At 57.2% G+C, this 57,671-nt stretch carries 47 protein-coding genes and 1 pseudogene (2 of these 48 only partly in view); 25 read left to right on the top strand and 23 right to left on the bottom strand.

Annotated elements, in window-relative coordinates; translation table 11 throughout:
• Positions 1 to 647, bottom strand: a pseudogene (locus tag SERS4_RS25765) (2-phosphosulfolactate phosphatase); it reaches 76 nt to the left of the window's first position.
• 340 nt (positions 648 to 987) lie between these two features.
• Between SERS4_RS25765 and SERS4_RS0112645 the strand changes: the two are divergent.
• Complete coding sequence (locus tag SERS4_RS0112645) at positions 988 to 1,347, top strand: AprI/Inh family metalloprotease inhibitor (protein WP_017892763.1); 360 nt, start codon at positions 988 to 990, stop codon at positions 1,345 to 1,347.
• Positions 1,348 to 1,387: 40 nt separating this feature from the next.
• On the opposite strand, the gene SERS4_RS0112640 is transcribed toward SERS4_RS0112645, so the two are convergent.
• Positions 1,388 to 1,909: a chromate transporter gene (locus SERS4_RS0112640; RefSeq protein ID WP_012145056.1), complete on the bottom strand. Its 522-nt coding sequence runs from the start codon at positions 1,907 to 1,909 to the stop codon at positions 1,388 to 1,390.
• Positions 1,906 to 2,478, bottom strand: a complete 573-nt coding sequence (locus tag SERS4_RS0112635; protein WP_017892762.1) for a chromate transporter — start codon at positions 2,476 to 2,478, stop codon at positions 1,906 to 1,908. The genes SERS4_RS0112640 and SERS4_RS0112635 overlap by 4 nt, the downstream gene beginning before the upstream one ends.
• Before the next feature lie 99 nt (positions 2,479 to 2,577).
• Between SERS4_RS0112635 and SERS4_RS0112630 the strand changes: the two genes are divergently transcribed.
• Positions 2,578 to 3,498, top strand: coding sequence for a LysR family transcriptional regulator (locus tag SERS4_RS0112630; protein WP_017892761.1), 921 nt, complete (start codon positions 2,578 to 2,580; stop codon positions 3,496 to 3,498).
• On the opposite strand, the gene licT is transcribed toward SERS4_RS0112630, so the two are convergent.
• From licT to SERS4_RS0112615, 3 genes are read right to left on the bottom strand one after another with little or no spacing between them, the layout of a single operon-like run.
• Entirely contained in the window at positions 3,495 to 4,334 is an 840-nt protein-coding gene (gene licT / locus SERS4_RS0112625) for a BglG family transcription antiterminator LicT (protein WP_012145053.1), read from the bottom strand. The two genes, SERS4_RS0112630 and licT, sit on opposite strands and share 4 nt — an antisense overlap.
• 24 nt (positions 4,335 to 4,358) lie before the next feature.
• Positions 4,359 to 5,771 carry a glycoside hydrolase family 1 protein gene (locus SERS4_RS0112620; RefSeq protein WP_017892759.1) on the bottom strand — a complete coding sequence of 471 codons (1,413 nt, stop codon included), beginning with the start codon at positions 5,769 to 5,771 and terminating at the stop codon, positions 4,359 to 4,361.
• Positions 5,768 to 7,633, bottom strand: a complete 1,866-nt coding sequence (locus SERS4_RS0112615) for a beta-glucoside-specific PTS transporter subunit IIABC (RefSeq protein ID WP_017892758.1) — start codon at positions 7,631 to 7,633, stop codon at positions 5,768 to 5,770. Before SERS4_RS0112615 ends, SERS4_RS0112620 begins: the two co-directional genes overlap by 4 nt.
• Positions 7,634 to 8,217: 584 nt before the next feature.
• Between SERS4_RS0112615 and SERS4_RS0112610 the strand changes: the two genes are divergently transcribed.
• On the top strand, positions 8,218 to 9,387 hold the full coding sequence (locus SERS4_RS0112610; RefSeq protein ID WP_026142364.1) for a cupin domain-containing protein: 1,170 nt from the start codon (positions 8,218 to 8,220) through the stop codon (positions 9,385 to 9,387).
• Positions 9,388 to 9,423: 36 nt separating this feature from the next.
• Here the strand turns inward: SERS4_RS0112610 and SERS4_RS0112605 are convergent, their stop codons facing one another.
• Genes SERS4_RS0112605 through SERS4_RS0112595 form a run of 3 tightly spaced genes read right to left on the bottom strand, consistent with a single transcriptional unit; the run spans position 9,424 to position 13,419 of the window.
• On the bottom strand, positions 9,424 to 10,728 hold the full coding sequence (locus SERS4_RS0112605) for a cytochrome c (RefSeq protein WP_017892756.1): 1,305 nt from the start codon (positions 10,726 to 10,728) through the stop codon (positions 9,424 to 9,426).
• An 11-nt stretch (positions 10,729 to 10,739) separates the two neighbouring features.
• Complete coding sequence (locus tag SERS4_RS0112600; RefSeq protein WP_017892755.1) at positions 10,740 to 11,198, bottom strand: (2Fe-2S)-binding protein; 459 nt, start codon at positions 11,196 to 11,198, stop codon at positions 10,740 to 10,742.
• 13 nt (positions 11,199 to 11,211) lie between these two features.
• Positions 11,212 to 13,419: a molybdopterin cofactor-binding domain-containing protein gene (locus SERS4_RS0112595; RefSeq protein WP_017892754.1), complete on the bottom strand. Its 2,208-nt coding sequence runs from the start codon at positions 13,417 to 13,419 to the stop codon at positions 11,212 to 11,214.
• 321 nt (positions 13,420 to 13,740) lie between these two features.
• Between SERS4_RS0112595 and hpxO the strand changes: the two genes are divergently transcribed.
• On the top strand, positions 13,741 to 14,898 hold the full coding sequence (hpxO, locus tag SERS4_RS0112590; RefSeq protein ID WP_017892753.1) for an FAD-dependent urate hydroxylase HpxO: 1,158 nt from the start codon (positions 13,741 to 13,743) through the stop codon (positions 14,896 to 14,898).
• A gap of 37 nt (positions 14,899 to 14,935) precedes the next feature.
• On the opposite strand, the gene SERS4_RS0112585 is transcribed toward hpxO, so the two are convergent.
• From SERS4_RS0112585 to SERS4_RS0112560, 6 genes are all read right to left on the bottom strand, one after another.
• Positions 14,936 to 17,071, bottom strand: coding sequence for a peptidase domain-containing ABC transporter (locus SERS4_RS0112585; RefSeq protein WP_017892752.1), 2,136 nt, complete (start codon positions 17,069 to 17,071; stop codon positions 14,936 to 14,938).
• A 2-nt stretch (positions 17,072 to 17,073) separates the two neighbouring features.
• A complete protein-coding gene (locus SERS4_RS0112580; protein WP_017892751.1) occupies positions 17,074 to 18,342 on the bottom strand; it encodes an HlyD family secretion protein in 1,269 nt (422 codons plus the stop codon).
• A gap of 331 nt (positions 18,343 to 18,673) precedes the next feature.
• On the bottom strand, positions 18,674 to 22,249 hold the full coding sequence (locus SERS4_RS0112575; RefSeq protein ID WP_017892750.1) for a molybdopterin cofactor-binding domain-containing protein: 3,576 nt from the start codon (positions 22,247 to 22,249) through the stop codon (positions 18,674 to 18,676).
• Entirely contained in the window at positions 22,242 to 22,784 is a 543-nt protein-coding gene (locus SERS4_RS0112570; protein WP_017892749.1) for a (2Fe-2S)-binding protein, read from the bottom strand. Before SERS4_RS0112570 ends, SERS4_RS0112575 begins: the two co-directional genes overlap by 8 nt.
• Positions 22,785 to 22,931: 147 nt before the next feature.
• Positions 22,932 to 23,405 (bottom strand): MarR family winged helix-turn-helix transcriptional regulator, encoded by a 474-nt coding sequence (locus SERS4_RS0112565; RefSeq protein ID WP_012145041.1) that lies wholly within the window; start codon positions 23,403 to 23,405, stop codon positions 22,932 to 22,934.
• A gap of 65 nt (positions 23,406 to 23,470) precedes the next feature.
• Positions 23,471 to 24,529, bottom strand: coding sequence for a 2,5-dihydroxypyridine 5,6-dioxygenase (locus tag SERS4_RS0112560; protein ID WP_012145040.1), 1,059 nt, complete (start codon positions 24,527 to 24,529; stop codon positions 23,471 to 23,473).
• Positions 24,530 to 24,857: 328 nt separating this feature from the next.
• On the opposite strand from SERS4_RS0112560, the gene SERS4_RS0112555 reads away from it, so the two are divergent.
• From SERS4_RS0112555 to SERS4_RS0112535, 5 genes are all read left to right on the top strand, one after another.
• On the top strand, positions 24,858 to 26,009 hold the full coding sequence (locus SERS4_RS0112555; RefSeq protein ID WP_012145039.1) for an FAD-dependent monooxygenase: 1,152 nt from the start codon (positions 24,858 to 24,860) through the stop codon (positions 26,007 to 26,009).
• Positions 26,006 to 26,800: an alpha/beta fold hydrolase gene (locus tag SERS4_RS0112550; protein WP_017892747.1), complete on the top strand. Its 795-nt coding sequence runs from the start codon at positions 26,006 to 26,008 to the stop codon at positions 26,798 to 26,800. The genes SERS4_RS0112555 and SERS4_RS0112550 overlap by 4 nt, the downstream gene beginning before the upstream one ends.
• A 16-nt stretch (positions 26,801 to 26,816) precedes the next feature.
• A complete protein-coding gene (locus tag SERS4_RS0112545) occupies positions 26,817 to 27,569 on the top strand; it encodes an Asp/Glu racemase (RefSeq protein WP_017892746.1) in 753 nt (250 codons plus the stop codon).
• Positions 27,570 to 27,578: 9 nt separating this feature from the next.
• Positions 27,579 to 28,214: an N-carbamoylsarcosine amidohydrolase gene (locus SERS4_RS0112540; RefSeq protein WP_017892745.1), complete on the top strand. Its 636-nt coding sequence runs from the start codon at positions 27,579 to 27,581 to the stop codon at positions 28,212 to 28,214.
• Between the two features lie 118 nt (positions 28,215 to 28,332).
• Positions 28,333 to 29,640: an MFS transporter gene (locus tag SERS4_RS0112535; protein ID WP_017892744.1), complete on the top strand. Its 1,308-nt coding sequence runs from the start codon at positions 28,333 to 28,335 to the stop codon at positions 29,638 to 29,640.
• A gap of 130 nt (positions 29,641 to 29,770) precedes the next feature.
• On the opposite strand, the gene dcp is transcribed toward SERS4_RS0112535, so the two are convergent.
• Positions 29,771 to 31,972 carry a peptidyl-dipeptidase Dcp gene (gene dcp, locus SERS4_RS0112530; RefSeq protein ID WP_017892743.1) on the bottom strand — a complete coding sequence of 734 codons (2,202 nt, stop codon included), beginning with the start codon at positions 31,970 to 31,972 and terminating at the stop codon, positions 29,771 to 29,773.
• 378 nt (positions 31,973 to 32,350) lie between these two features.
• Here dcp and SERS4_RS0112525 point away from each other — a divergent pair, with 378 nt between their 5' ends.
• From SERS4_RS0112525 to SERS4_RS0112515, 3 genes are read left to right on the top strand one after another with little or no spacing between them, the layout of a single operon-like run.
• Positions 32,351 to 33,196: an alpha/beta fold hydrolase gene (locus SERS4_RS0112525; protein WP_051071211.1), complete on the top strand. Its 846-nt coding sequence runs from the start codon at positions 32,351 to 32,353 to the stop codon at positions 33,194 to 33,196.
• 26 nt (positions 33,197 to 33,222) lie between these two features.
• Positions 33,223 to 33,804, top strand: coding sequence for a VOC family protein (locus tag SERS4_RS0112520; protein ID WP_017892741.1), 582 nt, complete (start codon positions 33,223 to 33,225; stop codon positions 33,802 to 33,804).
• A complete protein-coding gene (locus SERS4_RS0112515; protein WP_017892740.1) occupies positions 33,801 to 34,805 on the top strand; it encodes a fumarylacetoacetate hydrolase family protein in 1,005 nt (334 codons plus the stop codon). The genes SERS4_RS0112520 and SERS4_RS0112515 overlap by 4 nt, the downstream gene beginning before the upstream one ends.
• 15 nt (positions 34,806 to 34,820) lie before the next feature.
• On the opposite strand, the gene xdhC is transcribed toward SERS4_RS0112515, so the two are convergent.
• The 5 genes from xdhC to SERS4_RS0112490 all read right to left on the bottom strand — a co-directional run bounded on the left by xdhC (position 34,821) and on the right by SERS4_RS0112490 (position 42,210).
• A complete protein-coding gene (gene xdhC / locus SERS4_RS0112510) occupies positions 34,821 to 35,588 on the bottom strand; it encodes a xanthine dehydrogenase accessory protein XdhC (RefSeq protein WP_017892739.1) in 768 nt (255 codons plus the stop codon).
• Positions 35,581 to 37,974: a xanthine dehydrogenase molybdopterin binding subunit gene (xdhB, locus tag SERS4_RS0112505; protein ID WP_017892738.1), complete on the bottom strand. Its 2,394-nt coding sequence runs from the start codon at positions 37,972 to 37,974 to the stop codon at positions 35,581 to 35,583. The genes xdhC and xdhB overlap by 8 nt, the downstream gene beginning before the upstream one ends.
• The gene (gene xdhA / locus SERS4_RS0112500) at positions 37,967 to 39,397 is read right to left on the bottom strand and encodes a xanthine dehydrogenase small subunit (protein ID WP_017892737.1); all 1,431 of its coding nucleotides are present in this window, start codon (positions 39,395 to 39,397) and stop codon (positions 37,967 to 37,969) included. Before xdhA ends, xdhB begins: the two co-directional genes overlap by 8 nt.
• Positions 39,394 to 40,725 carry a guanine deaminase gene (gene guaD, locus SERS4_RS0112495; RefSeq protein WP_017892736.1) on the bottom strand — a complete coding sequence of 444 codons (1,332 nt, stop codon included), beginning with the start codon at positions 40,723 to 40,725 and terminating at the stop codon, positions 39,394 to 39,396. The genes xdhA and guaD overlap by 4 nt, the downstream gene beginning before the upstream one ends.
• 312 nt (positions 40,726 to 41,037) lie before the next feature.
• Positions 41,038 to 42,210 carry an ROK family transcriptional regulator gene (locus tag SERS4_RS0112490; protein ID WP_017892735.1) on the bottom strand — a complete coding sequence of 391 codons (1,173 nt, stop codon included), beginning with the start codon at positions 42,208 to 42,210 and terminating at the stop codon, positions 41,038 to 41,040.
• Positions 42,211 to 42,310: 100 nt separating this feature from the next.
• Between SERS4_RS0112490 and SERS4_RS0112485 the strand changes: the two genes are divergently transcribed.
• The 9 genes from SERS4_RS0112485 (at position 42,311) to ydfG (ending at position 52,531) form a co-directional block, all read left to right on the top strand.
• Positions 42,311 to 43,561: an extracellular solute-binding protein gene (locus tag SERS4_RS0112485; protein ID WP_017892734.1), complete on the top strand. Its 1,251-nt coding sequence runs from the start codon at positions 42,311 to 42,313 to the stop codon at positions 43,559 to 43,561.
• A gap of 9 nt (positions 43,562 to 43,570) precedes the next feature.
• Positions 43,571 to 44,479 carry a carbohydrate ABC transporter permease gene (locus SERS4_RS0112480; protein WP_017892733.1) on the top strand — a complete coding sequence of 303 codons (909 nt, stop codon included), beginning with the start codon at positions 43,571 to 43,573 and terminating at the stop codon, positions 44,477 to 44,479.
• Positions 44,469 to 45,308: a carbohydrate ABC transporter permease gene (locus SERS4_RS0112475; RefSeq protein WP_017892732.1), complete on the top strand. Its 840-nt coding sequence runs from the start codon at positions 44,469 to 44,471 to the stop codon at positions 45,306 to 45,308. Before SERS4_RS0112480 ends, SERS4_RS0112475 begins: the two co-directional genes overlap by 11 nt.
• Before the next feature lie 19 nt (positions 45,309 to 45,327).
• Entirely contained in the window at positions 45,328 to 46,281 is a 954-nt protein-coding gene (locus SERS4_RS0112470) for a carbohydrate kinase family protein (protein ID WP_012145022.1), read from the top strand.
• Positions 46,281 to 47,360 carry an ABC transporter ATP-binding protein gene (locus SERS4_RS0112465; RefSeq protein ID WP_017892731.1) on the top strand — a complete coding sequence of 360 codons (1,080 nt, stop codon included), beginning with the start codon at positions 46,281 to 46,283 and terminating at the stop codon, positions 47,358 to 47,360. Before SERS4_RS0112470 ends, SERS4_RS0112465 begins: the two co-directional genes overlap by 1 nt.
• Before the next feature lie 201 nt (positions 47,361 to 47,561).
• Positions 47,562 to 49,001, top strand: coding sequence for an MFS transporter (locus tag SERS4_RS0112460; RefSeq protein ID WP_017892730.1), 1,440 nt, complete (start codon positions 47,562 to 47,564; stop codon positions 48,999 to 49,001).
• Positions 49,002 to 49,098: 97 nt separating this feature from the next.
• Positions 49,099 to 49,620 (top strand): GNAT family N-acetyltransferase, encoded by a 522-nt coding sequence (locus SERS4_RS0112455; RefSeq protein WP_012145019.1) that lies wholly within the window; start codon positions 49,099 to 49,101, stop codon positions 49,618 to 49,620.
• 267 nt (positions 49,621 to 49,887) lie between these two features.
• On the top strand, positions 49,888 to 51,606 hold the full coding sequence (locus tag SERS4_RS0112450) for a zinc-dependent metalloprotease family protein (protein WP_017892729.1): 1,719 nt from the start codon (positions 49,888 to 49,890) through the stop codon (positions 51,604 to 51,606).
• A 175-nt stretch (positions 51,607 to 51,781) separates the two neighbouring features.
• Positions 51,782 to 52,531: a bifunctional NADP-dependent 3-hydroxy acid dehydrogenase/3-hydroxypropionate dehydrogenase YdfG gene (gene ydfG, locus SERS4_RS0112445; protein ID WP_012145018.1), complete on the top strand. Its 750-nt coding sequence runs from the start codon at positions 51,782 to 51,784 to the stop codon at positions 52,529 to 52,531.
• Positions 52,532 to 52,566: 35 nt separating this feature from the next.
• Here the strand turns inward: ydfG and SERS4_RS0112440 are convergent, their stop codons facing one another.
• On the bottom strand, positions 52,567 to 52,893 hold the full coding sequence (locus tag SERS4_RS0112440; protein WP_012145017.1) for a YnfA family protein: 327 nt from the start codon (positions 52,891 to 52,893) through the stop codon (positions 52,567 to 52,569).
• Between the two features lie 148 nt (positions 52,894 to 53,041).
• Between SERS4_RS0112440 and SERS4_RS0112435 the strand changes: the two genes are divergently transcribed.
• Positions 53,042 to 53,410 (top strand): DUF1283 family protein, encoded by a 369-nt coding sequence (locus tag SERS4_RS0112435; RefSeq protein ID WP_012145016.1) that lies wholly within the window; start codon positions 53,042 to 53,044, stop codon positions 53,408 to 53,410.
• 90 nt (positions 53,411 to 53,500) lie between these two features.
• Entirely contained in the window at positions 53,501 to 53,800 is a 300-nt protein-coding gene (locus SERS4_RS0112430; protein WP_017892728.1) for a DUF1161 domain-containing protein, read from the top strand.
• Between the two features lie 39 nt (positions 53,801 to 53,839).
• On the opposite strand, the gene SERS4_RS0112425 is transcribed toward SERS4_RS0112430, so the two are convergent.
• Positions 53,840 to 55,327, bottom strand: coding sequence for an MDR family MFS transporter (locus SERS4_RS0112425; RefSeq protein ID WP_017892727.1), 1,488 nt, complete (start codon positions 55,325 to 55,327; stop codon positions 53,840 to 53,842).
• Positions 55,328 to 55,432: 105 nt separating this feature from the next.
• Here SERS4_RS0112425 and SERS4_RS0112420 point away from each other — a divergent pair, with 105 nt between their 5' ends.
• Complete coding sequence (locus SERS4_RS0112420; protein WP_017892726.1) at positions 55,433 to 56,563, top strand: RNA-guided endonuclease TnpB family protein; 1,131 nt, start codon at positions 55,433 to 55,435, stop codon at positions 56,561 to 56,563.
• Between the two features lie 326 nt (positions 56,564 to 56,889).
• Positions 56,890 to 57,671 carry the 5' portion of a voltage-gated ClC-type chloride channel ClcB gene (clcB, locus tag SERS4_RS0112415; RefSeq protein WP_017892725.1) on the top strand. The gene runs 499 nt beyond the window's last position, so only the first 782 of its 1,281 coding nucleotides appear in the window; the start codon lies at positions 56,890 to 56,892; its stop codon lies beyond the right edge, outside the window.

Genomic DNA, 57,671 nt, shown 5'->3' with positions numbered 1-57,671 from the left:
ACGTCGGCGGCGAACCCGCGCTCAATCAACTCAAGGGCTGAGCCGCACTGACGCAATAAATCCGTAGATAATGCCCTAAAGGTCGCTGCCGCCGCTTGCGCCTCAGGTGATAAATTTCTCTCTGAGAGGTAGGAAATAATCCCTCCCGCCACTAACCAATCCTCAAGTGCCGGTCGCACGCTGGCATCCGGCCATTTCTCCCCACAGGGAACCACCAAAATACGTTGATATGCCGCACAGGCGATCGCCGTCGCCTCCAAGTTTCGCAAACAGCCGCAAAACACGGCGCAGCCGAAATCCCTGGCTTTAAAAGCCAACGTCGAACCATTGGGGGATGGGAGTACCAGTTTGGTTTCCGGCGGGATCCTAACCAGCGAAGCCGGTGAAAGTGAATAACCGTCACCCTCAAAACGACGGGTGGCACTGGCTGTGGCAGCTCCTCAGCTATTACCGTACTCTATCGCGGTATCATCTCTCCATGGGTAGGGGTAAACCCTGGCCCCTCTGCTGACAGCAAGGCTGACGCAGGTTGAAAACGACATCACATCAACGATGATCACGCAGTCAACATCGCCAGCCAAGTGTGCTATGGCGTTTTCTCCCCATTCAATACGGATGTCGAACTGAGATTGCGAAAAATAGCCCATCTGCCGCTCCATTGAAAAGAAAGGGACGACTGACCCTTTATTAATTATCAAACAATCAGGCAAAATTGTTGGCACTGTCGATATAGGAATTCATTCAATGTGTAAGATTTTTCATCAAAATTACTTATAGAGACTTTCCTCTTCCGATTACTCAGTATAGGGATCCCGCATCGGTGATGCCCCCCGCAAATTGCAATAATGAGCCTGCAATCAAATTACCCTTCACTCACCCGGAAACTGGGATCGTGCTATGGTATTAACGGATTTAAGTAAGGAGTGGCCGATGCCGAGATTTCTCTCTATACGCGCAGTACGGCGCGTTGCCCTGACAGGAGTTGTTATGAGCATGATGTTAAGCAGCACTACCTTTGCCAGTTCACTGCCCCTGCTGGCCCCCTCTGCGCTGAAAGGGCACTGGCAGTTGAACGATGCCGAAGGCAAAGCCGCCGCCTGCGAAGTTGAGTTAAGCGATGAATTGATCGAAGGTACTAACGCCTACCGTTTTACCGCCTCTGCGCAATGTCTGCAGCCGCTGGCCCTCGCCGAACTGCCGGTCGCCTGGCGTCCAACGCCGGACGGCATGACGCTGACCAACGCCGACGGCAGCATGGTCGCGTTTCTGGCGCTGACGGCCCCCAAACGCTACGAAGTGATAAATCATCACGGCAAGCCGCGCTTTACGCTGACGCCACGCCAATAACCGTCTTTTCTGGCATGACGGCAGCGTAAAAAACCTGTCGTCACGCCACCAACAATCCCATCAACGCACCGCCCGCCAAAACCCACAGCGGATGAATACGCTTGCTCATGCTCACGACCGTGGCCAGCAGAATAATCGCCGCCAGCGGCCAGCTTGGCGCGGAAGCCTCGGCAATCAGCACCCCACTCGCCGCCACCAAACCGACGGTAACCGGCACCAGGCCACTCTGCACTCTGCGCCGCCAGGGTTTATCCTTGAAGCGTCGCCAGGCCCCCATCACCAGCAGGGTGACGATCGACGACGGGCCGAACTTGGCAACCGAAGAGACTAACAGCCCGGCCCAGCCGGCCACGTGCCAGCCAATCAGCGGTACGATCATCATATTCGGCCCCGGTGCGGCCTGCGCCATGGCAAACAGCGCACTGAACTCCTGCGCGCTCATCCATTGATGAACCTCCACCACCTGGCGCTGCATTTCCGGCAGAATGGTCATGCCACCACCGAACGCCAGCAGCGACAATTCGGTGAAAATCAATGCCAGTGAGATCAAGATAGCGATCATGATGGATCCCTCCACCACAGCAGCAGAATGCTCAACGGTGCCAGCACCAGCATGGTCGGTAATAACGGCAAACGCAGCCAGGCAATGGTAATCAGGCTGAGCGCTACAATCGCCAGTGCCAGCCATTTACCGCGCAGCGGTAACAGCATTTTTATCCCGGTGGACAACAGCAAACCGGCCGCCGCAGCGGCTAAGCCGGCAAACACGTGTTGCACATGGGCATCGTTCTGGAAACGGGCGTAGACCATGCCCAACCCGACCACAATCGCCGTTGGCGCGCTGATCAGCCCCAGCAGCGCGCACAAAGCACCGCGTACCCCACGAAACTCCATACCCACCGCCACTGAAAGGTTGATCACGTTGCCGCCGGGCAAAAACTGACACAACCCCAGCAGTTCGGTGAACTGTTCACCGCTCAACCAGCGCCGGTCTTCCACCAGCATGTTACGTGCCAGCGGCAGCACGCCGCCAAAACCAATCAGCCCCAGCATCAGAAAGCCCAAAAATAGCTCACTGTTACCCGGAGGGGCCGCTAGTTGGCTGTTTTTTACTGCATCAGATTCAGACATTGCCGCTTCCAGATTGCTTCTTATGATGGCTGGTATGATGCGCGCCGCCATGTCATGCTGTCTAATGCATTTCATAAGCAACAAGGATACCTTCAAGGTATGTCTATGATTGAACTCCGTCGCCTGCGGGCGTTCGTTACCGTGGTGGAAGAAGGCAATATCACCCGCGCCGCCGAACGGCTGTTTATTCAGCAGCCGCCGTTAACCCGCCTGTTGCAAGGGCTGGAAGATGAGCTGGGGGTAAAGCTGTTGCAGCGCCTGCCACGCGGCGTGCGCGTCACCGAAGCCGGCAATGTGCTGTTCAATGAAGCTCGTACCCTGTTGGCACGGGCAGAGCAACTGACCGAGGCGGTGCACCGTGCCGCACGGGGTGAACAAGGGCATATTGCCATCGGCTTCACTAGTTCGGCCGCTCTGCACCCGTTTGTGCCCAATTTGCTGCGCCGTTACCGGGAGATCCTGCCGGGCATTACCACCCAGTTGGAAGAGGCCGGCAGCGGTGAACTATTGGAGGCACTGGTGGATGAACGCCTTGACGTGGCCTTTGTGCGCTCGCCGGTGGGCGGTATTCCAGGGTTGACGATTGAACCGGTGCTGCGTGAACCTATGCTGGTCGCCCTGCCTGTCGGCCACCCGCTGGCCGTCAACAGTGAGCACCCCTTGCCGCTGGAGGCATTAACCCAAGAAGCCTTTATTCTTTATCGTCGGCCTGCGGGTCAGGGTTTGTACGACGCCATTCTGGCGGCCTGCCACCGTGCCGGGTTCAGCCCGCGGGTGATTCAGGAGGCCCCGCGCCTGCCCGCGACCCTCAGTTTGGTCGGTGCCGGTTTGGGGCTTTCCATCGTGCCGGCCTCGATGCGACGTTTGGGGGGCGACGGCATTGTCTACCGGACGATTGACGATCGGGCCCAGCTCAGTGCGCCGCTTTATCTGGCGCTGCGCAACAACCGAACATCGGCCATCATCACGCGTTTTCGCGATTTGGTGGCCGAAGCGGTCAGCGAGCAGACACCCGGCTAATCTTCCTTGTCGGCGATGCGCGTCAGGTGGATCACCAGATACAGCAGCTCATCGTTCGACATTTCCATCTGCAGCAGATTTTTCACGTAGTCGCGGATCAGCAGCGCACCACGGTAGGCGTGCGGATACTCTTTGGTTACCTGAGCAAAGATAAAATCGTCTTTCGACGTCATCTGTTGCCCCTCGACCATACGCTGAATAAAAAACTGCATATGCACCAGAAAACGCGAGTAATTGAGCGAATCGGTGTCGATATTGATGCGAAAATGGTATTTGATGATATTGAAAATATCTTTCAACATTTTCACCGCCAGCAGCGTGTGCTCCATGTTTTGCACATCGGTCTGGCCATTAACCAGATGGAAAGCGATGTTGCCCGCCTCTTCTTCCGGCAGGCTGATGTTCAACCGCCGGTTGATGTGCGCCAGCGCCTGCGTGGCCACCGCGAATTCCTGCGGATAAAAGCGCTTTACCTCAAACAGCAGCCGGTTCTGGATAGCAATCCCTTTGTGGTAGCGCTCAATGGCGAAGCTGATATGGTCCGCCAACGTGAAGAAAATCTGCTCGTTAATCCGCCCATTGAGCTGGCGGTTAGCCTCGGCAAGGATCATCTGCACGATCTCAATGTGCTCTTCCGGCGTGGTTTCTATCAGCCGCAGGTAATCTCGGCCCTTTTGGCTGTTTTGCACCACATACACTTTCTCTATCGTGGCCGGGTCGAGAACGTCACCCACCTTGCTGTTAAAGCCAATACCCTTGCCCATCACGATAACTTCATTGTTATCGCCGTCAGTCGATAGCACCAGGCTATTATTGAGTACCTTAATGACTTTCATCGTCGCGGCCATCACCCTTTATTTTTAGCGTTGCCGGCCATCGGAGGCAATCAGCCGTTGATACCAGTCAAAACTGCGCTTTTTAATTCTCCGCAGATCTTTCAGATCCTGCTCACCCCGGTTGACATAGACAAACCCGTAACGCTTGGCATAGCCCTGATGAGTGCTGACCACGTCTATCGCCGCCCACGGACAATAGCCGATCAGTTCTACCCCGTCGTTGATCGCCAACTGCATCTGTTCGACATGCTGACGCATAAACTCAATGCGGTAATCGTCGTTAATTGTACCATCGGCCTGTAACTCATCCGGGGCACCGATGCCGTTTTCAGTAATTAATATTGGCAAATGATAGCGTTCGGCGGTTTTGCGCAGCGTTAGCCGTAATCCGACCGGGTCGATCACCCAGCCGTAGCGGGTTTTACCGACGAACGGATTCTCTGCTGCACGGTAAACTCCCGATTCCCCCAGCATGATTTGCTGATCGCCTGCGCGTGCGCTGATGTCGGAGGCGTCGCCACGGCTGGCGGCAATGGTGGCGGTAGAATAGTAGTTTATCGCCACATAGTCCGGTTTGCCCTGCAGCAACAGCGCCGCATCGCCCGGCTCCATCTGCGGAGCCAGTTCGCGGTCCAGCAAATAACGCCAGGCCAGCGGGTTGTAGCGGCCATGCACCGCCACGTCGAGGAAACTCCAGCAACGCAGCGTCTCCCAGTTATGGGCGGCGATAGCATCCAGCGGATGGCAGGTTTCCTGATACATCGAGGTGGTGTTAATCGCCGGGCCAATCTTCCCTGCGGGGCAGCGCTGGTGACACAGCGCCATCACCCGCGCCTGAGCCACCAACATATGGTGGCTTTGCTGATACAACACCCGTTTGGACGGCAGTACGCCGCCCTTTGGCGTGCCAATCGCCCCTGGGTGCAGGATCATGGTGTTTTGTTCGTTGATAGTCAGCCAGTACTTCACCCGGTCGCCAAAGGCGTCGAACAGCACCCCGGCATAATCGACAAAGGCGTCGATGGTGGCGCGATTAGACCAGCCCCCCTGCTGCTCAAGCACATAGGGCAGATCGAAATGATACAGCGTCACCACCGGCTCGATGCCATGGCTCAGCAGTTCATCAATCAACTGGCGGTAGAAATTCAGCCCGGCAGCGTTGACCTCGCCAGTGCCATTGGGCAGCACCCGCGTCCAGGCAATGGAAAAGCGATAGGCTTTCAGCCCCAACTCGGCAAACAGTTTCACGTCCTCGCGAAAGCGATGATAGTGATCGCTGGCCACCTTAAAGTCGGCGGTGCCTGGCGGATGATCGAGCATATCTACAATCGACGGGCTTTTGCCATCTTCGTCCCAGGCCCCTTCGACCTGATAGGCTGAGGTGGAAGCCCCCCACAGAAAATCTTTGGGGAAATCGTTCAGTCGTTGATAAATCATGCCGGCTCCTGCTGCGCATTATTCAGGCTGATGATGGGTTCGCCAAAGCCGATCCGACCCGGCTGACGGCAACTCAACTGCGGGAAATCTTCGCTGTTGACCACCAGAACCGGCGTGGTGAGGTCGTAACCCAGCGCAGCAATCGCCGCCAGATCAAAACGCACCAGTTCATCCCCCATATTGACCCGGTCGCCAATTTTCAGGTTGGAGCTAAAATGCTGCCCGGCCAAATTAACCGTGTCGATACCGATGTGCACCAGCAGTTCAACGCCGTTATCCCCCTTGATACCCACCGCGTGCATTGAAGGCAGGAAGGTCACCACCTCACCGTCCAGCGGCGCACGCAGCAGCCCTTCCTGCGGCCGTATCGCTACGCCCTGGCCCAATAACCCCTGGGAAAAGACATCGTCGTTCACCTGGTCCAGCGCCACCAGTTGGCCGGACAGCGGGCTGAAAATCTGCTGTTCAGCGTCGCGGTGAGAGGCCGTCACCGCCATCTCCTGCTCTTCGACCGGATCTTCAAAACCGAGGATCCAGGTCAGCGCAAAGGTCACTACGATAGCAATGGCGCAGGTGACCAGCGCATGGACGATATTCATCGGGTTTTCACCGATAAACGCCGGCAGCGCCGCCAACCCCGGAGAGACGAAGGCATAGCGCACCAGCCCGCTCAGCCCGGCATAAACACCGGCACAGCCACCGCCGATCATCGCGGCAATCAGCGGTCTGCGCAGCTTAAGCGTCACGCCGTACAGCGAAGGCTCGGTGATACCCAGCAGCGCGGTGAAACCGGCAGAGGACGCCAGTTGGCGCAGGTTTTTGTTTTTGGTACGGAAGGCCACGCACAGGGTGGCCGCGCCCTGCGCAATGTTGGAGGCCAGCATGCCCGGCCCGTTAATCATTTCGAACCCGTTTTTGCTCAACTGACCGGTCGCGATCGGCGTCATCGCCCAGGCGGTGCCGGTGATCACCAGGAAGGGTTGCAGCCCGCCCATCAGCATCGGGATCAGCCAACTGGCCTTACCGTCGACGATCGCCGCGCCGGCGGCAACCAGATCGTTAAGGAAAATTCCGAACGGGCCTACCACCACCAACGCCAGTGGCGCGGTGGCCAACAGAATAATCATCGGCTTGGTGAAGAACTTGATCATCGTCGGCGAAACTTTTTCGGCAAAGCGCTCGATATAAGACATCAGCCAGACGGTGAAAATAATCGGCAGCACCGAACCGGCATAGTCGGCCATTCGCACCGGGATACCAATAAAATCAATCGGAGCTCCCGCCGCCAGCATCTGCGCCAGATTGGGGTGCAACAACACCCCGGCGATGGTCATGGCCAGTATCGGGTTACACTCGAACTTGATTGCCGCGCCATAGGCCAGCAACACCGGCAGGAAGAAGAAAGCCGCATCGGCAATGGTGTCCAGCAAATGATAGGTCGGGCTGGCGGCGTCTATCGTCCCGGTCAGTTTGAGGATCGCCAACAGCGCCTTAATCATCCCCGCGCCGGTGATCGCCGGGATCACCGGGGTAAAGGTGGTAGAGATCACGCTGATAATCTGTGAAACCACGCCGCCGCGAGCCTGTGATTTCTTATCGCTCTGTCGCCCCTCGAGAGCGCCGATTTCTTTTTGTAGCGTGCGGAAAGTTTGCTGCACGTTGTTGCCGACCACGATCTGGAACTGGCCGCCGCGCTCCACCACGCTGATTACCCCCGGCAGGGCCTCAATCGCTTTCGCCTCTACCAGGCTGTCATCGTTAAACTCCATGCGCAGACGAGTAGCGCAGTGCGTCAGTTTGCTGACGTTGCCCTTGCCCCCTACCCGCGCCAGTATTTCCAGGCCCAGCTGTTTGTAATCCATAAAGTTTCCCCGTAAAAAAACAAAAAAAAAGACCAAAATCAAAATGCGCCTCATCGCAATGAGAGGTGCATTCCTATTTTGGTCTTGCCTGCCTGAGCAGTAACACGCCGTAATAAAAATGTCTGGCGATCGCTAAGATCGCGGCGAAAGTATCGTCATAGTTGTGATTTTTCGGCAATAGCCTGCGTTAAGCTTTGTGATTAACATCACTAATTTTCGAAAATGCACTGCAATGTTGCCCACCACGCCCCACTTTAGCGCATCGGTTAAATTAACCGATTAAAATAACACTGACAAAAAAAATACCGCCTAAATAAATTAACTCTGTTTATTATTTATTGAACAAAAAACACAATTAAATTGATACCGATGCATTATTATTTAATAGTAAATACAATAATTACAGCCTCTCTCAATTGGTAACACAAACAAATAAATTATTTGCGGTGAATACGGCCTAAGCCACTATGATTTAACCGTCGCAGAGCATTTTAATGCGGCAATAACACACCTGCAGCCAATAAAACCAACAGATAAATCCTGCCGATATTTTGGCAGGCATTCTATATATTGGAGAAAGTCATATGTTATCGCGTCGTGATATATTAAAAGCCTCTGCGGTCAGCGCAGCAGCAGCCAGCGTAATGGGCGGTATGCTTAAATCCGCCAGCGCCGACGAACATCGCAATATTGTCCCGCCCAGTACTTTCCAACCCGCCGCAGAGGCACAAAACCTTTATAAATATGTCTTTGCCAACAGCAAAAAACGCAGCCTGCCCAGCGGGTGGGCCAGAGAGGCCACCGTCGAACAATTCCCGATTTCTGAAGGCGTTGCCGGGGTAGATATGACACTGGAGCCGGGCGGCGTACGCGAGCTGCACTGGCACGCCATTGCCGCCGAATGGGCATTTATGCTGGAAGGCCATGCCCGCATCACCATCATCGACCCGGAGGGAAAGTGCGAAGTGGCGGACTTCGGCGCAGGGGATGTTTGGTATTTTCCCAAAGGTTACGGGCACTCGATCCAGGCGCTGGCGGACGGCGCGCACTTTGTTTTGACCTTTGATAACGGCCATTTCTCCGAGTTTGGTACTTTCAGCATTACCGACTGGGTGGCACACATGCCCAAAGAGGTGTTGGAAAAAAGCGTCAATATGCCGGCAGCGGTATTTTCCAAAGCCAAACAGGGTGAGGCCTATATTGTCGGCGGTGCTATTCCCCCGGCTCTGCCCCTGCCCAGCAGCGACGGTGGCTTGAATAACTCTCCGTTAGCCCACCGTTATGAATTAATGAAGCAAAAACCTTTTTTTGAAAATGATGCAGGCAGCGTTCATTTGGTATCGTCAAAAGAATTCCCTATTTCAACCACCATGACCGGCATTATCGAAATCGTTAAACCCGGTGCCGTGCGGGAATTGCACTGGCATCCTAACGCCAATGAGTGGCAATACTATATTTCCGGAAATGGCCGCATGACGGTATTCAGTTCACACGGCCATGCGCAGACCGCAGAATATGCCCCGACAGACGTCGGTTATGTCCCGCAGGGTTTTGGTCATTACATTGAGAATATGGGCGATGAGGATCTCAAAGTGCTAATCGTACTGGATAACGGTATTTATCAGGATATTTCGCTGTCTGACTGGTTGGCGAAAACCCCGGCCTATCTGCTGGCAGATAACTTCAATAATCAGATTGCCGACTGGCAAGATCGCCCCAGGGACAAACTGGTAATGTCCCGCCGTAAAAGCTGATGGGTAGCGAGGGGGCGTTAACCCCCTCGCCAAGGGTTACTGCTTACGCTGCTCCGCCACCTGTTTGGCGGTCACCTTGCCTTGTTTTTCACCAAACTGGCCCACCACGTAGTTGGCTACCGCAGCCACTTCTTCGTCCGAGTATTGGCTACCAAAGTCCGGCATAAACTCGTGCTGCTCACCAATGCTGATGCGCGTACCTTTGAGGATCGCCTGCACCACGCTACGGCCCTGCGGATCGTTAACCGCGGTGCTGCCAACCAACGAAGCATATTTGCTCTGGCGGCCGGTACCGTTCCACTGGTGACAACCGCTACAGTCCCCGGCGAACAGCCTGCGGCCCAGCGAATCTTCCTGCCCACCCGGTAATACCGCGCTGGAAGAGGTCGCACCCTTCGGCTGCAGATTCACCGCGCTGGCACTGTCGCTGGCGATCGGCTCGATATTGCGCAGATATTTCACCAGGGCCTGGTTGTCCTCCGGCGTCAGGTACTGCAGGCTGTTTTCCACCGCTTCTGCCATCGGGCCGGAAGCGCTACTGCGCCCTTCCGCATGGCCGGTGGCCAGATATTGCGACAGTTGCTGTTCGCTCCAGGCGCCAATGCCGGTCTGCCGATCCGGGGTAATATTGCCGGCGAACCAGCCCTGGATCACCTCACCGCTGAGGTTTTTGCTCTGATTAATGCCAAAACCCAGATTGCGTGGGGTATGACATTCGCTGCAGTGGCCCAGAGCCGTCGCCAGATAGGCCCCGCGATTCCATTGCTCATCCTGATTGAGGTTCGGCTCGAAGCGTTTTTCGTTGAAGAACGCCAAATTCCAGAACTTCATGCCCCAGCGCTGGTTGAACGGGAACGACAGACCGTTTTCCGGATTCGCCTGCTTCACCGGTGGCAGGCTGAACAGATAAGCCTTGATTGCCAGTACGTCGTCACGGCTTAACCCAGTGTAGGAAGTATAAGGCATTGCCGGATACAGATTCCCCTGTGAGCCGACGCCTTCACGCACCGCACTCACAAACTGTTCGTCACTCCAGCCACCGATCCCGGTTTCCGGGTCGGCGGTAATGTTGGTGCCATAAATGGTGCCGAATGGCAGTTTAAAGGCAAAACCGCCGGCGAAAGGTTTGCCGCCAGGCGCCGTGTGGCAGGCCACGCAGTCGGCGGCACGTGCCAGATATTCACCGCGGGCCAGCTTATCGCTAATGCTCGCCGGGGCCCCGGCGATAGGAGCAGCAGGCTCCGGGCCGACCGGACGTAACAGGGTATAAAGCGCGTAGCCTCCCGCTAGCACCACTATTGCGACAATCAGCCATAACAGCCATCTCAGGGCGTTGCTCATGGGTTTCTCCCTTAATCCAACGCCTTGGCGGCCTGGTGAATGGCGGCGCGAATGCGCACGTAGGTAGCGCAGCGGCAAACGTTGCCACTCATCGCCGCGTCAATATCTGCATCGCTCGGGTTCATGCTTTGGGCCAGCAGTGCGCTGGCGCTCATGATCTGGCCGGACTGGCAGTAGCCGCATTGCACCACGTCCAGATTGACCCAGGCCGCCTGCACCGCTTTGCCCGTCGGCGTCTCGCCGATCGCTTCGATGGTGGTAATTTTCTTGCCCTCGGCGGCAGAGACCGGCGTCATGCAAGACCGCACCGGCACGCCGTCCAGATGAACGGTACAAGCGCCGCACATCGCAATGCCGCAGCCAAATTTAGTGCCGGTCAGCCCGGCTTCATCACGCAGGAACCACAGCAGCGGCATATTCGGGTCGCCATCAAACGTCAGCGGTTGGTCGTTCACGGTTAAAGTTATCATGCTGTTCTCCTTGTCAGACGCTGGCGTCACTGTTGGGACGGTGTAAAGGCAGGCTCAGTGAACTGCGGGGCCGCCCGAGCAGCGCCAGAGCATTCCCGACCGCCGGGGCAATGGTCGGCACACCCAGTTCACCCACGCCGGTCGGGGCCTCACTGGAAGGCACGATAATCACCTCTATTTCCGGCATTTCATCGATACGCAGCGGGCGGAAATTGTTGAAGTTGGACTGCTCAACCACCCCGTCTTTTAGCGTAATATTGCCGTACAGTGCGATGCTCAGACCGTAGCCGATGCCGCCTTCAATCTGCGCGCGGATCACATCCGGATTGACCGCGACGCCGCAGTCCACCGCACACCACACCTTGTGCACCCGTGGAATGCCGCCTTCGCCGATCGACACCTCGGCAATCTGCGCCACCCGGGTATTAAACGCCTTGGCGACGCCAACCCCCCGCGCCCGGCCATCCACCACCTTCGCGCCCTGCCAGTTAGCGGCTTTCGCCACCGCCCGTAATACGCCAGCCTCACGCGGCGCATCCCCCATCAGTGCCAATCGCCCCTCTACCGGATCCTGCCCGGTTTCCTGCAACAGTTGGTCGATAAAGCTTTCCACCGCGTGGCCGGTGTGGGTACTGGCCACCGACCTCAGTGAAGTGGTAGGCACCTTGCCCGGCACGATATGGGCGTCGCAGCGGAAACTCTCGAAGGTATAAGGAACTTCGCTGGCACCTTCGATCATCATCTGATCGACACCGTTAACCACCAGTGCCGTCATCGCACTGTTGAGCGTCCAGGAATGGCCGACGACGGTGTCACTCCAGCCCACCACCTTGCCACCGCGGATCGCCCCGCGCAGCCGGTGCAGGATCATCGGGCGATACCAGCCGTTGCGGATATCGTCTTCACGCGTCCACACCACCTTCACCCCGTGCCCAGGGCCAATCGCCTTGGCCGCCGCCGCCATGTCTGCGGCCAGATCCGGCCCCAGCTTCGGGTTGCCCAGATCGATACGGCGACCAAAACTGCCGCCGGCTAAAATGGTTTCAATTTCTACCTTCTCCGGCGGCAATTGGAACAGATCGCACAGTTGCTGGTGATCGAGGGTTTGGATCTGGCAGCCATAACGCGCCTTGACGCTTTCGCCGTCCCAGAACAGATAGCCGTCCAACGGCTCCATCGGCGCATGGGCCACATACGGGAAGGTGTATTCCGCTTCGATCACTTTGTCTGCTTTATCAAAAACCTCGTCCGGCTGGCCGTGACTTTTCGCCACCGCACCGGGCTTTTGCGCCACCTGACGGAACTCGGCGAAAATCTGCTCGGTGTTGCGTCGCTCGGCCTGCGAGTCGTCCCACTCCACCTGTAATTTTTCACGCCCCTGGATCGCCGCCCAGGTATTTTTGGCGTACACCGCCACGCCGGTATCGGTCTGCTTCACCGCCACGACGCCCGCTACCGCCAGCGCCCGACTGGCGTCAAATGAGGCCACCTTGCCGCCGAAACGCGGTGGCTTTTTGATGGTCACGGTCAACATATCCGGCTCATGAATGTCCTGAGTGAATTGCGCCGAACCGTTGGTTTTGGCCAGCGAATCCACCCGGTGCAGGCCGCTGGCCTTGCCGATCAACGTAAAATTGGCGGGATTTTTCAGTGTCAGAGTCGCGGGGTCGGGTGGCGGTAACTGGCTGGCCAATACGGCAAACTCGCCGAAGCCCGCTTCACGCCCACTGGCGGCATGGCGGATCTTGCCCGCCTGCACGGTAATTTCCTGCGCGGAGGTTTTCCAACTTTGCGCGGCGGCCTGCACCAGCATTGCACGCGCCATGGCCCCCATGCGACGCATCTGCTCATAGGCATTGGCCACCGAACTGGAGCCACCGGTGCCCTGGAAACCGAACGACAGATTTTTATAGACGTTGGTATCAACCGGCGCGGCAACCACCCGCACCTGCGACCAATCGGCGTCCAGCTCTTCGGCGACCAATGTCGCCATGCCGGTATACACCCCCTGGCCCACCTCGGTATGTTTACTGATAACGGTGACAATGCCTTCCTGATCAATCTGCACGAAGGCATTGGCTGCATGAGGATTGTTTTCAGGCGCCGTGGCGGAGTTGGCTCGGGCCAGCGCACCGGTAGACGGCAGATAGGCACCGATCACCAGCGCACTGGCGCCGACGATAAAACGCCGCCGGGTAAGCGGGACTTCGGGTAGATTCATTGCTCATCGCTCCAAAATGCCGATCAACCTTAATCAATGCGGCGAAATCATTCTTTTTATGCGCGCCGTCTGCATACACCAGCGCGACGGGCTAATAGTTAGCGTAGCCTATTATTTTGTCTGTCTGGCATTCAGGCGGGGTTTTCTATTGTGGATTTGTGCTATGAGCAATTGCATGCCTGGATCAGCTAAGGATGCCCCGTCACGGCCCATGGATTGCACCAAATTGCATCAAGCAACTGCCCGATAGCGCGCCAGCGCTCGGTTTGCGGACTGGTATGGAAATTGCTTCTCCCGATCATGGCTATGAGGGAGAAGCAGATGAAAGCAATTGTCATTGGTGGCGGCATCGGCGGCCTGTGTACCGCCATCGCATTACAGCGTGTCGGTATCGACACCGAGGTTTTTGAAGCGGTCAAAGCAATCAAACCGGTCGGGGCCGCCATTTCCATCTGGCCCAACGGCGTAAAATGCCTTAATTATCTGGGGATGAAAGAACCGCTGCGCGCGCTCGGCGGCCCGATGCACTACATGGCCTATCAGGAATACCTGCACGGCCAGACCCTGACGCGCTTTAGCCTGGATCCGCTGATCGCCAGCGTTGGCGAACGGCCGTACCCGGTGGCCCGAGCCGAGCTACAGGCGATGTTGCTGGACACCTACGGCCGCGATCGGGTGCATTTCGGCAAACGCGTCAGCGGCATTGAAGAAACTTCGCAGGGCGTGACCGCCTGGTTTGAAGACGGCAGCCAGGCCAGCGGTGATTTTCTGATCGCCGCCGACGGCACTCATTCCGCCATTCGCCCTTATGTGCTGGGCCACGGGGTGGATCGTCGCTATGCCGGTTACGTTAACTGGAACGGGCTGGTAGCCATTGATGAGTCCATCGCCCCCGCCGACCAGTGGACCACCTTTGTCGGTGAAGGCAAGCGGGTGTCATTGATGCCCGTCTCCGACAACCGCTTCTACTATTTCTTCGATGTCCCTCTGCCCACCGGGCTGGCGGAAGACCGCAGCACGGCGCGCGCCGATCTACAGCGTTACTTTGCCGGCTGGGCCGAGCCGGTGCAGAAACTGATTGCCGCGCTCGCCCCCGATACCATCAACCGCATTGAGATCCATGATATCGAACCTTTCGAACGGTTGGTGCGCGGGCGTGTGGCATTACTGGGCGACGCCGGGCACAGCACCACGCCGGATATCGGCCAGGGCGGCTGTGCGGCGATGGAGGACGCGGTGGTACTGGCGATTGCCTTACAAACCAACTCGCTCGGCATTGAAGACGCGCTGTTGCGTTATCAGGAAAAACGCAGCCACCGGGTGAAGGACCTGGTGCTGAAGGCGCGCAAGCGCTGTGATGTCACCCACGGCAAAGAGATGGCGATCACCCATGGCTGGTACGAAGAACTGAAAAGCGAAACCGGCGAGCGCATTCTCTCTGGTATGCAAGAAACCATTATGGGCGGACCGCTGGCCTGACTCTGCCCATCCTCTGTGGCAAGGCAAGGCTTTACCGTCAAACGCTCAAAGTGCGGATGCGCCCCGCCGCCAGTTCGATCACCCGGTCCGCCGTGGCGATGGTTTCCGGCCGGTGGGCGATCAGTAAAATGGGTAACCCAAGCTGGCGTAAAGTCTGGCCAATCAGCGTTTCGTTATTAACGTCCAAATGGCTGGTGGCTTCATCGAGGATCAGCAACTGTGGCTGCTTGTACAACGCCCGCGCCAACAGTAAGCGCTGTTTCTGCCCGGCGGACAGGGTTCCCCCCATTTCGCCGATTAACGTCTGGTAACCCATCGGCAGTTTTTCGATGTCCTGTTCCAACTGCGCCAGACGAGCACATTCGCCAAGCTTTTGCTGATCAACCCGGGAAGAGAAAAACGTCATGTTTTCGGCAATGGAGCCACGAAACAGTTGGTCCTCCTGCAATACCACGCCGATATGCTGGCGAACCTGTTGATAATCCCCCTGCCGGTGCTCGATGCCCAATGTGCGGATCACCCCGGCGGTCGGCGGATACAGCCCCAGTACCAGCTTGGCCAGCGTGGTCTTGCCGCAACCAGAGGCACCAACCAGCGCCAGCACCTCACCGGGCATGATTTGCAACGAGACCTGCGAGAGGATCTCACGTTCGGTTCCGGCGTATTTAAAACTGACCTGCTCCAGGCTCAACGCAGGGCGATCGCTCGGCCAGACACAGGCCGCTGATGGCCCATTGGCACCACCTGCCGCCTGTGACGCCGCATCTTCACGCGCCGCGAGCACAATATCCGCCAGCCGTTGGTTATAAACATCCAGCATTCGGTACGCGACCAGTTTGTCTATTAAACCATTGATGCTGGACGAGAAGCGCCCCTGAAAGGACATATAAGCCACCAGCATACCCACCGAAAACTGACCGGCCAGCACCGCGCTGGCCCCCAGCCACAGCACCGCCGCCCCCACCACGCTGCCGATAACGGTCTGCATAATGCCGTACACCATCATCAGTTTGCTTTCGTGCAGTTGAGCATTGCGGCGGGCGACATTCAGATTACGCCAGACCGATTCGCGCGGCGTCAGCGCCCCATTGACCCGCAGGCTCAGCACCCCGCGCAGGCTCTCCAGAAAGTGGCTGGATTCCTGGGTGCCGGCGACCCAACTGTCATCTGCCGCTTTACGCAACGTACTGAACCAAAACAGCCGCAGCAGGCCATAAACCAGAGCGGCGGCTAACGCGACCAGGGTTAATTTGGCACTGTAGAAAAACATCATGGTCAGCGTGCCCACTACCAGTAACACATCCAGAAAGGCTTCGAGCAGCGTGGTGGTCAGCGTGTCCTGAATGGTGTCGACGGCATCAAATTTGGCACTGATATCCCCCATATTGCGCGCCTCAAACCAGCTAATCGGCAGCCGCAACAGGTGGTGAAACACGTTCGCCGTCCACTGCATGTTGAAGTTGACCGCCATGGTGAGGGTCGCCCATTGCCGGGCCAGTTCCAGTAGCGTTTGGGTCGCGGCCATCAGCAACATGGCGATGACGATCAGCGTCAGCAGGCTGGCGTCCAGCGCCACCAACACTTCATCAATCACCAGTTGGTTGATCAGCGGACCAATCAGCGCAAAGACTTCGAGCGCCAGGGCGAAACAGAAGATCCTGCCCAGCGCCGATTTCAGGCCCTGAGTCTTGCCAATAAGATCGAACAGGCGGATCTTTTTTCGCTGATCTTTGACCGTAAACTGGTGAGTGGGCGTCAGTTCCATGGCGACGCCGGTAAAGTGACGGTTCGCTTCCCGCAGGCTCATGGTTACCGCACCGCGAGCCGGATCGTGCAATTCCAGCCTCTGCCCTCGCACCCGTTTGAGTACCGTAAAGTGATTCATATCCCAGTACAAAATGCAGGGCACCGACAGCAGGTGCAACTCTTCAAGCTCCAACTGCACGGCGCGGCCGCTTAAGTGCAGCTGTTCGGCACAGCTCATCAACTGCGAAAATGTCATACCGAGCTGCGAAACGTTAAATCGTGCTCGCAACGTGGGCAGATCAACCCGGTATCCATGCCATCCGGCAATCATCGCCAGACAGGCCACGCCGCACTCCGCCGATTCTGTCTGGCGAATCAACGGCAGGCGCTTGCGCCATCCCCAGTTAATCACTTCGGTAACGTCCATGTTCAGATCCTTCCTTGCAGACTCCATAATGGCTCCAGCAGCCACTCGTACAGGCGGCGACTGTCCAGCTCCACATCCGCAGACACGGTCATGCCAACACGCAATGGCTCCTGCCGCCCATAGGCCGTAATGGTGGGTTTATCCAAGGCTACGATGACGCGGTAATGCCCTTCGTTTTCCTTCCACACCATCGGGTTTTGCAGCAGCGCCTCGCTGGCGCTGAGGCTGGTGTCGGTTATGGCGCGGGTGACGCCATACTGCACGCCAAATTTTTCATAGGGGAACGAGGCAAAGCGCAACCCCACTCGCTGCTGGGGCTTGATAAACCCCACCGCTTTGCTTGGGGCAAACAATTCGACCTGTAACTGTGCATCATCAGCGACCATCATCAGTAAAGGATCGCTTTGTTTTACCGTCTGACCGGCCCGCGCCAGTACCACGGCGATATGCCCATCCACCGGGGCGGTCAGCGTATGATCGCGCTGGCCGCCCAGTTCAATCTCCTGCTGTTTAATGCCCTGTAGCTGACGTTCAAGCTCGGCGTCACGCGCCTGCTGTTGTTGTTCCAGGGTGCGCAGTTCTGAGGCCGCCGCGGCAAGCTCGCGTTTTAGCCGCAGCTGCGCCTGTCGCTGGAGTTCAACCTTTTCCTGCGCCGTCGACAGCGTCATTCGCTGCTGCTGAAACTCCAGCTCGGAGACATAGCCTTTGGCGATCAGTTTGCGGTAGCGCTCCATCAACGAATGTGAAAGTTGCGCCTGTTGCTGAACCAGCAGCATTGCCGCGTCTGCACTGGACAGTTCCTGATTGAGCTGCGTGATGCGTTGCCGTACGCCGGTTTGCTGCAGAACGCGGGTCGCCAGCTCTTGTGCACGCTGATGCTCCAGCATGCGATATTGACGATTTAATGAATCAGAAACCGACGCCAGCGTACCGACGCCCTGCCCATTGAAATATTCACCGCTGAGCCGATACAGCGCCTGACCGGCCTTGACCGCCGCCCCCTCCGCCACCAGCCGCTCGGTGACCTGCCCGGCGCTGCGGGCCACCACCTTGATCAACCCGCTGGACGGCATCACCACCCCCTCCAGCCGCGCTTTGCGGGTATATTCGCCCAACATTAGGAATAGCAAGATGGCCAGCACCAACAGAATGCTGACCCAGGCATAGACGGTCAGGCTGAGGCTGGCGGGGATAATCACTTCACCCTCGGCCCTGGTGGCCTGGGCGGCAAAATAACCCTCGCGGTAAAGCTGGGGGGGACGTCCTGTCATTGGGGGTTATACCTTCAATCCGGTGATTATCATTTTATTTTTTCGCGACTATTCCATGCGCGAGAAAATCACAGCAGGGAAAGTCAGCCCTGCCTAAATCTTAAATTCACTTAATTTAAAATAACCAAGATCGACGTGTAAATATACCAAATTTTCAATATAATTCATTATTTAACAATAAGTAATATGTTTATCTTATTTATTTGAATTATATCGTCCGCTAATTACGAAGAAATAAACCTACAGGGATTATTGCTTAAATTTGACCAAATTATTTAGCAGCGGCCGAATGTTTTTCAGCCGCCGCATTAGCACCACTTTCTAACCACAGTTAATGGCTGCCCGGATTGGCACGCAGTCTGGCCACCTGCGCTTCCACATCGCGCCAGGCCGGTTTGTCACCGGCATAACGCTGGCGCAGGTAGTTCACCAGACTCGCGACCTGCCGATCGGAGAAACTGTCCTTAAAGCCTGGCATAAAGCCCAAATCGGCGGTGGCCGGTTTGGCAATCCCCTGCAGGATCACTTTGATCAGGTTATCCGGTCGCTCACTGAAAATATTGGTGTTATTGGCCAGATCCGGGCTGACGCCAAACAGCTGTGGCCCACCGGCAGCGGCACTGTGACAGGCCTGACAGGCGCCCTGAAACAGGCGTTCACCGGCCTGTTGCCCCAGAGCGGGTTGCAGACGGGTGGCCAGTTTGACCTGCGGCTCTACATTTAATTGAGCCGGACTGCTCAGGGATATCAGATAGTTGGCCATCGCCCGCACGTCAGACTCCGGCAACGTCGCCAGCTCGCTGACCACCGGCCCCATTGGCCCGGCCGCGACGCCGTGCTCGGCGGAATGACCGCTGCTCAGGTACTGGAACAGCTGTTCTTCATCCCAGGGCTTCTCCGCCGTGGCCAGTTGGTTCAGCGCCGGCGCCTCCCAGCCGTCCACCATCGCCCCGGCAAGGAAGCTGCTGCCCCCCTTTTCCGCCCCCATCAGATTACGCGGCGAATGGCAGGCCGCACAGTGCCCCAACCCATTGACCAGATAAGAGCCCCGGTTCCACTGGGCCGTTTGCGCAGGGTCCGGCTGAAACTCGCCCTGACGCAGAAACAGTGCATTCCAACCGGCCATCAATGGGCGGATATTGAACGGAAAACGCATCTGGTTAGCCGGATTGCTCTGCGCGACCGCCGGCTGCGACATCATATAGGCATACAATGCCTGCATATCACCGTCGGTCATTTTGCTGAACGAAGTATAAGGAAAAGCCGGGTACAGATTACGCCCGTCGCGGCTGATTCCCTTACGCATCGCCCGGTCAAAAGCGCCAAACGACCAGTTGCCGATACCGGTCTCCACATCTGGCGTGATATTGGTGCTGTACAGGGTGCCAAACGGAGTCTCCATTGCCAGTCCGCCGGCGTTGGTCGCCCCTTCAGAGGCGGTATGGCACACCGCGCAATCCCCGACGGCGGCCAGTTGACGACCGCGCTCCAGGGTGGCTGCCGACCAGGTACCCGAACCAGGGGTTGCCACTGGGGCAATCTCGGCACGCCACGGCAGTGCCGTAGCCGCTACGCCCAACAGCGCACCGAAAATACCGGCCGCACCGCCAAACCACCATTTACTGCGCCTGGGTTTAGCCGCTGGCGCAGCTTGCTGTCGGGTGCTATCCGGGCCGTTCAGCGCCTCGCGCAGTCGGTCGGATGTGATCGGCAACTCACGAAAACGAATACCGGTGGCGTCGAACACCGCATTGGCAATGGCCGCGGCACTGGGCACCGAAGCAGATTCCCCAGCCCCCAGCGGCGGATCGTAGGGCCGTGGCATCATCACCACGTCCACCTCCGGTACCTCCGGGAAGGTCAGGATCGGATAAGCCCCCCATTCCTTGCTGGAAATAGTCGATTCTTCGAAGGTCACCCGCTCTTTCAGCACCCGGCTGGTCGACTGGATCACATTGCCGTGGATCTGGTGGCGCACGCCGTCCGGGTTGACCATCATGCCCGCGTCATGCCCAACCACAATACGTGTGACCGCGACTTCGCCACTGGCCTTATCGATCGCCACATCGGCGACCCAGGCCGCCCAGGCTGCACCAAAGCCGGGGAATTTGCTGTGAATATAGCGCGCATAGGCAAAACCACGCCCGCGCAGCACACCGTCTTCCGCCGGGGTTTGCATCGGTTCGGTATGCGGCGTCCAGCCAGCGCGCTCGGCGGTGCTGAGCATCAATTCAGTGGCACGTTGATCCTTGATATAACGCAGCCGATATTCCAATGGATCCACACCGGCCGCCATGGCCAACTCATCAATATAGGACTCGTGCGCGAAGGTATTCGGCAGTGCCGACACGCCGCGCATCCAGGAGGCTCGAACGATGGGTGCCATGTCCTCAATGCTGACGCGCAGTTCCGGGTATTCATAGGGCGGCACCGAGGTGCGGTCCCCCATCTCATAAGCCACCGGTACCGGTTCAACCATTCCGGTCAGCAACAACGCCAGCGTGGGTGCGCCATTGGACGGGTAATAAGTACGGAAATCGTAGGCCACCGGGTGACCGGCGGCGTCCAGCCCACCGTCAACCTCCATCAACTGTGCCGTGCCCTTGGGTTCCCACAGGTGTTCCTGCTCGCGGGTGAGCTGCACCCGTACCGGACGCCCTACCGCACGCGACAATAACGCCGCATCGGCGCAGACATCATCGGCACAGTTGCGGCCATAGCAGCCCGCCGCTTCCATGCGGATAATGTCGATCTGCTGTTCCGGGTATTCCAGCAGCCAGGCGAGATCGGCACGCAGCAGATGCGGGTTCTGGCTACCTGACCAGACGCGTAACTGCTGCGGTTGGTAGTCCGCCAATGCGCAGGAGGGGCCGATCGAAGCATGCAGTTGGTACGGCCACAGGTAACTGCGGGTAAAGCGGCGATCGGCGGCGGCCAATGCCGCATCCACATTGCCGGTGTCATGCACCACCCGTGTCGAATGCGGGTTATCACGCAGCGCCTGCGCCACGTCGGTCATCTGCGGCAGGTTACGCCGCCAGTCCTTCCAACTGACCTGCAACGCCTCTGCTGCCTTGATCGCCTGTTCTTCGCGCTCGGCGACGATGCCGATAAAATCCCCGATCACCACCAGTTTGACGATGCCGGGAATATGGGCAATGGACTGCTCGTCCACCGTCAGCAGGCTGGTGCCGACAAACTCACCGCTGTCATAGCCGGCATACGGCGGCCGCACCACCCGGCCATGCAGCATGTTCGGCAATCGCATGTCGTGCACATAGGTGGACTCGCCGGTGGCCTTGGCCGGGATATCAACGCGCGCGGTGCTGGTGCCAACCAGGCGGTATTCGGCCTGCGGCTTGAGCGGCGCATCGCCGGAGACGGGCAGTTCTACATGCACGCCGGTGACCAGTTCGCCGTAGCTCACCGCCGGCCCTTGTGGACTGGTAATCAGGCCGTCATTCAACGTCAGTTGCTCAACCGCAACGCTAAAACGCTGCGCCGCCTGTTGCAGCAGCCAGCGACGTGCCTCGGCGGCGGCATTGCGCAGCGGCACGGCAGAAATTTGCAGCGTAGCGCTGGCGATGGTCGCGCCCTGATTCGGCGTACTCTCGGTATCGCCCAGCACCATGCGTACCTGATCCATACGCAGGTAGAGTTCTTCGGCGACGATTTGCCCCAATGCGGTGCGCACACCGGTGCCTAGATCAACATGGCCGTTGAAGGCGTAGACCTCACCGCTGTCGCAAATGGCAATAAACAGCCCCTGCTCTTTGGGTTTCAGGTTCGGCGTCTGGCCTTTCGGCACCAGCCCCGGCGGCGGTTGGATCTGATCGATAACCAGCAAGGCGCCATGACGCTGCAATAATTCGGCCTGGCTCGGTACTGAGGAATGGGCGTCAGTCATGGGGCGAGGTTTCCTCACTGCGGCAGAGAATGATGGCGCGCTGAACCGCACGCAGGATTTCGATATGGGTGCCGCAGCGGCACAGGTTGCCGGACAGCGCCTGGCGGATTTCGCGGTCGCTGGGCGACGGATTGCGATCCAACAGGGCTTTGGTGGTCATGATCATGCCATTGAGGCAGTAACCGCACTGCGCGGCCTGTTCTTCGATAAAGGCACGTTGCACCGGGTGCAGACGGTCGCGATCGCCCAAACCTTCCAGCGTGGTCACCGCGCGGCTGGTAACACCCAGCGCCGGGATCACACAAGAGCGTGCGGCAATGCCGTCGATCAACACGGTACAGGCTCCGCACTCACCCAGGCCACAGCCGTATTTCGGGCCGTTGAGCGCCAGATCGTTACGTAACACCAATAGCAGAGGAGTATCCGCCATTACCCGGGTATGAATATTTTCGCCGTTGACTGACAGCATCAGCGGATGCTCCGTCAGTGTTTTTACCGCGCCTTCCCTGGGCAATTGCACTTCAGCTATCGCCATTGTTGCGTCTCCGCCTGCGCTCTGGTTATACCCGTCATCTTTCAAACCGCCGTTGGGCGCTCAGCTTGAAAGCTATGGGGTATTTCTTGTGGGCCGTGGCCTCGCCGCCACCGCACTCACCAGACAACCGCAGTTGCGGATGGCGAATCAGCCGGGCGGCTGGTCTTCCAGCATTTTATTGAGCAGGAACATCAGTGCTATACGTTCAGCCGGATTCAACGTACCGAAAGTTAATTCTGTGATCGTCGCCGCATGCGGCAGCGTTCCCGCCAGCAGCACGGCACCGGCGTCGGTCAGCCCGACCACCACTTTGCGCCGATCGACAGGATCCGGCATCACGGTAATCAGCTCGCGCGCTTTGAGCCGCTCGATAATGCCGCGAATGGTGGCCTGATCGACCGCCGTCACCTGTACCAGCTCGGTCAACGAACTCGGGCCCATGTCACGCACCGCGCACAGGGTAATAAACTGCACGGCGGTCAGTTGCGAATCCCCAACGTTTTGCTGGAAAATCGCCACATGGCGCTGATAAACCTTACGCAGCAGGTGCCCGACCTGTTCGGTAAAATGATAATTTTCAGTCTTGCCGCTCTCTGCAGCCGGGTATTCGGGGGGCGTCATTGCGTTACTCTCACCATCAATGGAAACCACCGAGAATAGTACAAACCCCTGCTTTTGGCAGCAAGTTAACTCTGGCTGACCCGCGATGCCGCCGGTGCCACCACTTCACCATCCGCCACCACCGTCTTGCCATCCAGACTGATGTCGCAATGACGTAGCGCGATATCCATATGGCACGGGGTTTTGCGCGTGCCGCCGACTTCGGTATTCGGCCCGGTGGAGAACAGGAAATTGCCGTAGAAAGCACGTGCATCCATACACATACCGTCGTTTTTATCGTGCAGCCCCATCGCCGTCCACTGCGCACGCGGCTGCAGGCCCCAGCCGATATGCGAAATGCCGTACACCTCCGGATCGTTGAAATACTTCATGTACTCCCGAAGATACTCCGCCTCGAAGCCGCCGTGAATGCGCGTCACAAAGCCTTTGTCGATCTCAAGCGTTATGCGTTCGCGCGCGTAACTTTTAAACGGCAGCAGGATATCGCCCACCTCCAGCACCAAAACCCCTTCTGCCTGTTCTTCATTCGGCCAGGTGAACAGGAAACCGCTCGGCCAGTGATCCCAGCGCCCCGGTTCGTCGGCATAGCCATATTCGGTCACCGTTGGGTATTGCCCCAATGGCGCACGGAAGTCACTGCCGGCGGCAGACTTCACCTGCATCAAACTGGCACGCTCCAGCACCTCGGCGGCGGCCAGCACCCGCGCTTTATCCTCAACATTAGGCAACATGCGTGCCAACACCTCCGGCGGCTCGACCGCCAGCAGAATGCGCGTGCCGGTTTTCAGGATCTGCTCCTGTTCCGGCGAATGCAGCAACATCATGGTGTCGACAATCAGATCGGCCGCCTCCAGTGCACGTTGTGCCGCGTGGTTACCGGTCAGCGCCGTATCGCCACAGTAAGCCGTCATGTCATTGCCCATGGCGCGCGGATGGTTGAACGACGGCAGTTCTACCGCGTAAACCCTGGCCCCCAGGCGCAGTGCTGCATCGGTGGCGGCGCGCACCGTACGCGCATCGGAATAGTGACTTTTCAGGATCGCCACGCTTTGCGAAGCATCAACCTTCGACAGCGTAAGCACCTGCTCGAACAGTTGTACCAACTGACTATCATTGACCGCCATGGTGTATCTCCTGTCTCGCTAAGGGTTGGTCGACGCAGCCAGCATCGATGAAGTTATTTTGCGCAAATTAAAGTGATCACGCTCTTTTAAATATCTAGACCAAAATCAATCGGGAAGCAAGCCCCCGTTTCCAGCCATAAGAAAACCCTATTTAAAGCCCTGCACATCCTGCTGTTAACATGAGTTTAACAGTAATGGCTGGTCAATTAGCGTGAGCCAGATCTAAATTAACACTTGTGCAACTTTGCGTTATTTAGCGTATACACTATAAATCGATCATCCGGCATCACTGCAGATGCCAGGTAAAAAACCAACAGTCAGGGGAAAAATGATGAGCAAACAACAACGCATTGCCGTGGTCGGTGCCGGTCTGGGTGGCGCCGCCGCCGCCGGTCTGCTGCAAAAAGCCGGCTTTATCGTCGACCTGTACGAACAGAGCCCGGTGTTTTCCCGCCTGGGGGCCGGCATCCATATGGGGCCAAACGTACTGAAGATTTTCCGCCGTCTCGGCATCGAGCAACCGCTGGAACAAATGGCCTCGCATCCGGATTTCTGGTTCAGCCGCGACGCCGAAAGCGGTGATTATTTGTCGCGTATTGAACTGGGGGCCTTTGCCCGTAAAGAGTACGGTGCGGCTTACGTGACGGTGCACCGGGGCGATTTACAGGCGTTGCAGATGGCGGCGCTGCAACCGGGCAGCGTGCATTTTGGCAAGTGTCTGAGCAAAATTGAGGAGCGTGACAACCAGGTGGTGCTGAACTTTGCCGATGGCACCCAGGCCAGCGCCGATATCGTGATTGGTGCCGATGGTATCAACTCACGTATTCGCGAACATCTGCTGGGGGCAGAAGCGCCAACCTACAGCGGCTGGGTTGCCCACCGCGCGTTGATCCGCGGTGAGAAGCTGGCCAAATACAATCTGAGCTTTGAAGACTGTGTGAAGTGGTGGTCGGCAGATCGTCACCTGATGGTCTATTACACCACCCAAAAACGCGACGAATATTACTACGTCAGCGGTGTGCCACACCCGGCATGGGATTTCCAGGGCAGCTTTATCGACAGCAGCCGCGAGGAAATGTACGAGACCTTCGCCGGTTATCATCCGATTGTGCAAGCGCTGATCGAATCCAGTGAACAGGTCACCAAATGGCCACTGTTGAACCGTAAACCCCTGCCGCTGTGGAGCGAAGGCCGCATGGTGCTGCTCGGCGACGCCTGCCACCCAATGAAACCGCACATGGCGCAAGGCGCGGCGATGGCGATCGAAGACGCCGCTATGCTGGCGCGCTGCCTGCAAGAAACCGGCCTGAGCGACTACCGCACCGCTTTCCAACTGTATGAAGCCAACCGTAAGGAACGCGCCTCCCGCGTGCAGGCCGTCTCTAATGCCAACACCTTCCTGCGCACTCAGGAAGATCCGGCCTGGGTCTACGGTTATGACCTGTACGCACAGGCGCTGAAATCGGAGAACGCCGCATGAGTCATTTTCTGTATGGCGCCAACGTGCAGGCCAACGGCATCCGCCAGCACTACCTGCGCTATGGCGGCCAGGGGCCGGTACTGATCCTGATCCCCGGTATCACCAGCCCGGCGATCACCTGGGGCTTCGTTGCCGAACGCCTGGCCGAGCGCTATGACACCTACGTGCTGGACGTTCGTGGTCGCGGACTGTCCGCCAGCGGCCCGGATCTGGCCTATGACGCCGAAACCTGCGCCGAGGACGTCAACGCCTTCGCCGCCGCATTAAAACTGGAAAACTACGCCCTGCTTGGCCATTCGATGGGCGCGCGCTTTGCCCTGCGCGCCGCAGCACTTCAGCCGGATGGCGTACGGCGATTGGTATTGGTCGATCCGCCGGTCTCCGGCCCCGGCCGCCGTGAATACCCAGGCAAATGGCCCTGGTACGTGGATTCGATCCGCCAGTCATTGCAGGGAATGGACGCCGAGCAGATGCGTGCCTACTGCCCGAGCTGGAGCGAACAACAGCGCCAACTGCGTGCCGAATGGCTGCACACCTGCTATGAACCGGCGATCCAGCGCGCCTATGAAGATTTTCATCAGGTCGATAGCCATCGCGATTATCCCGCGCTGCGCATGCCGACGCTGCTGATGGTGGCAGGCCTGGGTGGCGTGATCCAGCCGCAAGACGAGGCAGAGATCCGTCAGTTGCAGCCGGAAATCACGTTGGTTCACGTCGAGAAAGCCGGCCATATGATCCCGTGGGACGATTTCGACGGTTTCTTCCGCGCCCTGGGCGATTTTCTGGATTAATCAAGGAGCCTTTGTCATGAACAAAAATTACCGTATCGGCCAGATAGTGCCCAGTTCCAACACCACGATGGAAACCGAGATCCCGGCGATGCTGACCGCACGCCAGTTGATCCGTCCGGAACGCTTTACCTTTCACTCCAGCCGCATGCGCATGAAGCACGTCAGCAAGGCGGAGCTGGCGGCGATGGACGCCGAATCAGACCGCTGCGCACTGGAGCTTTCCGACGCGCAGGTTGACGTACTGGGCTATGCCTGCCTAGTGGCCATTATGTCGATGGGGCTGGGCTATCACCGTGAGTCCCAGGCCAGGCTGGCGCAGGTCACCCAGGACAACAACGCCGCAGCCCCGGTGATCAGCAGTGCCGGTGCGTTGGTAAACGGCCTGAAAGTGCTGGGTGCCAAACGCATTGCGCTGGTGGCCCCCTACATGAAGCCGCTGACCCAAATGGTGGTGAACTATATCGAGCACGAAGGTATTGAGGTCAAGGTCTGGCGCGCGCTGGAGATCGCCGACAATCTGGCGGTAGGTCGTCACGATCCGGCCAATCTGCCGGGCATTGTCGCCGAGATGGATCTCAGCGGCGTCGACGCTATTGTGCTGTCCGCCTGCGTACAAATGCCGTCCTTGCCGGCGGTCGCTACGGTGGAGGCGCAAACCGGCAAGCCGGTGCTGACCGCCGCCATCGCCACCACCTACGCCATGCTGACCGCACTGGAGCTGGAACCGATCGTTCCCGGTGCCGGGGCCCTGCTTTCCGGCGCTTATTAAGGAGGCAAAATGGCAGCCGATAATTCACTTACCGATAACTACCAGGGCGTTTGGGGCAACCGCATCGGTTTCGGCCAGCGTCCGGCACTGCTGGTGATCGATTTTATGCAGGGCTACACCACCGAGGGTGCGCCTCTGTTCGCCCCCGGCGTGGTCAGCGCGGTCGATGAAAGCGTGGCACTGCTGGCAGCCGCACGCCTGGCAGGAGTTCCGGTGATCCACACCAATATCCGCTATCATGCAGGGCATTTTGCCAATGGTGGGATCTGGGTGAAAAAAGCACCGGTTATGAAGGACATGGTGGAAGGTAATCCGCTGGCGGCATTCTGCCCGCAGGTGGCCCCGCTGGCCACGGAAGTGGTGCTGACCAAGCAGTACGCCAGCGCCTTTTTCGGCACTTCATTGGCTCCGATGCTGGTGGCGCTCGGCGTCGATACCCTGTTGCTGGCCGGCTGTTCCACCAGCGGTTGTATCCGTGCCAGCGCGGTAGACGCGGTGCAACACGGGTTTCGCACCATCGTGGTACGTGAATGTGTCGGCGATCGCCACCCTGGCCCGCACGAGGCCAACCTGTTCGACATCGACAGTAAATACGGCGACGTGGTGGCCAAACAGGAGGCTATCGCTTATCTGAAACGGTTGTAATCGAGAGTTTCACCTGCACGGAGTGCTGAAAAATCAAGAAGGCGCGACAAGCGCCTCGAAAGCAAACACACAACGCTCCTCCTCCGGAGGCCACTATGCACCACCTGGAGACATCATCATGGCCATTGTTGAAACCCCGTTAGCCGGGAAAGCGGGCGCAGAATCGCTTCTGTACCGCAAAATCACCTGGAAGCTGATCCCGTTCCTCTGTCTGTGCTATTTGGCCGCCTACCTCGACCGCATCAATGTCGGGCTGGCCAAGCTGCAGATGGCCGATCAACTGCAACTGAGCGAAGCGGCCTTCGGCCTGGGCGCCGGGCTGTTTTTTGTCGGCTATATCCTGTTTGAGGTGCCGAGCAACCTGATCCTGCAACGGGTCGGCGCCAAGGTGTGGATTGCCCGCATCATGATCACCTGGGGCCTGCTTTCCGCCTGCACCATGTTCGTTACCACCCCCAATCAGTTTTACGTCATCCGCTTTCTGCTCGGCGTGGCGGAGGCCGGTTTTCTGCCCGGCGTGCTGTATTACCTGACGCTGTGGTTCCCGACTTACCGTCGCGGCCGCATTATTGCGTTATTCATGATCGGACTGCCGCTGTCGAGCGTGCTCGGCGGCCCGATTTCCGGCTGGATCATGGGGCATTTTGATATGCGCCACGGGCTGCACGGCTGGCAATGGCTGTTCCTGCTGGAGGGCATCCCCAGCGTGCTGTTGGGTATATTGACGTTCTGGGTGTTACCGAACCATTTCCGGCAGGCCAAATGGTTATCCGATGAAGAGAAACAACGTATTGCCGACGACCTGGCGCAAGATGACGCCGAGGCCAGTCACAGTAAACACAGCTTCCGCGATGGCTTCTTTAATCTCAAGGTCTGGATGCTAGGTGGCATTGATTTTTCGATCCTGCTGAGTGCCTATGCGATGGGGTTCTGGATGCCGACCTTTATCAAAACCGCCGGGGTGACCGACATTACCACCATCGGTATGCTGACCGCGTTACCGAGCGTCGCCGCCCTGCTGGGGATGCTGGTGATCGGCACCAGTTCGGATCGTATGCGTGAGCGGCGCTGGCATATCATAGTGCCGTTTATTATCGGCGCGATGGCGATGGCTGGCAGCACCTTCTTCACTCATAGCGTGATCGCCACGGTGTTGCTGTTCTCTGTGGCCCAGGCGGCGATCATCGGTGCAGTGCCGGTGTTCTTCAGCCTGCCCGCCACCTTCCTGCGCGGTACCGCGGCGGCAACCGGCTTCGCGCTGGCCTGCTCGTTAGCCAATATTGCCGGGTTGGTGAGTAATTCGCTGATGGGGCTGGCGCTGGAACTGACCGGCAAAAGCGGTGGCGCACTCTGGGCGTTCGCCGGTTGCCTGCTGTTAAGTTCGTTACTGGTGGTCGCTCTGCCGGCCAAGGTGGTTAACCGCTGAGACCAGGGGGCGCGAGTTTCCGCACCCCTGCTTCACTCCTTAATCTCAACCAAACTGCTTATAACAAATAAAGAGGGCGTAATTTCTTACGCCCTCTTATCACTACTCACCAGGCTAATGCCATGACCTGTTATTCGTCTTTCAAACCACGGTTGATCAGCATCGGCTCAATGCTTGGCTCTTTGCCGCGCCAGTCGATGTACAGTTTTTCCAGATCCTGGCTGTTACCGCGCGACAGGATCATATTGCGGAAACGCTGACCGTTCTCTGCCGTCAGGCCGCCATGTTCGGTGAACCACTGGAAGGCATCATCCGCCAGCATTTCTGTCCACAGATAGGCGTAATAACCGGCAGCATAGCCGTTACCCCAAATGTGCTTGAAGTAACTGGAGCGATAGCGCGGCGGCACATAGCTAAGATCGATTTTGTCTTTCATCAGCGATTCCGCCTCGAACTTGTCCACGTCCTGCTGCGGCTGGTCGGCGCTCAACATATGCCAGTGCATGTCCAGCAGTGCCGCAGAAAGCAGCTCGGTCATGTCATAGCCTTTGTTGAACTTGTCGGCCTTTTTGATTTTGTCGACCAGTTCCTGCGGCATGGCTTCACCGGTTTTGTAATGCTTGGCGAAGTGGGCAAAGACTTTCGGATCGCTGGCCCAATGCTCGTTAAACTGCGATGGGAACTCAACGAAGTCACGAGCGGTGTTGGTGCCGGACAGGCTTGGATATTCCTGATCGGCGAACATGCCGTGCAGCGCATGACCAAATTCGTGGAACATGGTGATCACGTCATCGTACGACAACAACGCAGGCTGGCCCGGTGCCGGTTTGGTGAAGTTGGCGACGTTGTAAATCACCGGCTTGGTGCCTTTCAGCTTCGATTGTTCGACAAAATTGCTCATCCAGGCGCCACCGCCCTTGTTGTCGCGCTTAAAGAAGTCGGTATAGAACAGCGCCAATGATTTGCCGTCTTTATCGAACACCTCATAAACCCGCACGTCCGGCTGGTAAACCGGGATGTCCTTGCGCTCTTTGAAACTGATGCCGTACAGCAGGTTGGCGGCATAGAACACGCCGTTGTTCAGCACGTTATCCAGTTCGAAGTAAGGTTTGATCTGCGACTCATCCAGGTCATATTTGGCTTTGCGCACCTGTTCAGCGTAGAACTGCCAGTCCCAGGCTTCGACCTTGAAACCGCCTTTCTGCTGGCCGATGACCGCCTGAATATCTTTGGCTTCACGTTCGGCACGCGCGGTCGCCGCCGGAACGATATTACGCATAAAACTCAGCGCCGCATCCGGGGTTTTGGCCATCTGGTTTTGCAGCTTCCAGGCCGCGTAATTCGGGAAGCCCAGCAGTTTCGCCTGCTCGGCACGCACTTTAGCCAGACGAGCAATGGTCTGACGGGTGTCGTTAGCGTCGCCCTTTTCCGCACGGTTCCACGAAGCATCAAACAGTGCCTTGCGGGTCTCGCGGTCTTTCAGGCTCTGCAATTCCGGCTGTTGGGTGGTGTTTTGCAACACCAGCAGCCACTGTTTATCCAGCTTGCGTTCGCCGGCCGCCTGGGCCGCCGCCGCCAGTTCACCTTCCGACAGGCCATCCAGCTTGCCTTTGTCAGCAATCGCCAATGCGCCGTCTTTGGTCGCCGCCAGCAATTTGTTGGAGAACTGAGTGCTCAGCGTTGCCGCTTCCTGGTTCAGCGCCTTCAGTTTGGTTTTATCGGCGTCGGACAGATTGGCCCCCGCCAGCTCAAAGTTCTTATAGGTCACTTCTACCAGCCGACGCGATTCCGCATCCAGCTTCAGCGCATCGCGCTGTTGATAAACGGCCTTGATACGGGCAAACAGCTTGCTGTTGAGCATGATGGCGTCATCCAGCGCCGCCAGCTTCGGCGAGCTTTGCTCATCGAGTTTTTGCAACCCGTCGCTGGTGTTGGCCGAGGTCATGGCGCCAAAGACGTTCATCACTCGCGACAGCAACGCGCCGCTTTGTTCCATTGCCACAAAGGTATTCTTAAAATCAGGCTTGGCCGGGTTGTTGGCAATCTTCTCAATCTCTTCCAGCTTCTGCTTGATGCCCGCATCAATTGCCGGGGCATAATCACTTTCTTTGATCAGATTGAACGGCGGTGCCTGGAATGGCAGACGGCTTTGATAGAAGAACGGGTTTTGGTTCTTTTTGTTGTCGTGTTGGTTGGCTTCACCGGTCACGGTTGCCTCCTTCGCCTGGCCACTTGGCAACGCGCTATGATCCGCGTGCGGGTTGGTTTCTGCTGCCTGTGCCTGCGTGCCCAGCGCCATGCCGATCGCCAGCACCAATGTCGATAAACGCATCAAATCGAAACTCCTCCATGTCCACAGAATAATGTCGCGGAGAGCTCATCTCCCCTTGAGTCACATCCTAGCTTAGGCGCAGTTGGCAGATTGAGCAAAAACAAGTGATTAGAAGCTCTCCAGCCTCGACAACAGGCCGTTGATTGTCCGATTTTATATAACGGTTCATCCCAAACTCGCCTATAGACGCTTTATTAGCGGCGCATTAGCCTTATTTAACCGACTAATTATTCATCGAAATAACCCGACCTAACCGCATACCAATATCAAATCCACTGGTAGCGCCACCCTCAACTAATTCTGAAAACGCGTCATGCACATGACCTAATCCGCACCAGCTTAGACCTGCGGCTATTTAAATCAGGAGATGGATATTTCATGGCTACAACACCTCAACCTAATGAACAGATTTTGGGGGGACATTCGCATCATCAGCAAAACCGGACCACGCATGAACACCCCCTACTGAGCGCCAGGGTTATCGGTCAGGGCACCCGATGCGTGGTGATGCTGCCGGGTTGGTTTGGTGACCATAGCGTCTATCAGCCGATGTTCCCTCATCTGGACACCGAGGCCTTCACTTATGTGTTTGTGGATTTTCGTGGCTACGGGCAATCACGCGGCATAGCCGGCAGCTACACCACTAATGAAATGGTTGCTGACGTGGTCAACCTGATGGATAGCCTGGGTTGGCAGCGTTTCGACGTGGTTGGGCATTCCATGGGGGGGAAAATTGCGCAGATTATTGCCGCTCGACACTCTGAACGAGTACGCAGTGCGGTAGGCCTGACGCCCGTTCCTGCCAGCGGGCTGGACGTAGAACAGCAGGTTTGGCGCATCTTCGAGCAGGCGGTCGAGGATGATACCTGCCGCCACTCTCTGATTGATTTTTCCACTCATCACCGGCTGCCCCGCCGCTGGGTCAGCGATACCGTTCAACAGTCGCGTGCGGCCTGTGCCCCACCGGTGTTCGAAGCCTACCTCCGTAGCTGGGCGCTGGAGGATTGTTCCATCGAAACTTACGGCTGCACGGTTCCCCTACTGTTGCTGATCGGCCAGCACGATCCGGCACAGACGCTGCCGATGATGGATAACACCTGTTTGAAGTGGTTCGTCAATGTGGAGATGGAACTGCTCGAAGGCTGTGGACACTACCCAATGCAGGAAATCCCGCTTTATCTGGCGGGTGCCATCGAGCGTTTCTTACGCAAACAAACTAAGTAGCAGTGACTCTGCTGGAGGTTTACATCATGCATACCGATCTTCCATCGTCTAAAGAAACGGCGGTTAAAACCGACGACCATGCCAGGCCGATCCGTCGGCTGCACCATTTTGCCTGGCGTTGCCGGGACGCAGAGGAAACCCGTCATTTCTATGAAGATATTCTCGGCTTACCGCTGGTCCATGTGATTAAAAACGATCATGTCCCCAGCACCGGTGAGTACTGCCCGTATGTGCATATCTTTTTCCGCATGAAAGATAATTCGCATATCGCCTTCTTCGATTTGGGAGACGGGATAGCGGCGCAACCCAGCCCAAATACCCCGGAATGGGTTAACCATATTGCCTTGAAAGTGGATAACCGGGCCGATCTGGACAGCATGCACCAACGACTCCTCGCGCAGGGCATTGAGGTGATTGGGGTTACCGATCACGACAGCTATATTGAATCCATTTACTTCTTCGATCCGAACGGGTTTCGTCTGGAGTTGACCACCGAAGTGGCGGCGGCCGAAACAGTGGAAGGCTTTGCCCACACGGCGCATCAGGAGTTGGCGATTTGGACGCGAGAACAATCACGACGCCAGGCCCTGGCTGAGGGGAAATCATGAACGCAACTCTGGCTCCGCAATTACGTTTGGCCACACGAGAAAATGGCCGTCGGGATGGCGAATTGGTGCTGGTCTCTCCCGATCTTTCACGTTGCATTGCCGTGCCCGCTATTGCCCGCACCCTGCAGGAAGCGTTAGATAACTGGTCGGCTATAGCACCGCAGCTGATGCAACTGGCAGAGAACGGCTGGGACGGCAGTGACCTTTTCAATGCCTCAAGCTGCCTGGCACCGCTGCCCCGAGCCTATCAGTGGGTCGATGGTTCCGTTTATCGCCACCACGCCAAACTGATGTATCAATGGCGAAATGAACCTATCCCTCCGCAATATGAAGAGAAGCCGCTGGTTTATCAGGGCGGTTCGGACGTGATGCTAAAGGCAACCGCACCGATCGAAGCCACTGATGATGAGCTGGATATTGATTTTGAAGCAGAGATCGCCGTAATCACCACTGACGTCCCTCTCGGGGTGACGCCCGAGCAGGCGCTGGAGTGTATCGCGTTAGTGGTGTTGCTCAATGACGTCTCTCTCCGCGGTCTGATACCCGACGAAGTGGCGCGGGGTTTCGGTTTCTACCAGAGCAAGCCCGCCACCAGCTTTGCCCCGGTTGCCGTGACGCCCGCGGCGCTCGGCGCGAACTGGCGGGACGCAATGTTGCATTTGCCGGTGCGCGTCAGTCTAAATGGAAAATGGTTTGGCGCTCCGGACGCCGGCGATGATACGGCGTTTAATTTCGGGCAGCTTATTGCACACCTGGCCTGCACCCGCGCTTTGGCGGCCGGCAGCATCGTGGGTGCAGGCACCATCAGCAATGCCGATCCGGCATCCGGCAGCGCCTGCATTACCGAAGCCCGGGTGCGTCAGGCGCTGAGTGGTGTAGATGAAAGTCAGCGGCAGCCCTATTTGGCACAGGGTGACCAGGTGCGGATCGAAGTATTCGATACCGGCGGACATTCCGTGTTTGGTGCCATCGACCAAAAAGTGGTGATCCTTCAACCATAAGCCGCGCTGACCCGGCTAGCGCTGCCCGTAACAGGCAATGATCTCTGCGGCCACCGCCACTGCAATCTCGGCCGGCAGTTTGCCTTTAACGTCCGGCAGACCCAGCGGGCAGCGCATGCCGGCGATTGCCGCTTCGCTGATGCCACGCTGACCGAGTTTATATTCGAAGCGTTTGCGCTTGGTCAGCGAGCCGATCAGGCCGAAGTAACCGGCATCGCCACGGCGTAAAATCCGTTCCGCCAGCGCCAGATCCAAAGCGTGGTCGTGGGTCATGACGATGAAATAGCTGCCCGGCGGCATGGCGTCGACGATCTCCAACGGTTCTTCGCAGACGTTTAGTTGCACCCCAGCCGGGAGCAGCGCCGGGAACTCCGCCGCCCGGCCATCAACCCAGCGTACCCGGCACGGCAACGTGGCGAGGATATTGACCAGTGCGCGCCCCACATGCCCGGCGCCAAACAGCGCAATTTGCGGACGTGGTGGGATCAAGGGTTCGAACAGCACGCTGGTGGTGCCGCCACAGCACTGTCCCAGCCGTGCTGCCAGCGGAAAGCGTTCCAGCCGCAGCGTGATCGCCCCTTGCTGTAGCATCTCGCGGGCAATCGCCAGCGCCTGGAACTCAAGGTGCCCGCCGCCAATGGTGTTAACCGCCCGTTCGGCCGTCACCAACATTTTGGTGCCACGATTGCGCGGCGTGGAGCCCAACTCATCCACCAGCGTCACCAGTACGCAAGGCTCTCCGCGCCGTCGCAGGTCAGCCAGTGCCTCAATCCACTCATCCATCGCCGTTCTCCTCCGCTAATTCAGTGACAATGTCACTTGAAAGCATCTGCTGTACTCCCCACAGCACCCGCTCCGGCGTGGCCGGTGCGTCAATATTGGGCTGCAGACGGTAGTCCGCCAGACTGGCCACCGCATCCTTGATGGCACACCAGACCGAGATGCCTAACATAAACGGTGGCTCGCCCACCGCTTTGGAATGAAATACCGTGTCTTCGGGGTTTTTGCGGTTCTCCAGCAGCGTAACGCGCAGATCCGCAGGAACGTCACCAATCGCCGGTATTTTGTAGCTGGCCGGGCCATGGGTCAGCAACCTGCCTTGATCGTCCCACACCAGTTCTTCGCTGGTCAGCCAGCCCATGCCCTGCACAAAACCGCCCTCCACCTGACCGATGTCGATTGCCGGGTTTAGCGAGTCGCCCACATCGTGCAGAATGTCGGCGCGCAGCAGTTTGTATTCGCCGGTCAGCGTATCAATTAACACCTCTGCGCAAGCCGCGCCGTAGGCAAAGTAATAGAAAGGATGGCCGCTGGCCTTGTCGCGATCGTAGAAAATCTTCGGCGTGCGGTAGTAACCGGTACTGGCAAGTGAGATTTGATTGAAATAGGCCTGTTCAACCACCTGTTCGAAGCTGAAATAGCGTTCACCCACCCTGACCTGCCCATTGTTGAAGAGGATCTGATCAGCGCTAACCTGATGCTGCCTGGTCAGCATGTCAGTCAATCGCTGTTTGATGGTCAAAGCCGCATTCTCCGCCGCCTTGCCGTTCAGGTCGGTGCCGGAGGATGCCGCCGTCGGCGAGGTGTTCGGCACTTTACCGGTATCGGTGGCGGTGATCTGAATACGCTCGATTTCCACCTGGAACACTTCGGCGACAATCTGCGCCACCTTGGTGTTCAACCCCTGGCCCATCTCGGTACCGCCGTGGTTGAGCTGAATGCTACCGTCGGTGTAAATCAGTACCAGCGCCCCCGCCTGATTGAGGAATCCGGCGGTAAAGGAAATGCCGAATTTGACCGGCGTCAGCGCCAGCCCTTTCTTGAGGATTGGGTTTTGTGCGTTGAACTGCCGGATAGCCTGACGCCGCGCCTGATAATCCGCACTGTGCTCCAGTTCGGCAGTGATCTCTTGCAGCAGATTCTGTTCCACCGGCTGATGGTAATGGGTGACGTTGCGCTGGTCTTTACCGTAATAATTGATTTTACGTACCGCCAGCGGATCAAGAGCCAGATAGCGCGCAATGTGGTCCATGATCTGCTCGATCGCCATCATGCCCTGCGGCCCGCCAAAGCCGCGATAGGCCGTATTGGAGGCGATATGGGTTTTACAGCGATGGCCGGTTATCAGCACATCCTGCAGGAAATAGGCATTATCAGCATGGAACATGGCGCGATCGACGATAGAACCGGAGAGATCGAGCGAGTAGCCGCAGTTACCGGCCAGGCTGATTTTCACCCCATTCAACAGACCGCTGTCGTTAAAACCGACGTCATACTGAATATAAAACGGGTGGCGCTTGCCGGTGATCAGCATGTCGTCGCGGCGGTTCAACCGCATTTTGACCGGCCGCCCGGTGAGGTGTGCCACCACCGCACACAGGCACGCCGGGCCGGCGGCCTGAGTCTCTTTGCCGCCAAAGCCGCCGCCCATGCGCCGCGTGTCGATAGTCACCTTGTGCATCGGTAAATTAAGCACCGAGGCCACCAGCTTTTGGATTTCGGTGGGGTTCTGGGTCGATGAATACACCAGCATGCCGCCGTCCTCGGCCGGCAGCACCGAGGCAATCTGGGTCTCCAGATAAAAATGTTCCTGGCCACCGACGTGCAGTTCGCCCTGAATGCGATGCAACGCCTGCGCCAGTGCGCCATCCGCATCGCCGCGTCGATGGTGGTGAGCTTCCTGCACCACGAAACCTTCCCGCAACGATTGGGTGACGTCCAGCTGTGCTGGCAGCTCCTGATAGCTCACTTTGACGGCCTGCGCGGCACGCCAGGCGATCTCCGGATCCTCCGCCGCCACCACCGCAATCACCTGTCCGACGTATTCGACCACGTCTTTGGCCAGCAGCGGATCGCCGTCGGTTAACGGAGCAATATCCAGTTCGCCCGGCACGTCCTGCCAGGTGATCACCCTGACTACGCCGGGAAAATCGTAACAGGCGGTCAGATCCAGTTTTACGATGCGCGCATGCGCTTTCTCGCTCAGTTTTGCCGCCAGATGCAACTGGTTGGGAAACTCCAGCCGGTCGTCAATGTATTGCGCTTCACCGCTGACGTGTTTATCGGCGCTCTCGTGTTTGCGACTGCGCCCCACGCCGCTGGTCAGCGGCTGACGAAAACGTTCGGCCAACTGCTGCTGGGTATATTCGGTGCTTTTGTTATTACTCATAAGCCGTCACCTCGATCGCCAGCTGTGGCTCAGTCAGCGCAATGAAATAGCGACGCAACAGATTCTGCGCCACCAGCAGGCGATAAGCGCTACTGGCACGGAAATCGCTCAGCGGGGTGAAGTCCTGTGCCAGCGCCTGAGCCGCAAGTTCCAGGGTAGCCGGCTGCCACGGCTGCCCCACCAACTGCCGTTCGCACAATATGGCGCGTTTCGGCGTCGCAGCCATGCCACCAAAGGCCAGCCGGGCATCGCGGATCATCCCCTGTTCAATCGTCAGGTTGAAGGCACCGCACACCGCCGAAATATCATCCTCCAGCCGCTTGGAGACTTTCCAGGCGCGGAAATCTGCCGGAGCCTGGCCCGGTAACACGATGCTTTCAATAAACTCCCCCGGCTGCAGCGCGGTCTGACGATAGCCCAGGAAGAAATTGTTCAGCGGCAGTTCACGCCGCACGGCGCCACAACGCAACATCAGGCCCGCATCCAGCGCCAGCAACAGCGGCGCTGCGTCACCAATCGGCGAAGCGTTGGCGATATTTCCCCCCAACGTGCCCTGATTGCGGATTTGCTGCGAAGCAAAACGCGCCAACAGTTCGCCAAAGGCCGGATGGTAATCGGCCAACAGCGGGTAAAGGTCACTCAACGCCGCCCCGGCACCAATAATCAGACGGTCGTTGTGCCGACGAATCTGTTTTAATGCCTCAATCTGGCCAATGGCGATCATCAAGGGTAAATCCTGATGCCGCTGGGTGACTTCCAGTGCCAAATCGGTGCCACCGGCCAACAGTTTGGCCTGCGGATGCTGTTGATACAGCGTCGCCAGTTCATCAAGGCTTTGCGGCAGCAGGCAGCGTTTCCCCGCCGACTCCAGCGGCGTCGCCGCCGGGATAGTCCGCAGTTGTTGCAAGGTTTGCTGTTGGTCGCGTTCAAAACTATCTGGCGTTTTGCTGTCGCACGCCTGCTGCGCCGCCGCCAAAATCGGCCGGTAGCCGGTACAGCGGCACAGATTACCGGCCAGTGCCTGCTGCGCCTGTTCGCGATGATAGTTTTCACCGTTTTTTTGCAGACAGAACATCGACATCACGAAGCCCGGAGTGCAAAAACCGCACTGCGAACCATGGCAGTCGACCATCGCCTGCTGGACGCTGTGCAATTCCCCTTGCTGTTTCAGGTCCTCTACGGTGATCAACTGTTTGCCATGCAGCGCACTGACAAACGTCAGGCAGGCGTTAACGCTGCGATAGCGTAACTGGTCGCCGTCCGGCTCCGCCAGCACCACGGTGCAGGCGCCACAGTCACCGGAAGCACAGCCTTCTTTGGTGCCACAGCGGCCGAGATCGCGGCGCAGATAATTAAGCACCGTGGTATTGGGGTCGATCGCGCTTTCATTTTTCAGCGTTTGATTAAGCAGAAACTGGATCATGCCGCCTCCTGCTGCGTAGCCGGTCGGTACACCACTTTACCGTCGACGTAGGTTCGGTAAACGTTGCGGTCATCGCCCAGCGTCATCAGCACAAACAGTTGCTCTGCCAGCCCTCGGCTGTTTTCATGGCGCAGTTTTTGCAGCGGCGATACCGCCGGATCCAGCACCACAAAGTCCGCCTCTTTGCCGACCGAGAAATTACCGATTTTGTCATCCAGCGACAGCGCCCGCGCCCCACCCAATGTGGCGTGGTAGAAGGCTTCGCAGGCTGAGAGCTGGTAGCGTTGCAGTTGAGCGACCTTGTAAGCTTCGCCCAGCGTTTGCAGCATATTGAAAGTGGTTCCGGCGCCAACGTCGGTGCCGATGCCCAACCTGACCTGCTTGTGCCAGGCCTTTTGCAGATTGAAAAGACCACTGCCGAGGAACAAATTGGAGGTCGGACAAAAGGCGATGGCCGAACCGGTGTGACACAGGCAATCCCACTCTTGCTCTTCCAGATGCAGGCAATGGGCAAACACGCTTCTTTTTCCGGTCACCCCATACTGGTGGTAGACATCCAGATAACTGCGGCTGTCCGGGAACAGTTCTTTCACCCAGGCGACTTCTTCCAGGTTCTCGCTCAGGTGAGTGTGCAGATAGGCATCCGGAAACTCTTCACGCAACCTTTGTACCTGAGCCAACAGCGCCGGGGTGCTGGTGGGCGCAAAACGCGGCGTGATGGCATAGCTCAGCCGTTGCTTGCCGTGCCAGCGCGCGATCAGTTCACGGGTCTGGCTGTAGCTCTGCTCCGGGGTTTCCAGCAGTTCCTCAGGCGCATGGCGGTCCATCATCACCTTGCCGGCGATCAGCCGCATATTCAGCGCCGCCGCCTGACTGAACAGCGCTTCAACCGACTGCGGGTGTACCGTGCCGAACACCAGCGCCGTGGTGGTGCCGTTGCTTAACAGTTGCTGTAAAAAGAACGCCGACATCTTGCCGGAATGCCGCTCGCAGCAGAATTGGCTTTCCGTCGGGAAGGTGTAATGCTTCAGCCATGCCAGTAGCCGATCGCCATAGGCACCGATCATTTCGGTTTGCGGGTAGTGAATATGGGTATCGATAAAGCCCGGCACTATCAGTTTGTCCTGATAATGAGTGACCTCAAACCCCGGCGGCAACAGCGTTTCCCCCTGCTGCCAGGGGCCAAACCAGACAATGTGCCCTTCATCGAGCAGCATTAATCCGTCAGGAATATGTCGCAATTGCTGCTCCAACTGCTGCGGTTGATCGACACAGGCAGCAATATCGAAAAAATTGCCACGGATCGCCGTGGTGAATGACAGGCTCATTTTGCTTTCCTTCTCTACCGGCCAGCGCACAGCCCCCGGCTGAGTTTATTCAGCCCGAGGAGCCATGCTGGTTTTTATCGTTCGCAGGTGTTGATTTAAGGATAGCAAGCAGCGTGCCAGTTGGTTTTTTATTGGTATTTTTCATTTAAAAACAAAAAGATAAAAACTCACCTCACAATAATCCGAATCAATAAAAATAAGCAGCAAATAAGCAAACGGTTGCCTTTAAATAGCAACCGTTTGCTTATATTGAGTTAATGGTGAGCCTGCACCAATAACGGGCAAGAATACAAATCGGGAGAATGAAATTTATTACTTCAATAACACTTCATAACGCGGGTTAAATTCATCAAACAGCGGTAACGCAGCCGCGCCTAATGCGGCGGTATCCGCACCGGTAGTCCCCAATCGAACCCGCAGGCCGTCGAGATATTTACTGCGTACCGACCGGTGCAGCGGCGCCAGGCGCTTGATCAACTGTTCTACGATACTTTCCGGCATCAGCCCGCCAATAATCACGGCCTCGGCGTCAAACATACACTCAATGATATTGATCGCCTGGCGTAACGCCGGCACCGCCGTATCCAGCCAGGCGTCGATCTGCGGCTGCGGTAGCGTCAGCAGGTCTTGCGGCATGGCGCGCATCGGATCCAGCCCGCAGCTCTCGTAGGCCGCCTGCAACGAGACATAACGCTCCAGACACCCCTGGTTGCCGCAGTAGCAGGCCCGCCCACCCGGTTGCACAATCATGTGGCCGACTTCACCAGCATTGTGCGCATGGCCGGTATAAATTCGGCCATCGGTAAAAATCCCTGCCCCAAGTCCGGTACCGAGATACAAATAAATAAAGGAATTAAGCTGCCTGGCGACACCGTGCAAACGCTCGCCGATAGCGGCCACGGTAGCATCGTTCTCCAGCGTCACCGGCAGGCCACTTTGCGCGTTAAGCTCAGCCACCACATCGATATTTTCCCAACCGTTAAGCGTGGTCGGCCCGACCGACGAGATCCCTTCCACGCCAAACGGCCCCGGCATCACTACGCCGATGCCCAGCATTTTTCTCCAGCTCAGATCCGGCTGCTGGCGCATTTCTTGCAGTACATCACAAATCAGTTTCAAGGTGGCAGCAGGTTGCGGCTTTTGCACCATAATCAGCCGGTGGAAACGAACGCTGCCTGAGAGATCAACCACGATGATCAGCAGTGACTGGTGATCCAGATGGATACCGATGGAATACGCGCTATCTGGATTCAGGGTCAACGGCGTGGCCGGTTGACCTCGCCCCCCGGCACGACGCGGCAGGTGCGAGGAGAGAATACCGGCCTGTTCCAGTTCTGTTGCAATGTTTGAAACGGTTTGCGGCGTCAGTGAGGTCAGCCGGGCAATTTCGGCACGGGTCAGTTCACCGTGCAGACGGATAGCCTCTATCACTACGCGCCGGTTGTGTGCACGAGCATGTTCAAGGTTAGTGCCGGAAGTCGTCATAACTGCCTATGCAGAAAGGGAAATCGTCTTTGCAGTATGGTGCCCTCCAATAAAGCAATCAAATTGATTTAAGAATCTTTTTAACACCGGAGAACGCACAATGAAAAGCCATACCCTTGCCGCTACGGCAGTCTGTACCCTGTCGCTCCTGGCGCTCAGCCTGTCATCTGCCTATGCCGCCCCGACGCAAATTAACGCGTTGTTTATGACCCAGGCGGCGTACAGCGAAAATGATATCCGTGCCATGACCGCCGATTTTAGCAAGCAGCACCCGGACATCACCGTTAACCTGGAGTTCGTTCCTTACGAGGCGCTGCACGATAAAATCGTCGCGGCGCGCGGTGCCGGCAGCAACGGCTACGATGTGGTGCTGTTCGACGCCATCTGGCCAGCAGAATTCACCAAGTTCGGCCTGCTGCAGGACGTGACCTCGCGCATCAGCGCCGACGACAGCGCCAAAATCTTTGCCGGCGCCATGACCACCGTCACCTATAAGGACAAGCGCTGGGGCATGCCGTGGATCCTCGACACCAAATACCTGTATTACAACAAGGCCATGCTGGCCAAGGCCGGGATTGCCGCCCCGCCGAAAACCTGGCAGGAACTGGCGCAGCAGGCAGAGATCCTGAAGCAAAAAAACGTGGTCAAATACCCGCTGGTATGGAGCTGGTCACAGGCAGAGGCACTGGTTTGCGATTACACCACCCTGGTGTCTGCCTATAAGGGGCAGTTTATCCAACAGGGAAAAATCACCTTCTCCAGCCCAGGTTCACTGCAGGCCGTCGACTATATGAAAGCGTCGCTGGACAAGGGGTTGACCAATCCGAACTCCCGCGAATATCTGGAAGAGGACGTGCGCAAAGCGTTTTCCAACGGTGACGCGGCCTTCGCCCTTAACTGGACCTACATGTACAACATGGCCAACGATCCCAAGCAAAGCAAAGTGGCCGGTGACGTCGGCATCGTGCCGGCTCCGGGATCGGTGGCGGATCAGGTCTCTGCGGTTAACGGTTCGATGGGGCTGGGCATCGCCAAGGCCAGCGCCCACCCCGATCAGGCCTGGCAATACATCAGCTACATGACCTCACAGCCGGTGCAGGACAAATACGCCAAACTGAGCCTGCCGATCTGGAAGTCGTCTTACGACGATCCGGCGGTGCAAAAGGGTCAGGAGCCGTTAATCGCCGCCGCCAAACAGTCGTTGAACGTGATGCTGTCGCGCCCTGAAACCGCCGATTACTCTCGTTTGTCCAACGGACTGCAACAGGATTTGCAGCAAATTCTGCAGGGCAAGGTGACGCCGCAGGCCGGGCTGGATGCGGCCACCCAAAGCGCTGCGCGGCTGCGTTAAGCGATGACGATGCTCACTTTACCTCAACGTGAGCGGCGTCAGGCATGGGTGCTGCTGGCACCCATGCTGCTGATGATGCTGCTGTTAACCGCCTGGCCGCTGGCTCGCACCCTGTGGCTGAGCTTCACCGATGCGGCGCTGGTGGGCGACGGCGTAACCCCGGCCTGGGTCGGTACCGATAACTTTTTCTACGCTCTGACCGACCCGGACTTCCAGGCCGCACTGGGGCGCACGCTGTATTTCACCCTGGTTTCGGTGGCGTTCGAAGGGGTGATCGGCGTACTGGTGGCGCTGCTGCTCAACCAAAAATTCCACGGCCGTAATGTTCTGCGGGTGCTGGTTATTTTGCCGTGGGCGCTACCGACTATCGTCAATGCCACCATGTGGCGGCTGAATTTCAACCCGGATTACGGCAGCATCAACGCGCTGTTAACCCAACTCGGTGTGATTGATCACTACCGCAGCTGGCTGGGTGACCCAGCGTCGGCGCTCAACGCGGTGATGCTGGCGGATATTTGGAAGAACTACCCGCTGATTACCCTGCTGACGCTGGCGGCGTTGCAATCGATCCCGGACGATTTGTACGAAGCGGCGCGACTGGACGGTGCCTCTGCCTGGCGGCGCTTCCAGGCCATCACCCTGCCCGCCATTCTGGCCCCGCTGGCGGTGGCGTTGGTGCTGCGTACCATTGATGCCTTCAAGGTGTTCGACATCATTTACGTGATGACGCGCGGCGGCCCCATGGACAGTACCAAGACCCTCAGCTTCTTCGTTTACCAGGAGTCGTTCAGCTATCTGCGGGCCGGCAGCGGCGCAGCCTACGCGGTATTGATGACCTTGCTATGCGGCCTGCTGATCGCGTTGTACATGCTGATGCTGTCCCGCCAACGCAGAAGGAGCCTCGCCGATGAAGCGTAAAATCCGCCTGGTATTGCGCTACGCTGCCGCATTGCTGCTGGCGTTGTCGATCCTGGCGCCGATGCTGTGGCTGTTTCTGATGAGCGTCAGCTCCTCGGCCGATCTGACCCGCATACCGCTGGAATGGCTGCCGCGCCACTGGGATTTTTCGCGCTACGGCAGCCTGCTTTCATTGCAGCCCGGCCAGCCAGGTGCCCTGTTCCTGCACGCGCTGCTCAACAGTCTGCTGGTGGCCTGCGGCGCTACGCTGATTTCGCTGTTGCTGGCGATCCCGGCGGCGTTCAGCTTCTCGCGTTATCCGGGACGCGACGGTTGGCTATTCGCCAGCCTGGCCATTTATATGGTGCCACCGGTGGCCTTTGTGCTGCCGCTGTACTTTATTTTGCAGCAGTTGGCGCTGCTGAACACCCATATCGGTCTGGTACTGGTCTACTGCTCGCTGATCCTGCCATTCCTCACCTGGATGCTGAAAAACCAGTTCGACGCCCTGCCGATAGACATTGAACAGGCCGCACGGCTTGACGGACTGCGTCAGTGGCAGGTGCTGCTGCGCATTACCCTGCCCTTGGCCAAACCGGCACTGGGCGCTTCTGCGCTGTTTGGCTGGCTGCTGGCCTGGGACGAATTTTTCTACGCGCTGCTGTTCACCAGCAATATTCAGGCGCAGACGCTGCCGGTGACCATCGCCGGTTTCACCGCCGGGCGCGCCACCGATGACGGGTTGATCGCCGCCGTCGGCATTCTGGCCGCCATTCCACCTCTTTTTATTGCCATCTGGCTGCAAAAAACGCTGGTTAGCGGCTTAACCAGCGGTGGCAGCAAAGGCTAATTTACTCAGGGAAATTAACATGATGAGCACCAACACCCGGCCCACGCTGTACGTGGTGGGCAATATCAACGTCGATGTGATCATGAGCACCTTGCAGCAGTGGCCGCAAAAAGGCACCGAGGCGATGCTGGATCACAGCGAACTGCGCCCCGGCGGTTCGGCCGGTAACTGCGCACTGGCGCTGGCGGCGCTGGAAACCCCTTACCGGCTGGTGGCCAATCAGGGCAACGACTATTTCAGCCCCTGGCTGGCGCAACTGTTCCCGGAAAGTTCGCTGTACTGGCCGACCTACAGTTGCGAAACCTCGCTGACCTTCGGTGTCACCCACCCCGACAACGAGCGCACCTTTTTCAGCAATCAGGGCCATATCACCCGCCTCAGTCAGGACGACGTATTGCATCAGATCCCGCTGTTTGCCGGTAATGGCGACACCATTTTGCTGTGCGGCACCTTCCTGTGTACCACCCTGTTGGCGGAATACCCGGCGCTGCTGCAAACCCTGCGCCAGCGCGGCTATCGCATCGCGGTTGATACCGGTTGGCCACCGCAGGGCTGGAGCGATACGCTGCGAGGGCAGATCGCCGACTGGCTGCCGTTCTGCGACATCCTGTTGCTCAATGAAGTGGAAACCTGCGGCATGGCAGGTCATGAAGATTTGTACACCGCCGCCCGGACGCTGAACCGCCAACAGCCGGCCGACGCCGCCTGCGTGGTGAAATGCGGCCCGGACGGCGCACGCATGTGGTGCGGCGAACGGCAGTTGCAGGCGGCGGCACACCCGATCAAGGTGGTCGATACCATAGGTGCCGGCGACAGTTTTAACGCCGGTTTCCTGAGCGCTTGCCTGCACGGCCATTCGGCTGCGGTAGCGCTGCGTTGGGGCATTCGCGCCGCCAGCCACGCCATCAGCAGTTCGCCACGCCAGTATCTGGACTGGAACACGCTGAAAACCTGCGCCGGAGAAATGGTCTGATGGCAAGTGTCGAACTGGTAAAAGTCGCCAAATACTATGGCAAGCAGCGGGTGCTGAATCCGTTGGATCTGACTATCCCCGACGGCAGCTTTACCGTGTTGGTTGGCCCGTCCGGCTGCGGCAAGCCCACCCTGCTGCGGCTGCTGGCCGGGCTGGACACGCTGACCGAGGGGGCGATCCTGCTGGATAAGCAAAAGATTAACGATCTGGATCCGGCCGATCGCGATATTGCCATGGTGTTCCAAAGTTATGCGCTCTACCCACATCTGACGGTGGCAGAAAACATGGCATTTCACATGCAGGTGATGAAGGTCGCCAAAAGCGAACAACAGGCCAAGGTCCAACAAGCGGCGCACATTTTGGCGATTGACCATCTTTTACAACGTTATCCGAAAGAACTGTCCGGTGGCCAACGCCAGCGAGTGGCGATGGGCCGTGCCATGGTGCGTAACCCGAAGGTCTTTTTATTCGATGAACCGCTGTCCAACCTCGACGCCCAGTTGCGGATGGAGCTGCGCGCCGAGATTAAATCACTGCATCAGCAGTTCAAGACTACCACGGTGTATGTCACCCACGACCAGATCGAAGCGATGACGCTGGCCGACCAAATCGTGGTGATGAAAGACGGCAATATCGTGCAGCAAGGCAAGCCGCTGGAGATCTACGATGCGCCCGCCAACACCTTTGTGGCGCGTTTTATCGGCTCACCGCCAATGAACCTGTTGGCAGGCATCGTCACGCCGCGTGACAATCTGCCCGGTGTGGCCTGCGGTGAATTGTGGCTACCGCTGCCGGCCAAGTGGCGCTTGGCGACGCCCGGCAGCCAGGTGATCCTCGGGCTGCGTCCGCACGATTTCCGTTTAGTGGAAACCAGCCAGCAGCCTGCCGCCACCTTGCGCCTGATGGAGATCACCGGCGATGTCAGCCTGCTGCACCTTACCTGGGGCGGTTATCGGCTGCATGTCCAGCTCAGCGGGCGGGTTAATGCCGAAAGCGGTCAGCCGCTGTGGCTGATGCCCAATACCGAGGCGATCCACCTGTTCGACGCCGCGACGGGGCAACGCTTGAGTGAAAATTGAGTCGCTGATAATGCGCGAAGACCAAACCGGCCAACAACGTTGCGGGCGCTATTGCTGCGCCCGCTAATTATCACCGGCTTAACCTCTTTTTAACCTCTGTGTGATGCGCTATGCTCCAAAACTCTGCCAGCGTTAACATTTTTGAAACGAGGTTTCTGTCATGCCTGCATGCTGTTTTTGCTCCGTCCGGCGCACTCAGCCATGAGTTTTTTTTCACGCGCCAGCGCGCTGCCGCTGCTGGTGGCGGGTGCCTTCTTTATGGAAAACCTCGACGCCACGGTGATTGTCACCGCCATGCCGCAGATGGCGGCGGCTTTCGGCGTAAGGCCGGTGGACATGAACATTGGTATCTCGGCTTACATTCTGACGCTGACGGTGTTTATTCCTGCCAGTGGCTGGATTGCCAACCGCTTCGGCGCCCGCAATATCTTTGCCGCCGCGGTGCTGATTTTTACCCTGGCATCGGTGCTGTGCGCCGCCAGCGTTAACCTGCCCACCTTCACCGCCGCCCGTATTCTGCAAGGCTTCGGGGGGGCGCTGATGGTGCCGGTGGGTCGCCTGGTGGTGCTACGTAACACTGCCAAACCGGATCTGATCAAGGCCATTGCCACCATTACCTGGCCGGGTCTGGTGGCCCCGATCCTCGGCCCGCCGGTCGGCGGTTTTATTACCACCTATGCCTCGTGGCACTGGATCTTTATTCTTAACGTGCCGCTGGGTATCGCCGCGCTGTGGTTGGCCTGGCGGCTGATCCCGCAGGAAGCGTCGCAGAAAGGAGTGCCTTTTGACGCGCTCGGCTTCGTATTAACCGGCATCGCCTGCTTCGGCCTGATGTTCGGTCTGGATTTGATCAACCACCCGCAACTGTCCTGGCTGGTGCCTGCGCTGTGTATTCTCGGCAGCCTGGCATTAGGCACACTGGCGGTTCGTCACGCCAAACGCACCGAGCACCCGCTGATCAATCTTTGGGCGATGCGAATAAAAAGTTACGCCGTCACAATTTGGGGCGGCACGCTGTTCCGCATCGCCATTGGCGCTGTGCCCTTCCTGCTGCCGCTGCTGTTCCAGATCGGTTTTGGCCTGAACGCCTTCGACGCCGGGTTACTGGTACTGGCGGTTTTTGCCGGGAATTTGGTGATGAAGCCGTTTACCTCGGCGGTGCTGTACCGTTTTCGCTTTCGCACCACGCTGGTGGTCAATGGTTTGTTGAACGCGGCCACTATTTTCGCCTGTGCGCTGTTGACGCCACAGACCCCGACCTGGCTGATTCTGGCGCTGCTGTTCGTCAGCGGACTGACGCGATCCATGCAGTTCACCGCGCTCAATACGCTGGCGTTTTCCGAAGTACCGCAGCCACAGATGAATGGTGCCAACACGCTGTTCAATGTCTCGCAGCAAATGGGCAGCGGGCTGGGTATAGCCATCGGCGCACTGGCCCTGCGGCTGGCAGAAATGCTGATGCCGCAATCGGGCGAACGCATCCCCCTGGTCGATTTTCAGTGGGCATTTGTGGTCATCGGCGTGATTGCCCTGCTGGCCGTGGTTGACTGCTTTACCCTGAACGCCAACGCCGGCAGCGAGGTTCGCCAGAGAAAACCGGCCGCCACGGTGCCAAACTCCCCCCAACGATTGCAAAAATAAGTCGCATCTGCCGCCAATCAACGTAATATCGATGATCCGCCCCGTTTCACCGGTGCGGATTTTTTGCCGTTTTGGCCTGAAAAGCGAGGTAATAATAATGATTCACAGTGACCTTTCTCAGTGCCGCGTGAATACCGACCGGTTGTTGATTGCCCCTTTTACCGCAGCAGACGCCGACGATGTTTACCAGGCGATCACCCCTACCTTGACGCGCTTTATGAACTTTGAGCCCGAGGAGTCGCCGGAAGCCTTTGCCAACGTTTGGCAAACCTGGCTGCCGCTGATCCGCGAAGGCGAGGAAATGATTTACATCGCCCGCCTGCGCGACACCAAACAGTTTGTCGGCATGGGCGGCGTGCACGATCTGTACAACACCACGCCTGAACTGGGCATCTGGGTGAAAGAGAACCTGCACGGCAATGGCTACGGGCGCGAAATCGTTCACGCCATGGCGGTGTGGGCAAGCGAACGTTACCATCCGCGCCACTTTATCTACCCGGTGGCCGAACAGAATACGCCAAGCCGACGTATCGCCGAATCTCTGGGCGGCGTAGTGGCCGGCCGACGTGAAAACACCAAATACGACTGCGTGGTCTATCACATCCCTCCGCAGCTATAATCGCTTTCCATTCAGCCACCGCGCCATAATGCCGGGCAGTATTTAACTGCCCGGCATTTTTATGTTCTCTATGCGACCGCCAGAGAGTTATGCATTAGGTATGGGATGAAATTAATCTAACCAAAATGTTGTTTGGTCTATCACCCAACAGGGTCGGATATACACAATTACCTTTATTAATTATCTTTTTTACACGCCAAAGAATTCATACTTTGCGCGTGCAACACGGACATTACTTTAATGTAAAAAAAGTTCAGGAGAACAATCATGAGCAACAATACTCTATCAACCTCCCCTAACCAGCTCGGCAGCGGGAACTTACCGTCAGGCTATGATGAAATCACGTTCACCATGGGCAATGGCAACTGGGCCAAAGATATTAAATTACCTTTGGAACCCAAGGATAAAAATACCGTTATTATTATTTCGTCAGCGGCTTATACCGCCTATATCGACACGACAGATGTAGATGTTCCATTGCCATCATTACCAATTAAAACAGATAGCCGTTATACATTGGTTTATCAGGAAAAAACGAAAAAATGGGGAGTCAGCGGCACAGGGATAAGTTACCTGACGCCTAATGATACCGGCGACGCTATCCCTGAGAAAACTGATAACATTATTTTTTACTCGATGGCAGATTCCAACTGGGTACCTGCGGTGTCACTGCCGGCCAAGGCTAACGACGGCGCCTATATTATTGTCCGTTCCACCGCCACCTGGAATTCTCAGGTAAACAAAAATAATATGCTGTATGCCAGTACAACCACCATTGTTAGCAATGATATTTACACATTTAAATACCTTGCTGCATTTAATCGCTGGGTAATTGAATCGGCTCCTGTCAGAAACCTGTTCGCTGACAGTATTAATATCCAGATGCCCAAGCCTACCTCACAAAGAACTGAGGTAAATTTTACGAGTCAGCATTGGATTGAACGCATAAAACTGCCGGTAAACCCCAACGATCGCGATAAAGTATCATTGAAATCTTCATCTATTTTTGAAGCAACCATCGACGACTCAAATGTGAATATGCCCGGCGTAATGCGCTTGATTTCCGGTGACCAATATGACTTCACGTATATTGCCGAGAATAAAAAATGGCAATTAATGAAGCATCCGGATACCCGCTATGAAGCCCATGAAATTGCTGATGGCAAGCTTGGGAACATCACCCGTCCACGCACGCTGATCCATGTTTCTGACGGCAACTATCACTCACAATTGACGTTGCCAGCAACCCCAACGGCAGGTAGCCGGGTTATCATCAGCAGTGATGCAGCCTGGGACTTTAGGGTATTGGCCGATGGAAAAAGTTATCCGATTTCCAACGGTGAAACCGTGGCGTTTAAGGTTGACGAAAACAACGTCTGGACCAAAGAGACCATCACCATTGATTTACTGCTGCTTTACAGCGACAAGGCGGCCGCTCGTTTGGGTGAGGATACCATGCGTAACCGGCTGTTAGAGGGATTCAGGTTGACCAATGAAGCCCTGGAAAATTCTGGTGCCAACTTCCGCTATCGTATGCGCGGCCTGCGTCAAGTCGTCGCGAAAGACAGTTGGAAAGCATTAGGTGATCCGTTAGGTGAACTACGCAGTGATCCCACAGTGCAAGGGTGGAGAGATAGCCTGAAAGCCGATGGCGTTTATTACGAAGGTACCGAGGATGGGTGCGGTTTAGCCTGGGTTCGCTCCAGCGCCTTTAATATGGTCGCCACCGGCTCCATTAATTGCGGTACTACGGTGATGCGTCATGAACTTGGTCATAATATGGGCCTGCATCATGCCGATGGCAGCGATTCTTATAACCAGGGTTACGGCCTGTTGGCCACCATTATGGGGGGTAATGCCATTCCTTATTACTCGACCCCATACCGGTATACCCTGGATTACGGCATTCCAATGGGGATCGTGGATAAGATCGATGCGGTACGCGCGATGAACGAATTTTCCGCTACGGTCGCGGCATACCGTTAAATATTGACCGAACCGGCCCGCCTGTGCCGGTTAATCAGATACAGTATAAAAAACCGCCCGTCTGGCAACAGCGATGGCGGTTTTTCTGCGTGGATGCCGATAACCACTGCCACTTAAAGTGGGATTATGCTAATGCTAGTAGCATTCAGGTTAAAAACAGTTGAGGAACAGCAACATGATCATTTTTGTTACGGGTGCCACATCCGGATTTGGTGAGGCCATTACACGGCGTTTTATCCGCGAAGGCCATCAGGTGATTGCCTCTGGCCGTCGTATCGAACGTCTGGAAGAGTTGAAAGACGAGCTGGGTGAAGCACTACATATCGTCCGCCTCGACGTGCGTAATCGCGCGGCCATTCAGCAGGTGATTGATGAGCTGCCGGCAGCGCTGCGCCACATTGACATATTGGTCAATAATGCCGGGCTGGCGCTGGGTCTGGAGCCGGCGCACAAGGCCAACGCCGACGACTGGGAAACCATGATCGACACCAACACCAAAGGCCTGGTGAATATGACCCGCGCCCTGCTGCCGGACATGGTCGAACGCAACATTGGCCACGTAATCAACATTGGCTCGGTCGCAGCCAACTGGCCGTATGCCGGTGGCAACGTTTATGGCGCAACCAAAGCCTTCGTCAAACAGTTCAGCCTCGGTCTGCGTGCCGATCTACACGGTACCCGCATCCGTGTGACCGATATTGAACCGGGCCTGGTGGGCGGCACCGAATTTTCCAACGTGCGCTTTAAAGGCGACGACGGCAAGGTGGATAAGGTCTACGACGGTGCCAATGCGCTGACGCCGGAGGATATCGCCGAGTCGGTGTTCTGGGTCGCGACCCTGCCGGCCCACGTCAACATTAACTCACTGGAAATCATGCCGGTCAGCCAATCCTTTGCCGGGTTGAATATCCACCGCGAGTCTTAATCCTGAGCGGCAGGGCCGGTCCCTGCCGTCGTTTCTCAGGCCGCGCGCCAGCCGGAAACGATAATCAACATGCCGGCCAGGGCCACGCCGGCCCCCAGCCAGTCCAGCGCTGATAGTTTCACTCCATCTACCACCCGCAACCACAATAACGCCGTCGCCACATAGACCCCGCCATAGGCCGCGTAAACCCGCCCACTGGCTGCCGGGTGCAGCGTCAACAACCAGACAAACAGCATCAGACTGGCCGCTGCCGGCAACAGTAACCAGGCACTGGCGCTTTTTTTCAGCCACAAATAGGGCAAGAAACAGCCAATGATCTCGGCCAGTGCGGTGGCGAAAAATAACAGGGTGGTCTTTAACATCGGGGAAACTTTCTCTCTGTAAACTAAACAAGGCCGTGCTTGACTGGTGCAGTCCGACAGCGCGATGGTATATTTATCAACACGCCTGCGGGCGCGGTAAAGCCAGTGTTGCCGTTATCAGGCAACACTAACTCATAAGGATGAAACGATGAAAACACTTTCGACTCAACGACTGCTGCGCGGGATGCTGCCGGTCGCCATGCTGATGCTGATGGGGGCCTGGCAGGCTCCGGCGCTGGCCGCCAGCTGCACTCAGGGCAGCACCTGCGTTACCGTCGATGGCAGCAACAGCGGTGCCATGAGTACCGAAGCGGCCCGTCAGAGCAAACAGCAGTTTAACGATACCAAATCCCTGCGCAATAAGGTTAACACCCGCGTGGAGAAAGAGTTCGACAAGGTAGACAAGGCGATTGACAGCGAAGAGCGCTGCGATGATAGCCTGAACGTCAATGCTTACTGGGAACCAAACACCCGTAAATGTCTGGATCGCCAGACCGGTCGTCAGATTAATCCTTAATCTGGTCGCAGCAAGACGGTGGCCGTTACTCTTCGCCACCGTAGCTGCTATCCTGACAAAGTAAGCCCATTTTCAAATAAGGACGAATGGATGAAAAAAGCGCTTATTCTGGGTGCACTGCTGATGGCCGCTGCGCCGTTGGCCGCCCTGGCCTCATGCGAAAGCGTGAAGGCAGACATTTCGCAGAAAATCGTCAAAAACGGCGTGCCTGAGTCTGGTTTTAAACTGGATATCGTGCCGAACGATCAGGCCCAACAGGCCGGTGGTCTGGTAGTTGGCCACTGCGAAAATGACACACAGAAGATTGTTTATACTCGTCTTGGCAACGGCGATGACAATGGTGACGCGGCTCAGACCGGCACCAGTCAGGATACCAAAACTTCGCAATAGTTACCGTTCAGGGCGCTCGGTGCGCCCTTTCCTTTTTATTTATGCCTGTTCCGCCTCTTCTCCCTCACCCTGTGGTCTGTGCCGCGCCGGGATCAGCATCGCCGCCGCCAGTGCCAGCAATGACAACAGTGCAGAAACCAAAAATACCCAATGCAACGAAGCGGCAACCTGCTGCGTCATACCCGCCAGTATTTCTGGCGTCATCGCGCTACGTGCAGCCGGTTCCATCAGTTGTTGTACCGGATCGGTCGTTTGCGGCAAACGAAACTGCAAGTTGATGTTCAGCGTTGCGCCCAAAATGGCGGTACCAATGGCCGACCCCATCATCCGGGTAAACACCGTGCAGGCGGTGGCAATGCCGCGGATGCTGTGGTGAGCCGCGTTCTGCACCGAAACCAGAAACGTGGTGTTGCACAACCCCATACCGGCACCGACCATAAACGCCGCCACCCGGCCCCACAATAAGCCGCCGGTCGGCTGCAGCAACAACAGAATCAGGCCACCGGCCAGTAATAACAACGCTCCCAATAGCGCCGTGGTGCGATAAGAAGTCATCAGCATCAGTCGACCGCTGAAGGTACTGGCCAGCGGCCAGCCAATCGACATCAGCGCCAGCGTGGTACCGGCCTCCAGGGGCGTTCCGCCCATCACGCCCTGAATAAAGGTCGGCAGAAAGGCACTGATGCCCATCATCGCCGCGCCAATCACCAGGCCGCCAATATTACCGGCCACGATCACCCGGCTTTGCCATAACGCCAACGGAAACAGTGGTTCCGGCGCTCGTCGTTCCTGGCGAATCAGCAACATCAGCGAGACGGCCGCCAACGCCAACAACGGCAGCACCCACCAACCGAGATTTTCTGCCTGCAGCAGTGACAGCAGCAGCGCGGTAACAAACAACGTCAGCCAGGCGGTCCCCGCCAGATCCAGCGCGTGTTCGCGCACCTGCTGACGGGAAGGCAGATAACGAGCCAGGAAAAACATCGCCAACAGACCGATCGGCAAGTTGACCCAGAACACCAACGCCCAGGGCAAATGCTGGACGATAAACGCCCCCAGCAAGGGTCCAATAATCGCCGACACGCCCCAAACGCTGGAAATATAGCCCATCACCTTGGGCCGCTCGGTAGGACTGTAGATATCACCAATAATGGTGGTCGCCGTTGGCATAATCGCCCCGGCCCCCAACCCCTGCAGCAGACGAAAACCGATCAGCCAGTACATGTTCGGCGAGAAACCGCACAGCACCGAACCCAGTAAAAATAGCGATGCACCAAAGAAAAATACCCGCTTGCGCCCCAGCAGGTCCGCCAGCCGACCATAAATGGGAATAGTGATGGCCTGCGCCAACAGATAGACCGCGAATACCCAGCCGAGCAGGGAAAAACCACCAAGATCGCCGATAATGGTTGGCATCGCAGTGGCGACAATGGTCGCTTCTATGGCCGACATAAACATCGCCAACATGCAGGCAATCAGGATTAAGGGGCGATGAGCGATCGGGGCAGGTGTGTCATTATTTGTCATCAGTATTCCTCCGGGAAACCTCGGCCTTCAGGCCGGGAAGGAAAGGATGCGGTTTTCCGGCTAACTGTATTTTGCATCCCACATATTCTCCTTTAAAGTGTGTACATGAAGCGTGCATATAAATACCGGTTTTACCCCACAGCAGAACAGGCTGAGCTTTTAGCTCAGACGTTTGGCTGTGTGCGTTTCGTTTATAATTCCATCCTCCGCTGGCGTACCGATGCGTACGACGAGCGAAAGGAAAAGATAGGTTACCTACAGGCCAATTCCCGCCTTACTGCGCTTAAAAAAGAGTCTGAATACATTTGGCTCAACGAGGTTTCCTGCGTTCCCCTCCAGCAGTGTCTGCGCCACCAACAAGCGGCCTTTGCAAACTTCTTTGCCGGACGCGCCGCATATCCCGTCTTCAAAAGCAAACGGCACAAGCAGTCTGCTGAGTTCACTGCGAGCGCATTTAAATACCGTGACGGCAAGTTATATATGGCAAAGAGCAAGTCACCGCTGGACGTTTGCTGGAGCCGTGAATTACCTTCTGCGCCGTCAACCGTGACCCTTTCCAGAGATGCCGCTGGCAGGTATTTCGTTTCCTGTCTGTGTGAGTTTGAACCTGTATCAATGCCTATTACTGCTAACACTGTCGGCATTGATGTTGGCTTAAAAGATTTGTTCGTCACCGACACCGGATTCAAAACCGGCAATCCCCGCCACACGGCTAAATATGCGAAGCGATTGGCGTTGCAACAGCGCGGGTTGAGCAGGAAGAAAAAAGGCTCAAAGAACCGCGCCAAAGCCCGTTTAAAGGTCGCTCGACTCCACGCGAAAATCGCCGATTGCCGGATGGATAACTTGCACAAGTTGTCCCGCAAACTGATCAACGAAAACCAAGTTGTTTGCGTCGAATCCCTAAAGGTGAAAAACATGATCCGCAACCCGAAGTTATCTAAAGCGATAGCTGACGCAGGGTGGAGCGAATTTGTTCGCCAGCTACAGTACAAAGGAGAATGGGCAGGCCGTAGCGTTGTCGCTATCGACAAGTATTTTCCTTCCTCCAAACGCTGTAGCTGTTGCGGCTTCACCATGAAAAAAATGTCCCTTGATGTTCGTAAATGGACTTGCTCTGAGTGCGGAGTAGCCCATGATCGTGACATTAACGCGGCCAGAAATATCAAAGCTGCCGGGCTGGCAGTGTTAGCCCACGGAGAACCTGTAAATCCTGAATCGCATCACGCGGCTTAGGTTCGGCCCGTTGAAGTGGGAATCCCCGTCCTTCAGGGCGGGGAGCAGTCAAAGCGTTATTACAAACCGTGGATTCTTGTTTGCCTTAAATTATACCAGCCGAATTAGAGCTTGCCGTTACCGGTGTCTATTTCCCTGTTTTTACTGATTATAAACGCACCATTTGAACAGAAAGTGACATCGTAACACAAAGCCATCTCGAGGCTCGTCGTAACGAATAAACCGCGAGCCTGTCTGCGGATCTGTAAAGATTCTCTGGTCTTCGGCCGGGGTGGCAAGCACAATGCTCAGCGACCCTTTCATTTTTCTCACGATTTTACTGACGCATGAAACGATTGGTCCACCTGCACCACTATCGCGCCCTGCTGCGCCGCCTGTTTATCGCCATCTTTCTTGGTATTGCCGCTGCGTTGGTGGTTTGGCTGTTTCACCGTGCGATGCTCGGGCTGGAATGGTTATTGCTCGATCATGAAGACGGCAGCCTGGTGGCCGCCGCCGCCGCATTGCCCGGCTGGCGCAGAGCGTTAACCCCGGCGCTGGGTGGGCTGGCGGCAGGCCTGCTATTGTGGGTTTATCAGCGCTATCAGCACCAGCGGCAGGTTGCTCCCACTGATTATATGGAGGCGATCGAAACCGGTGATGGCCGCCTGGACGTCAGCGCCAGCCTGGTGAAATGCCTGGCCTCACTGCTGGTGGTCTCCAGCGGCAGCGCTATCGGCCGCGAGGGCGCGATGATCCTGCTGGCGGCATTGGTAGGTTCCGTCTTTGCCCAGCGCTTCACCCATGAGAAAGAGTGGAAACTGTGGGTGGCCTGCGGTGCCGCAGCCGGTATGGCCAGCGCTTATCATGCCCCACTGGCCGGCAGTCTGTTTATCGCCGAAATTCTATTTGGCACACTGGTGCTGGCCTCTCTGGGTCCGGTGGTGATTGCCGCCGTCAGCGCTCTGCTGGTGACCAATCTGCTCAACGGCGGTCAGGCGCCGCTGTATCTGGTAGAGCCGCTGCCCGCCCCCTGGCCGGTGCAATATCTGTTGATGGCACTACTGGGCGTTTTGGCCGGGGTCTGCGGCCCGTTGTTCCTGTGGGCAATGTCTTCTTCCGGTCGCGC

This window comes from Serratia sp. S4, from assembly GCF_000347995.1.
GTDB lineage: Bacteria > Pseudomonadota > Gammaproteobacteria > Enterobacterales > Enterobacteriaceae > Serratia > Serratia quinivorans.
This window is presented reverse-complemented; position numbering and strand designations above follow the sequence as displayed.

Bases quoted from the DNA above. Each gene is read 5' to 3' on its own strand.
- SERS4_RS0112645 (WP_017892763.1), top strand. From the start codon at position 988: ATGAGCATGATGTTAAGCAGCACTACCTTTGCCAGTTCACTGCCCCTG.
- SERS4_RS0112640 (WP_012145056.1), bottom strand. From the start codon at position 1,909: ATGATCGCTATCTTGATCTCACTGGCATTGATTTTCACCGAATTGTCG.
- SERS4_RS0112635 (WP_017892762.1), bottom strand. From the start codon at position 2,478: ATGTCTGAATCTGATGCAGTAAAAAACAGCCAACTAGCGGCCCCTCCG.
- SERS4_RS0112630 (WP_017892761.1), top strand. From the start codon at position 2,578: ATGTCTATGATTGAACTCCGTCGCCTGCGGGCGTTCGTTACCGTGGTG.
- licT (WP_012145053.1), bottom strand. From the start codon at position 4,334: ATGAAAGTCATTAAGGTACTCAATAATAGCCTGGTGCTATCGACTGAC.
- SERS4_RS0112620 (WP_017892759.1), bottom strand. From the start codon at position 5,771: ATGATTTATCAACGACTGAACGATTTCCCCAAAGATTTTCTGTGGGGG.
- SERS4_RS0112615 (WP_017892758.1), bottom strand. From the start codon at position 7,633: ATGGATTACAAACAGCTGGGCCTGGAAATACTGGCGCGGGTAGGGGGC.
- SERS4_RS0112610 (WP_026142364.1), top strand. From the start codon at position 8,218: ATGTTATCGCGTCGTGATATATTAAAAGCCTCTGCGGTCAGCGCAGCA.
- SERS4_RS0112605 (WP_017892756.1), bottom strand. From the start codon at position 10,728: ATGAGCAACGCCCTGAGATGGCTGTTATGGCTGATTGTCGCAATAGTG.
- SERS4_RS0112600 (WP_017892755.1), bottom strand. From the start codon at position 11,198: ATGATAACTTTAACCGTGAACGACCAACCGCTGACGTTTGATGGCGAC.
- SERS4_RS0112595 (WP_017892754.1), bottom strand. From the start codon at position 13,419: ATGAATCTACCCGAAGTCCCGCTTACCCGGCGGCGTTTTATCGTCGGC.
- hpxO (WP_017892753.1), top strand. From the start codon at position 13,741: ATGAAAGCAATTGTCATTGGTGGCGGCATCGGCGGCCTGTGTACCGCC.
- SERS4_RS0112585 (WP_017892752.1), bottom strand. From the start codon at position 17,071: ATGGACGTTACCGAAGTGATTAACTGGGGATGGCGCAAGCGCCTGCCG.
- SERS4_RS0112580 (WP_017892751.1), bottom strand. From the start codon at position 18,342: ATGACAGGACGTCCCCCCCAGCTTTACCGCGAGGGTTATTTTGCCGCC.
- SERS4_RS0112575 (WP_017892750.1), bottom strand. From the start codon at position 22,249: ATGACTGACGCCCATTCCTCAGTACCGAGCCAGGCCGAATTATTGCAG.
- SERS4_RS0112570 (WP_017892749.1), bottom strand. From the start codon at position 22,784: ATGGCGATAGCTGAAGTGCAATTGCCCAGGGAAGGCGCGGTAAAAACA.
- SERS4_RS0112565 (WP_012145041.1), bottom strand. From the start codon at position 23,405: ATGACGCCCCCCGAATACCCGGCTGCAGAGAGCGGCAAGACTGAAAAT.
- SERS4_RS0112560 (WP_012145040.1), bottom strand. From the start codon at position 24,529: ATGGCGGTCAATGATAGTCAGTTGGTACAACTGTTCGAGCAGGTGCTT.
- SERS4_RS0112555 (WP_012145039.1), top strand. From the start codon at position 24,858: ATGATGAGCAAACAACAACGCATTGCCGTGGTCGGTGCCGGTCTGGGT.
- SERS4_RS0112550 (WP_017892747.1), top strand. From the start codon at position 26,006: ATGAGTCATTTTCTGTATGGCGCCAACGTGCAGGCCAACGGCATCCGC.
- SERS4_RS0112545 (WP_017892746.1), top strand. From the start codon at position 26,817: ATGAACAAAAATTACCGTATCGGCCAGATAGTGCCCAGTTCCAACACC.
- SERS4_RS0112540 (WP_017892745.1), top strand. From the start codon at position 27,579: ATGGCAGCCGATAATTCACTTACCGATAACTACCAGGGCGTTTGGGGC.
- SERS4_RS0112535 (WP_017892744.1), top strand. From the start codon at position 28,333: ATGGCCATTGTTGAAACCCCGTTAGCCGGGAAAGCGGGCGCAGAATCG.
- dcp (WP_017892743.1), bottom strand. From the start codon at position 31,972: ATGCGTTTATCGACATTGGTGCTGGCGATCGGCATGGCGCTGGGCACG.
- SERS4_RS0112525 (WP_051071211.1), top strand. From the start codon at position 32,351: ATGGCTACAACACCTCAACCTAATGAACAGATTTTGGGGGGACATTCG.
- SERS4_RS0112520 (WP_017892741.1), top strand. From the start codon at position 33,223: ATGCATACCGATCTTCCATCGTCTAAAGAAACGGCGGTTAAAACCGAC.
- SERS4_RS0112515 (WP_017892740.1), top strand. From the start codon at position 33,801: ATGAACGCAACTCTGGCTCCGCAATTACGTTTGGCCACACGAGAAAAT.
- xdhC (WP_017892739.1), bottom strand. From the start codon at position 35,588: ATGGATGAGTGGATTGAGGCACTGGCTGACCTGCGACGGCGCGGAGAG.
- xdhB (WP_017892738.1), bottom strand. From the start codon at position 37,974: ATGAGTAATAACAAAAGCACCGAATATACCCAGCAGCAGTTGGCCGAA.
- xdhA (WP_017892737.1), bottom strand. From the start codon at position 39,397: ATGATCCAGTTTCTGCTTAATCAAACGCTGAAAAATGAAAGCGCGATC.
- guaD (WP_017892736.1), bottom strand. From the start codon at position 40,725: ATGAGCCTGTCATTCACCACGGCGATCCGTGGCAATTTTTTCGATATT.
- SERS4_RS0112490 (WP_017892735.1), bottom strand. From the start codon at position 42,210: ATGACGACTTCCGGCACTAACCTTGAACATGCTCGTGCACACAACCGG.
- SERS4_RS0112485 (WP_017892734.1), top strand. From the start codon at position 42,311: ATGAAAAGCCATACCCTTGCCGCTACGGCAGTCTGTACCCTGTCGCTC.
- SERS4_RS0112480 (WP_017892733.1), top strand. From the start codon at position 43,571: ATGCTCACTTTACCTCAACGTGAGCGGCGTCAGGCATGGGTGCTGCTG.
- SERS4_RS0112475 (WP_017892732.1), top strand. From the start codon at position 44,469: ATGAAGCGTAAAATCCGCCTGGTATTGCGCTACGCTGCCGCATTGCTG.
- SERS4_RS0112470 (WP_012145022.1), top strand. From the start codon at position 45,328: ATGATGAGCACCAACACCCGGCCCACGCTGTACGTGGTGGGCAATATC.
- SERS4_RS0112465 (WP_017892731.1), top strand. From the start codon at position 46,281: ATGGCAAGTGTCGAACTGGTAAAAGTCGCCAAATACTATGGCAAGCAG.
- SERS4_RS0112460 (WP_017892730.1), top strand. From the start codon at position 47,562: ATGAGTTTTTTTTCACGCGCCAGCGCGCTGCCGCTGCTGGTGGCGGGT.
- SERS4_RS0112455 (WP_012145019.1), top strand. From the start codon at position 49,099: ATGATTCACAGTGACCTTTCTCAGTGCCGCGTGAATACCGACCGGTTG.
- SERS4_RS0112450 (WP_017892729.1), top strand. From the start codon at position 49,888: ATGAGCAACAATACTCTATCAACCTCCCCTAACCAGCTCGGCAGCGGG.
- ydfG (WP_012145018.1), top strand. From the start codon at position 51,782: ATGATCATTTTTGTTACGGGTGCCACATCCGGATTTGGTGAGGCCATT.
- SERS4_RS0112440 (WP_012145017.1), bottom strand. From the start codon at position 52,893: ATGTTAAAGACCACCCTGTTATTTTTCGCCACCGCACTGGCCGAGATC.
- SERS4_RS0112435 (WP_012145016.1), top strand. From the start codon at position 53,042: ATGAAAACACTTTCGACTCAACGACTGCTGCGCGGGATGCTGCCGGTC.
- SERS4_RS0112430 (WP_017892728.1), top strand. From the start codon at position 53,501: ATGAAAAAAGCGCTTATTCTGGGTGCACTGCTGATGGCCGCTGCGCCG.
- SERS4_RS0112425 (WP_017892727.1), bottom strand. From the start codon at position 55,327: ATGACAAATAATGACACACCTGCCCCGATCGCTCATCGCCCCTTAATC.
- SERS4_RS0112420 (WP_017892726.1), top strand. From the start codon at position 55,433: ATGAAGCGTGCATATAAATACCGGTTTTACCCCACAGCAGAACAGGCT.